Genomic DNA, 55,116 nt, shown 5'->3' with positions numbered 1-55,116 from the left:
ACGAGGCCGAGAACGCACGCTCGGCGCAGAACGAGGAACTCACGGCCTTTCGCGTCCAGGAGACGTCGCTTCGCGAGAGGCTGGCTGGCCTCACTGAAAGTGTGCACGGCCTTGAACTGCAGATCCACGAGAAGAAGCTGCATCTGACGAGCCTGCTGGAGCGCGTCGCATCCGAGCTAGCTCTCGATGAAGATATTCTCGTTGCGGAATATGGTCCGGATCAGGCGGTGCCGCGCGACCCGCTGGCAGCGGGCGAGTCGGAGTCGGAGCCGGACGACATCGATGGCGTCGATTCGACCGCGATCCCGTATGACCGGCGCATGCAGCAGCGCCGATTGGCTGAGGCAGAGCGCAAGCTCAACCAGCTCGGGCGCGTGAACCCGCTGGCTCTGGAGGAATTCGCAGCCCTCGAGCAGCGTCATGCGTTCCTCACTGAACAGCTCGCCGATCTCACTCAGACGCGTCAGGATCTGCTCACGATCATCGGCGAGCTTGACGAGCGTATGCAGACGATCTTCGCGAGCGCGTTCGAAGACACCAGACAGGCGTTCCTTGAAGTGTTCCCGCTCTTGTTCCCCGGTGGGGCCGGCAGCATTTCGCTGACCGATCCGGACAACATGCTCACGACGGGCATCGAGGTGTCGGTACGCCCAGTCGGCAAGAAGATCGAGCGGCTGTCCTTGCTGTCGGGTGGTGAGCGGTCGCTGGCGGCCGTCGCGCTGCTGGTCGCGATCTTCAAGGCGCGCCCCAGCCCGTTCTACATCCTGGACGAAGTTGAGGCCGCACTCGATGACGCGAACCTCGGGCGCCTGCTGACGGTGTTCGAACAACTGCGTGAGAGCTCACAACTGCTGGTGATCACTCACCAGAAGCGCACGATGGAGATCGCCGACGCGCTCTACGGCGTCTCAATGCGCCAGGACGGCGTGTCGGCCGTGGTGGGCCAGCGCGTCGGGGACAGGGCTGCTGCCGCCAGCTGAATCCGGCCCGGCTGTGCACAACTTCGGATCACCGGGCCGCCGCACGGCGTGTCGTCGTCGTGAAGCGGCGTGTCTTCTCTGCGCTCCGAAGTTGTGCACGGTCACAGGTGCGAATGGAGGGTGCGCTCGAACTCCTCGACTGCCGGGGCAAAGCCTGGGAGATCCTGTGGGCGATGATGCCGCACCCTCCAAGACGACCTGCCGTGCGCCGTTCTCGGTCAGGATGCGAGCGATCATCTCGTACTCTTCGTTCCATCCGCCTGTGACGACGAGCGTCGGGATGCCAGCGAGCATGTGATCACGGATGCCGTGTCCCCACGGGACATTTGTGTCCGCCCAGTGCTCGGCGACCGGTCGTTCGGCCTCCCACACGTCGGCGTCGAATGGTCCGCCGAACATCAGCGGACGCATGATCGCCCAGAACCCGCGCAGGTTCCCGGCATCCGCCTGTGCACGCGCTTCGGTGACGGACGAGATGTGGCGCTCCACCACAGCCTCACCGCGCGCGATGTCGTAGAGGGCGGGCTCCACCAGCACGAGTCCGGCGATACCGAGGTCGCCGGATGCGGCGGCGAGGACGGCGGGCACTGCGCCGATGGAGTGCGCGAAGAGGACAGTGCGTTGCTTCGAACAGCTGCGAACGAGCCATTCGACCTGCTCCGGGATCATCGATCCTGGCTCAAAACTGAGGAACTCACCGAGCGCGTGGTCGGCGGCCGGCCATGCTGCCGTCCCACGACGGCCCGCACCGTGGATGTACAGCCTGGTGAACGTCATGCACCCGAGCCTATGCAGTGCCGAATCCCAGACGGACACAGGTCCGTGCGGCGTGTCAGGCCTCGCGGAGCCTCTGACACGCCGTGCGTGAGGTCCGGCGTCCGGGAATCGGGACGGCGCCCAGCCTCGGCACCGTAGGCTGGAGACATGGCGGAGAAGTCCTGGTCCCTCGGTCGCGCACTGCGCGGCATGTTCGTCAAGCCCACGATCGATGAGACGACGTGGGAAGAGCTCGAGACCGCGCTGATCACGGCTGACTTCGGCCCTGACATCTCCGAGCGCATCGTCGAAGAACTCCGTGAGAAGGTCGCCCGGTTCCGCACCACCGACCCGAAGGATCTGCAGCGGATGCTGCGGGAGACGCTCGAGGAGCACTTCGCGAAGTTCGATACGACGCTGAAGCTCACTGAGCGTCCGGCCGTTGTGCTTGTCGTCGGCGTCAACGGCGTCGGCAAGACCACCACGATCGGCAAGTTCACGAAGTTCCTGCGCGGATTCCAGCGCAGCGTCGTCGTGGGTGCGGCAGACACCTTCCGTGCTGCCGCCGTCGACCAGCTGGCAACCTGGGCCCAGCGAGGGGGAGCGGCAATCGTTCGCCCGCAGCAGGAGGGCCAGGATCCAGCATCCGTCGCATATCAGACTGTTGAATTCGCGCAGCGCGAGGGCATCGAGATCGTGATCATCGACACCGCTGGACGCCTGCACACCAAGGGCGGGCTCATGGATGAGCTGGGCAAGATCCGTCGTGTGATCGAGAAACAGGCGCCGATCAGCGAGGTGCTGTTGGTCTTGGATGCCACCACCGGGCAGAACGGCGTCATGCAGGCCGAGGCCTTCCTCAAGCATGCCGGAGTTACCGGTCTCGTGCTCACCAAGCTCGACGGCTCAGCAAAGGGTGGCTTCGTGCTGGCGGTGCAGGAGCGCACCGGCATCCCGGTCAAACTCCTTGGACAGGGCGAGGGAATCGATGATCTCACCGGATTCACACCCCACGTCTTCGTAGCATCCCTTGTCGGTCAGTGATAGGACTGGTTTTATAGCGTTATGGCGATCGAACACGATTACTTCGGGCTCCTGTCCTCCGGGCCAGACGGGTCGATTTTCTGGAGCGAGACGGTGGATCTCGGCGACCAGGCGGTCACGGTTGATCTCACTGCGCCCGACCAGGACGACGTCTCGCAGGATGCGCTCGACATCGCAGCGTCCCTCATTTCCGGCATCGAGGATGTGGATGACACGGCCCGACGCGGCATGCTCGCCGAGGTTGACGACCGCACCAGCGAAGTGACCGAGTACATCCTGCAGCAGCAACTCGCCTACGGCGACGAGCTGGAGAACGTGCTCGTCGATGTCAGCGGCGACGCCGCGGTCGACATCATCCGCTCAATGCGCCTGATGAGCATGACGATACTCGCCGACGAACACGGTGGCTCTGAACCCTTCGCGGTGCTGGAGTACGCGCTCGACCCCGATGACGCTGATGAGGTGCTGCTGGTGAATCTGGCATCCGATGGCAGCGTGCAGTCGGTGATGAGCGCGGACTAGCCTCTGGCGACTACACCGCCTGGGCGAAGCCGAGGTCGGCGCTTGCGGCGATGTGTGAGAGGTGCGGCGGAATCTCGCGGCCCTTCGACATCATCGACTGTGCCCAGAGGCGTCCGGCGCGATACGAGGAACGCACAAGAGGCCCGGCGAGCACGCCGAGGAACCCGATGCGCTCCGCCTCTTCTTTGAACTCGACGAACTCGGCCGGCTTGACCCAGCGAGCAACGGGTAGGTGCCGGGGCGACGGGCGCAGATACTGCGTGATCGTGATGATGTCGCATCCGGCGTCGTGGAGATCCTGCAAAGCCTCGATCACTTCGGATGGCTCCTCGCCCATGCCGAGGATGAGGTTCGACTTCGTGATGAGGCCAGCACTGCGCGCTTGAGTGAGCACATCGAGCGAGCGCTCGTAACGGAACGCCGGCCGGATGCGCTTGAAGATGCGCGGCACGGTCTCGACGTTGTGCGCGAACACTTCAGGCCGCGCATCGAAGATCTCGCCGAGGAATGCGGGATCGCCGCTGTGATCGTTCGCCAGCAGTTCGACCCCGGTGTTCGGGTTCTGCGCATGGATCTGTCTGACGGTCTCGGCGTTCAGCCACGCTCCGGTGTCGGGCAGGTCATCACGGGCGACGCTGGTGACGGTCGCGTAGCGAAGCCCCATGCGCGTGACACTCTCGGCCACGCGTCGCGGCTCATCCGTGTCGTAGTCAGCCGGCTTGCCGGTGTCGATCTGGCAGAAGTCGCAGCGCCGAGTGCACTGGGAACCGCCAATGAGGAAGGTTGCTTCCTTGTCCTCCCAGCATTCGAAGATGTTCGGGCAGCCGGCTTCCTGGCAGACGGTGTGCAGCCCTTCTTCCTTCACCAGCGAATGCAGCGCGGTGTACTCCGGCCCCATCTTCGCCTTGGTCTTGATCCACGCAGGCTTGCGCTCGATCGGCGTCTCGGCGTTGCGGATCTCGAGGCGAAGAAGCTTTCGTCCATCGGGGGCTGCGGTGCTCATGCGAGGACTCCCTCATACTCGGCAGCGAACGCCGATTTCACGCGGTCGAGGATGTCGCTGGGGGAGACGTCGGCGCCCACCACCTCGCTCACCGTCGTGACCCCGGCGTCTGTGATGCCGCAGGCGATGATCCCCTGGAACCCGACGAGCGAGTTGTTGCAGTTGATCGCGAAGCCGTGCATCGTCACGCCATTCTGCACGCGTACGCCGATCGCGGCGACCTTATCTTCGGACAGTGGCCTGCGCACCCAGACGCCACTGCGACCGTCGACCTGGTATCCATCGACCCCCAGTGGCTTCAGCACGTCGATCAGCACTCGCTCAAGACGCCGCACGTGTGCCACGACATCCATCGGCTCGGGCAGACGCACGATCGGGTACCCGACGAGCTGGCCAGGTCCGTGCCAGGTGATCTTGCCACCACGGTCGACGTCGATCACCGGCGTGCCATCCTGCGGACGCTCCTGAGGCTCGGTGCGCTTACCGGCCGTGTAGACGGCTTCGTGTTCGAGGAGAAGCAGCGTGTCGGGGCGAGTGCCGTCGACGACGTCGGCATGAACCCGTCGCTGCAGTTCCCAGCCCTCGAGATAGGGGACGAGGTCTGGCGCGAGACCCGGTGTGAGGATGTCGAGCATGATCACCTTTCGTGCATTGTTGGATTGCGTCTAACAATAGTCAATCAGAAGAAGAATGTCGCACGCGGTACGGTGAAACTATGAAGATGGAACCCCGCGCCGGACGACCTCGCGCTTCCTCGCGTGAGACGCTCGCCGAGGCCGCGTGCGAGTTGTTCCTCGAACAGGGGTACGAAGCGACATCAGTCGCGGATATCACCCAGCGCGCAGGCGTCAGCCGTTCCAGCTTCTTCAACTACTTCTCGTCGAAGTCGGATGTTCTGTGGACGGGGCTCGACGAGCGCATCGCGCAGGCGGTCGCCGCGCTGAGCGGCATGGGCACGGATGCCACGGGCGCAACCGTCCGCGACGCCCTGCTGCACGTCGTGCGGGACTTCGCTCCTGATCCGCTGGCTCTTGCGCTGCGCAACGCCGTCGCGATGGGGCTGCAGGAAGAACTCGTCACCGATACCGGCATCCGCCATGCGCGCCTCGCTGCAGCAATCGCTGCGGCCGCGACGTCCTCCGGTATCGACGTGATCAGGGCAGACATCCTTGGGGCCGCGCAGGCTGCGGCCGTGCTCTCATCGCTGCGGGTGTGGGCCGAGCACGGCGCAGGCCAGGGCTCGCCTGAGGCAGTGCTGCGTGAGTCGTATGCCGCGATTCACGATCTTCCCTGGGGAACTTGAGGTCGACGCGGACGAAATCGCGACGGCCGGACAGGTCATGAGTAGAAGCACCCCGAACGAGGAGGAACTCATGGCTACGGATCCGATTGACGCGCTGCTGGATACTTCGGCGCCCGCGCGGCAGGAGATTGCCACGGCGGACGTTCGCGGAATGATCATGGATGCTCGCGCGCATGCACAGCCGTCGCAACCGCGGGCGAAGAAGGCCGCGCTCGTGACCGGCGTGCTTGCACTGCTGATGGCAGGAGGCGCAGGTGTGGCGGTGGCAACTGATCTGTTCCCATGGACGGCTGCGCAACAGGATCCGTATGTCAGTGTCAGCTACACGCTCCCGAGTGGGCTGAGCTGTGAGCAGAGATTGTTTCTTTTGGACGCGGACGACCCCGCTGCTGCGGAATGGCTGAAGGATTTCGCAGCCGAGAACGATCTCTTCGCTCTGTCGAATGTCGACGGCTACTTGGGACGTATGAAGACCTGGGAACAGCCGCAGCCGACAGGGGACGCTGGGTATTGGGCTGCGGTGAGCGGTGCGGTCTGGGAAACGGTTCTCATAGAAGCGGAGAGGGCAGGTTTCGCTTCAGACGCGCTCACGGGCGAGCAGTCCCAAACCTTCTGCGCCGATGGCAACGGCGACGTGGTGTTCCCGAGATGAAGCGCTCAGACGAGCCGCTCACGCGTGCGCTGGAGCGCAGCAGCACCGACATCCTCACGTACCTCGCGCGACGCGTCGGCCCGGACGACGCTCCCGATCTCCTCGGCGAGACGATGGTGGTCGCCTGGCGTCGGGTGCGTGATCTGCCCGCCGATGACGAGCGCGCCCGCATGTGGCTGTTCGGCATTGCCCGAGGCACCCTGCAGAACCACGCGCGGGGTGAGCGTCGACGATGGGCCTTGGCCGACCGCATCCGGCTGAAGGTGCGCGAAAACGCGACAGCGCCGCCGTCGGATGCAGGATCCGAGGTCCGTGACGCCATCGAGCGGCTCGATCTTGACCTCGCAGAACTTGTGCGCCTGGTGCACTGGGATGGCTTCACCCTCACGGATGCGGCCGGACTCCTCGGCATCCCGGCATCCACCGCGCGAGGCCGTTACCAACGTGCACGCGAGCAGCTCCGAGCCGCGCTGAGCGTCCAGGCTCCGCTCGCGTAGAATCGAGAGCACCATGGCTACCTTTGGCACGCTCTCCGATCGGCTTACCGATACCTTCCGCAACCTTCGCACGAAGGGAAAGCTCACCGCTGCCGATGTCGACGGCACCGTGCGCGAGATTCGCCGTGCACTCCTGGATGCCGACGTCGCGCTCGTCGTCGTCAAGGAGTTCACCGCGAAGGTGCGCGAACGTGCACTGGGTGACGAGGTCAGCAAGGCGCTGAACCCGGCCCAGCAGGTCGTGCAGATCGTCAACGAGGAGCTCGTGCAGATCCTCGGCGGTGCACAGCGCCGTCTGGAGTTCGCGAAGACCCCGCCGACGGTGATCATGCTTGCAGGACTTCAAGGTTCGGGTAAGACGACGTTCGCCGGAAAGCTGGCCAAGCAGCTACAGAAGGACGGTCACACGCCGCTCCTGGTTGCTGCTGACCTGCAGCGTCCGAACGCCGTGAACCAGCTCCAGGTCGTCGCAGAGCAGGCGGGCGCCACCATCTACGCCCCGGAGCCCGGCAACGGCGTCGGTGACCCCGTCAAGGTCTCCAAGAACGGTGTCGAGCACGCCCGTCGTCACCAGCACGACGTCGTCATCATCGACACCGCCGGCCGACTCGGCGTCGATGCTGAGCTCATGAAGCAGGCATCCGACATTCGCAAGGCCGTTGACCCCGATGAGGTGCTGTTCGTCATCGACGCGATGATCGGTCAGGATGCCGTCAACACGGCTAAGGCGTTCCAGGAGGGCGTCGACTTCACCGGCGTCGTACTCTCCAAGCTTGACGGTGACGCCCGTGGTGGCGCCGCGCTTTCCGTGGCGTCGATCACCGGCCGCCCCATCATCTACGCGTCCACAGGTGAAGGCCTCGATGACCTCGAGCCCTTCTATCCCGATCGCATGGCGAGCCGCATCCTCGACCTCGGTGACATCCTCACCCTCATCGAGCAGGCACAGGAAGCGTTCGACGAGGATGAGGCGCAGAAGGTCGCCGAGAAGCTTGCGACTGAGACCTTTACCCTCGAGGACTTCCTCGACCAGCTTCAGCAGATGAAGAAGATGGGTTCGATGAAGAAGATGCTCGGGATGCTCCCGGGCATGGGGCAGATGAAGCAGCAGCTCGAGGACTTCGACGAGAAGGAGATCGACCGCACCGAAGCGATCATCCGCTCGATGACCCCGGGCGAGCGCCACAACCCCAAGGTCTTGAACGGCTCGCGTCGCATGCGCATCGCTCGGGGCTCAGGAATGACCGTCACCGACGTCAACCAGCTCGTCCAGCGCTTCGAGCAGGCCGCGAAGATGATGAAGACCGTCGCACGCGGAGGCACTCCGAACATCCCAGGAATGGGAGCAATGCCAGGCATGGGCCGCCCAGGAGCGTCGGCTAAGCGCGGCAAGAAGGGCAAGTCCAAGGCGGTGTCGCGCTCGGGTAATCCCGCGAAGCGGGCAGCCGAGGATGCGGGGCTTCCCACTGCGCAGTCCACCGGCGCTGGTTTCGGTCTGGGCGGCCAGAAGGCTCCCACCGAGGCGGACATGGCCGAGATCCAGAAGCTCTTCGGCAAGAACTGACGCTGAAACGAAGAAAGGCTCCCATCACGTGGTGGGAGCCTTTCTTCGTTTGATCGTTCAGCCTGCGGGTACCTCTGCGGCAATATTTACCCCGTGGGCGTCTCGCAGCTGCGCGGACGTGTCGTCGATCTCGGCCGCAACGCGCGTGGCATCCCACTCGAGAAGCGGTGCGAGCGCTGCGGCGATCGTACGAACGACCCCGGCATCGACATTGCCGGTGAAGGCGAGGCTGGTGCGGCGGAAGACGACGTCAGCAACGTGGCAGACCTGTTCGTTCTCCACCATCCAGAGCAGCTCCCGAGTCGACAGAGCATCACCGACCAGCTGCTCATCATCGCCCTCCGCAAGGAACGTGGCGACATCAGCCGCGCGTGTGCCGTAACGGGTGAAAAGCACTCGACCGCGCTCGGTGTCGCCGACATTGTCGCGCAGCCACTCGAGCTTGCGGCGCGGTGTCTTCGGGTAACCGTTGCCGCCGCCGATGCGAACACCGGCAGTACTCGCGACACGCTCGCGGCCGAGCTCCGCCAGCACGTGGTCGGCGAGATTCTCGCCCAGCGCGCGGAACGTCGTCCACTTGCCGCCAACGAGGCTGAAGACGGCGGGGGAGGAGGCGTCCTTGCGGCGCTCGATGCGGTAGTCGCGCGAGACGAAGCCAGGTGCCGTGTCGTCGTGGTGCGGCAGCGGGCGGATGCCGGAATAGCGATAGACGATCTGTGACCGGTCAACCGCGATCGTCGGGAACACGTGGGCGATCAGGTCGAAGAAATACTGCACTTCCTCGTCCGTGCACCGGGCAGGTTGGCGTGGGTCTGCCTCGAGATCAGTGGTGCCGACGAGGACGCGGCCCTTCAGCGGGTAGATGAGAACGATGCGTCCATCGGAGTGCTCAAAGAAGATCTCGCGACCAGCGGTCGCGTCGAGCAACTCGGGGTGATCAAGCACGATGTGTGAACCCTTGGTGCCGCCCATAAACGCGGTGTCGGTGCCGAGAGAGTCGTTGGTGATGTCTGTCCAGGGGCCGGAGGCGTTTACGACGACGTCGGCTGCGACATGGAACTCGGTGCCGGTCTCGCGGTCGCGAAGGCGGACGCCCGTGTCGTCCATGCCGATCGCTTCGACATAGTTGAGCGCATGAGCACCGGCGTGAGCCGCTTCGCCATCGCGCAACACGTCGAGCGCGAGCCGTTCGGGGTCGTGCACCGATGCGTCGTAGTACGTCGCGGTGTACTTGATGTTGGGGTCGAGCGCCGGCAGCTGCGCCAGCGACTTCTTACGCCCGACGAAACGGTGTCGCGGCACAGTTCCGCCATCGCGAGAGAAGGTGTCGTAGAGGGTGAGGCCGATCTTGATCAGGAAGGCTCCGCGCTCCTGGGGCTTGCCGGACTTGTGAGTGAGGAAGCGCAGGGGAGCGGTGAGGATGCCAGAGAACGTCGAGTAGATCGGAATCGTGGTCTCGAGTGGCTTCACATAGTGCGGAGCGATCTTCAGCAGCCCGTTGCGCTCCTGCACCGACTCCTTCACGAGACGGAACTCGCCGTTCTCGAGGTAGCGGATACCACCGTGGATCATGTGGCTGGATGCCGCGGTGGCGCCGGAGGCGAAGTCGTTGCGCTCGACGAGCAGCACGTCCACTCCCTGCATCGCGAGATCGCGGAACGTGGAGATGCCGTTGATTCCGGCACCGATGACGACGACGGTGGTGCGGGCGCTTTCGCGCGCCTCGCGGACGTTACTTCGTTCGATCGGGTGGGTGCTGATAGCGGTCATCGTCTCTCCTTGCTGGGCGTACAGGTATATCCTGAGCCGAACGGCACAACTGCGCAAGCGGGATGCACGAATGTGCAAGGAGGAGCGATGGTCGATAGAGCACTGAGTGATCCGAAGGTGGCCACAGCGTTGCGCGCCGCGCAGATGTACTACCTGCAGGACATGACAATGGATGCGATTTCGCGTGAGTTGGCAACCTCGCGTTCCTCGGTTTCGCGGTTGCTGAGCCAAGCCAGGGACAGTGGCTTGGTCGAGATCCGAATCCACCCGCCACAGGGTCAGGAACTGCGCCTGGAAGAGAGTATTCGCGCGCGTTTCGGTATCGCCGCACACGTCGTGCCGACACCGCAGGGCCTGTCGGATGTCGAGCGCTTCGAACGAGTAGCAATGAGTGCCGCACGCCAGCTGCCGCTCTACTTCGATTCGAACATGACGCTCGGCATTGCGTGGGGATCGACACTCGACGCGATCAGCAGGCACCTACCGAAGAAGGAAACGCACAACTCCACCGTCGTGCAGCTCAACGGAGCGGGAAACACGTTCACCACGGGGGTGGACTACGCCAGTGAGATCCTGCACCGTTTCGGTCAGGCTTTCGGCGCCGGAATCCAACAGTTTCCGGTACCCGCGTTCTTCGATGACGCGCGCACGAAAGAGGCGATGTGGCGCGAGCGAAGCACGCGTCGCGTCCTCGACTTACAGGCACGCGCTGACGTCATCCTGTTCGGACTCGGTTCGCCGTTCGCCGAGATTCCCAGCCGCGTGTACATCGGCGGATACCTCGACAAGGCGGATTACCGCAGTCTCCGTGAAGAGCAGATCGTGGGTGATATCGCTACGGTCTTCTATCGGCAAGACGGCAGCTCACAGGACATCGAACTGAACAACCGTGCCACTGGACCGGCGTTCCCCGTGCTCGCGCGCGCCTCGCGACGAATCTGCGTTGTCTCCGGCGTGCAAAAGCTGCCGAGCCTGCGCGGTGCCATAGCGACCCGCTTGATCACCGATCTCATCCTGGACGAACATCTCGCAGAGCAACTCGTCGGATCTTGACCCGCCGGCGCGCTGCACGTTCGTGCAGTCGTGCTGAAGCATCCACCCAACGTCTTCTAGGCTGTTCTGCAGTGCGGACAACGCCGTCACCAGCTGGAGAGAACAACTATGCATATCGTCGCCATCGATCAGGGCACCACGAGCACACGCGCCATCGTCTTTGACGAGAAGGGCGCCATTGTCGCCTCCGGTCAGCGTGAGCATGAGCAGATTTTCCCGCAGGCGGGCTGGGTCGAGCACGATGCTGCCGAAATCTGGACGAATGTCCAGGCCGTTATCGACGTCGCTGTCGAACGTGCGCGCGTCTCGGCGTCCGACGTGGCAGCGATCGGCATCACCAACCAGCGTGAGACGGCGATCGTGTGGGATCGCACAACAGGTGAACCGATCTGCAACGCGATCGTCTGGCAGGACACCCGCACACAGCCGCTCATCGATGAGCTCGCCGCAGACGGTGGTGTGCGCCGGTTCGCAGACCTCACTGGGCTCCCGCTTGCCACCTACTTCTCCGCGTCCAAGATCGCCTGGATTCTCGACAATGTCGAGGGCGCACGCGAGCGGGCAGAACGCGGAGACCTGCTCTTCGGCACGGCGGACACCTGGGTGCTGTGGAACCTCACCGGTGGCACCGACGGCGGGGTCCACACCACGGATGTCACCAACGCCAGCCGCACGCTGCTGATGGACCTGCGCACGCTGGACTGGGACGATGATCTGCTGAAGGCCTTCGGTGTGCCGCGCGAAATGCTCCCCGTGATCCGCTCATCGTCGGAGGTGTACGGCACAGCCGTCGGCACCGCGCTGGATGGTGTGCCCATCGCCGGGATTCTCGGAGACCAGCAGGCGGCCACCTTCGGTCAAGTCGCGTTCGGGGTCGGAGAGTCGAAGAACACCTATGGGACGGGCAACTTCCTCATCGTGAACACGGGTGAGGAGATCGTCGAGAGCGAGAATGGGCTGATCACGACCGTCGCGTACCAGATCGGTGAGGACGCGCCTCGATACGCCCTGGAAGGATCGATCGCCGTCACCGGCTCGCTCGTCCAATGGCTGCGCGACAACCTCGGCATCATCTCCCAGGCACCCGAGATTGAAGAACTAGCCCTCACTGTGGATGACAACGGCGGTGTGTACGTCGTCCCGGCGTTCTCCGGGCTGTTCGCGCCTTACTGGCGTCCGGATGCGCGGGGTGCCATCCTCGGGCTCACACGATTCGCAAACAAGGGCCATATTGCACGTGCGGCGCTGGAAGCTGTCGCATTCCAGACCCGTGAGGTGCTGGATGCTGTCGTCGCCGATACCGGCGTGCCGCTGAAGGAATTGCGGGTGGACGGCGGCATGGTGGGCAATGCCACACTGATGCAGTTTCAAGCCGATGTGCTCGGCGTGCCCGTCATTCGTCCCGCTGTGATTGAGACGACTGCGCTGGGTGCCGCTTACGCTGCGGGGCTCGCAGTCGGAGTCTGGGCTGATCTCGATGAGCTTCGCGCCATGTGGCGTGAGGATGCACGTTGGGAGCCTGCCATCGACGAGGAAGAACGCGAGCGCCGTCTGGCGCGCTGGCGCAAGGCAGTCACTCGCACCTTCGACTGGGTTGACGAGGACTGAGCGAACCATCACGCCCGGTCAGATCACCGGCACTCCCGGCCCGGAACGGAACTCGCGAATGAGGTGCTGCACCACTTCTCGGAGGTCGCCATCGGTGGCATCCGCGACAGCCAACTGGCGCTCGTAGCTTGCGCCCTCATCGAGGATCGTTGCGATCGAGGCGAGCTCGTCGGCGCAGCCCAGATCCCGCGCGACGGGCGAAAGGGCAGAGATAGTCTCGGTCAGATGCTCTCGCACGCCGTGCTGTGTGCCGTCAGCATCCACAATCAGGCGAGCATCCAGACCGTAACGGGCAGCGCGCCATTTATTCTCGCGGTGGAACCAGGCTGGCATCACCGGCAGCGGCTCGCCGGCGTCGAGCATGCGCGAGAAATGCTCGACGAGCACCTGTACGAGTGCGGCGACCGATGCGAGTTCGGTCAGCGTTGACAGCCCGTCGCATGCTCGCACCTCGATCGTGCCCCAGCGCGGCGCAGGGCGGATGTCCCACCGCACCTCGGTTGCATCGGCCATGACGCCGGTGCGTACCATGTCATCGAGATAGCGCTCGAACTCGCCCCAGTTGTGCAACGCCCAGGGTAATCCGGCAGTGGGGAGCTGTTGGAAGACCAGGGCACGATTGGACGCGTAGCCCGTGCGCTCGCCCGCCCAGAACGGACTCGACGCCGACAATGACTGCAAGTGCGGGAGATAGCAGGTCAGAGCGTTGATGATCGGGAAGACCTTGTCACGGTCTTCGATGCCGATATGCACGTGGATGCCCCAGATCATCATGTTGCGTCCCCACCACTGCGTGCGTTCGATCAGTTGGTGGTACCGAGTCTTGTCAGTGACGCGCTGATCGAACCACCTGGCGAACGGATGGCTGCCTGCGGAGAGCAGTTCGATCCCGGCGGGATCGGTTGCGGCGCGGACAGCGGTGATCGCTTCGCCGATATCGCTGACCGCATGTGCCACGCAATCGCCGATTCCGCTCGTCACTTCGATCGTGTTGGTGAGGAGTTCTCCGGTGACGGTATGCCGCTCCGATTCGCTCTCACCTTCCAACGCGTGCAGCAACTCTGGCGCGCGGTTGACGAGATCTCCGGTGTCCGGATCGGCCAGCATGATTTCCCACTCCAGGCCGACGGTGGACCGGTGTGAGACGGCGAATTCTTGCTTCACCAGCACAGTTTGACACGCAGCGAGCGCGACACGAATATCTAATCGGCCTCTCGTTTCGCTACTCGCTCTCGAATCTGGCAGAATGGAGGGTCGAACGATGTTCTCGACCCTCTATCCAGAACTCGTTCACTCATTTGAGCTTCCGCCGGGTGTGCACCCCACTCTCCAGGCGATCAGTTCGTTTCCTTCCACACAATTCAGGAGAATCGTGGCTGTAAAGATTCGTCTCAAGCGCATGGGCAAGATCCGCGCGCCTTTCTACCGCATCGTCGTCGCCGACTCGCGCACCAAGCGCGACGGTCGAGTGATCGAAGAGATCGGCAAGTACCACCCCACCGAGCAGCCCTCGTTCATCGAGGTCAACTCTGAGCGTGCACAGTACTGGCTCTCCGTCGGCGCACAGCCGTCTGAGCAGGTCACCGTACTGCTTAAGCTCACGGGCGACTGGGGCAAGTTCAAGGGCGACAAGGACGCAGTCTCGACCGTTCAGGTCAAGGCTCCCAAGGTGCCTTTCGAGATCGATGGCGCGAAGAAGTCTGTCGTGAAGCCGAAGGCAGAGAAGAAGGAGGCCCCCGCTGAGGAGGCTCCCGCCGCTGCCGACGCGGAGGCCGCTGCGGCTCCCGCCACCGACGCCGAGTAATCGCCGTGCTCGCTGCCGCGCTCGAACACATCGTCAAGGGGATCGTCGATCACCCTGAAGATGTTCGTATCACCGCTTCCTCTTCGCCGCGAGGCGACCTGCTCGAGGTGCGCGTGCACCCCGACGACCGGGGGCGCGTGATCGGGCGCGGCGGCCGCACAGCAAAGGCTCTGCGTACGCTCATCACCGCTCTGGCTGATGGGCAGCGTATTCGCGTTGACGTCGCGGACGACTGACGTGGAGTCGACAGAACGAAACCAGGGCAAGAACCAGCTGCGCGTCGGGCGCCTCGTCAAGGCCCACGGCCTTAAGGGTGCGCTCAAGCTGGAGTTGTACACCGACAATCCGGAGCGACGCTTCGTGGTCGGTGCGGAGTTCACGTTGCAGGTGCCTGAGGCATCTCCGTGGCATCGCAAAACAGTCATCGTCCGCGAGTACCGGGTCATGAACGGAAGTCCCGTTGTCTTCTTCGAGGGCATCGACGACCGTGAGGGCGCGGATGGACTCGTGCGCGCCATTCTCTGGATCGATCAGGATCTTGACGAAGTAGAAGAGAACGCCTGGTATGACCACCAGCTCGTCGGCCTCGATGTCGTCCGCGACGAGAAGGTCGTCGGCAAGGTCGTCCGTGTCGAGCACATGTCGGCGCAGGATCTACTCATCATTCGGCCTTCGACCGGCACGGGCAACGACGCGGATATCATGGTTCCCTTCGTGGAAGCCATTGTGCCCTTCGTTGATGTCGCAGGTGGTCGCGTCATTGTGACTCCGCCTGCAGGGCTCTTCGAAGAGCTCCCTGACACCGAGGCCGAGTGAGTGATCGTTACGATCAACGCATGCGCATAGACGTCGTCTCCATCTTTCCGTCGTACTTCGACGGCCTGACACTGTCGTTGCTCGGCAAAGCGCGTGCGACGGGCATTCTCGACCTTCGGATTCACGATCTGCGCGACTGGACCAGTGACCGTCATCGCACTGTGGACGACACCCCGTACGGCGGGGGAGCGGGAATGGTCATGAAACCGGAGCCCTGGGCTCTGGCGCTCGAGGACCTGGCCAAGGATTCATTGCAGCCCACCATCATCTTCCCTTCGCCGGCGGGCGAGGTTCTGCGACAGAAGACTGCTCGAGATTTCGCTCAGCGGGAGCACATCATTATCGGTTGTGGCCGCTACGAAGGCATCGACGAGCGGGTGTTTGAGTATGCAGCCGCGCTCGGCGAGGTGCGTCTGGTAAGCCTGGGCGACTACGTGCTCAACGGCGGCGAAGTGGCTGCGATGGCGATGATCGAAGCAGTCGGGCGACTGATTCCAGGAGTTGTTGGCAACCCGGAAAGTCTCGTCGAGGAATCGCACGAGGACGGCCTGCTCGAATACCCGTCGTACACGAAGCCCTCAACCTGGCGCGAGCGCGCCGTCCCGGATGTGCTACTCAGCGGCAACCACGGGGCGATCGCCACCTGGCGTCATGAGCAGCAGCTCGAGCGCACCCGACAGCGTCGCCCGGATCTGTTGGCCGACTGAGCGAGCTGCTCAGACGCGTGCTTCGACGTCGTCGAGCATCTCATCTTCGGCATCGGAGTCGCGATCGCGTCGTCGTGACTTCTTGACCACGGCGGGACGTCCCTCCGCTTCTTCACGGTGCTTCTGGACCTCAGTGCGAATCATGTAGCCGACGAAGATCAACCCCATCAGTGCGAACAGGATCCATTGGATCGCGTACGAGAGGTGGGGGCCTGGATCCTCCGTGGGGGAGTCGAATCCTCCGAGCGCGGTCTCGGCGGCCGGGTCTTCGCTCACCAGCAGTCCGTAGGCGCTCGTGATGACCTCGGCGTCGCTCGGCGCATCGATACTCGGCAGATGTATCGTGGGCAGCTGACCTTCGGGGGCGCTGCGACCAGAAGTGGGGAGCGGCTCACCCGGGCGCAACCTGACGATAACCTCGACCGTCCCGGTCGGTGGGGCCGGCACCGCATCGGGGAGGGCTCCCTCTCCCGGAGCGACCCACCCACGATTGACAATGAAGATGCGCCCATCGACGTCGCGGAACGGCACCAGTACCTCGAATGCGCTCGTGCCGCCGTGCGGGCGATTGCGCACGAGGATCTGCCTGTCGGTGAGGTACTCACCCTGCAGCAGCACGGGGTGCCATTCATCCGCAGGGTCGAATTCGCCATCAGCGCCGATCGCGTCGGCAAGAGGCGTTGGCACGGCGTCGTAGTTCTGCTCGACGAGTGCAATCTGTCCGGCGCGGCTTTCATTGCGATCGAACTGCCAGTTGGACAGGTACACGCACCCGGCAGCGAGTGCCGCGGACACAAGGAGATAAATACCCCACCGGACAAAGCGATTGTTCATTCAGGCAGTCCTTCGCGCACCGTCACCGGGAAATCCCGGGCCGCCAGGTAATCGTGTAGATAGTCGACATGCTCGTCACAGGCGAGCCAGATCTTTTCGCGATCTGCCGCGTGAATTCGGGGATTTCGCCAGACGATGTGTTGCGTTGCAGCATTTCGGCATGCCGCTCGCGAGCACTCCGGCGTCATTGTTCGCCATCCTTAGGATGCTCCTGGATGGTGATAATCGTCGGATCGGCGGGCTCCGCAGAGGCATCAGGATCGACCGACGGAGCAGACAGTTGCTGCGTCGGGGACTCTGGCGCTGTTTTGGCTGTCGGACTGACGGCGTTGGCGAAGACGACGGCAATATAAGGGAGAAAAGCGGCAGCGCACGCGAACACCCAGGTGTACCACCCGTATGGAGTGACCAGCACGGTGAGGGCGAAACACACGACGCGGATCAGCATCGTGAAGGCATACCGGCGCACACGAGCGCTCGCCTCATCCTGCGGGGCCTGTGGCAGGGAGGTGACTGCGGGTGCATGGCGAGAGTGCTTCACGATGCTTCCAGCCTACGCCGCGCAGAGTGCTGTGGATGGCGCTGCGTGAGGCGAAAAGGTGGTTCTAGGAGAGGAAGAACGGCAGGAATCCTACGCTCCCGATCAAGAAGAGCGAGAAGACGCCGATAAGCACGGTGATCGCCAGGATCACGGCGCCGATGTAGCCGAGGATGAGACCCGTGATTGCGAGACCTCGCCCACCGAGCGCCGGGTTCTGTCGGAGCTGTTTGAGCGCCATATGCCCGGTGATCACCGCGACGATCGACGCCAACAGTGTGACGAACGCAAAGCTGAGGACGATGCCGCCGATTCCGGTGACCAGCGAGGCCACTGCGAGACCACTGGTCGGACGAGCCGTGGCGTATGGCTGACCAGCGGCGTAGGGCTGGCCGCCGGAATAAGGCTGGGCGCCGGCGTAGGGCTGGGCAGCGGCGTAAGGCTGGGCGCCGGCGTAGGGCTGGGCAGCGGCGTAAGGCTGCTGCTGCGGTGGGTAGTAGTTCGGCGCGCTCGGCTGGACGGCAGCGCCGGGATAGGGCTGCGGAGGAGCGTAGGGATTCGCCTGCGGGACGGGTGCAACTGTGGGTTCTACCCCAGGGAATCCATTGTTCTCGCTCATACCGCTGCCTTTCGTTGCACTCAGGCTCCCAGTTGCCCTGGGCAGTGTCAATTTTGCCTCGGCGATCTGGTGCCCGCACCCCGATATGATGGCTCCGGCCTGACTGAGCGCCATTGGGAGTGGAAACATGAATTCAGAACGCGTCGTCCTCATCACCGGAGGTAACCGCGGCATCGGTCGTGCGATTGCAGAGCGCTTCGTGCGCGATGGCTACCGCGTCGCTGTTACAGCCCGCAGCGGTGAGGGGCCAGATGGCACGTTGACAGTTCGTGCGGATGTGACGGATGCTGCTGCCATCGACGCGGCATTCACCGAGGTCGAAGCGCAACTCGGCCCGGTCGAGATCGTCGTCGCGAACGCCGGAATCACCAAGGACACGCTTCTCATGCGCATGAGCGAGGATGATTTCGACAGTGTGGTCGCAACGAATCTCGGCGGAACGTTCAGGGTCGTCAAACGTGCATCCAAGGGGATGCTTCGGGCGCGCTTCGGACGAGTGATCCTGATCTCGAGTGTTGTCGGTCTGTATGGCTCGGCCGGGCAGGTCAACTACTCCGCTTCCAAGAGCGCGCTGGTCGGCTTCGCACGCTCGCTCACGCGTGAACTCGGCGCACGTGGCATCACCACGAACGTTGTTGCGCCCGGCTTCATTGAGACGGACATGACTGCCGAGCTGTCGGAGGAGACACAGAAGCAGTACAAGGCGAGCATCCCCGCCGGGCGCTTCGCGACACCGGATGAGGTTGCCGGCGTCGTCGCGTGGCTCGCCGGTGACGATGCCGGTTACATCTCAGGTGCGGTGATTCCGGTCGACGGTGGTCTCGGAATGGGCCACTAACGTCCAGACTCGCCGAGTCAGGGTAGCAGCGGGATCACTGCGCTGAGGTCCTGTGGGCCGATCACGAGGCTCGCAGCCTCGCGCACTGCCGGCTTCGCGTTGAATGCGAGTCCGAGCCCCGCGACCGCCATCATCTGCAGATCGTTTGCGCCGTCGCCGATCGCGATCGTCGCCTTCAACGGCACACCGAGCTCAGCAGCCCAGGTCTTCAGCGAATGCGCCTTGGCGGCAGCATCCACGATCTCGCCCTCGACAAACCCGGTCAGTGCGCCGTCGGCTACGGCCAGCCGATTCGCCCGCCAGCGATCAACACCGAGATCCGGCGCGATGTGATCGAGAATCTCGTGAAATCCGCCGGATACGACGCCGACGACACCGCCACGCTCATGGACGGCAGCGGTCAGCGCACGAACGCCCGGCGTCGGCTCGACACGGGCACGTACGCGTGCGAAGGCATCGGTGGAGACGCCGGTCAGTGCGGACACTCGCGAGCGCAGGCTGGTTGCGAAGTCGACCTCGCCGCGCATGGCGGCCTCTGTAGCGGCCTGAACCTCTTCACGGCGGCCGGCTTCATCGGCAAGAAGTTCGATCACCTCATTGCGGATCAGAGTGGAATCGGCATCGAGGACGACGAGGAAGCGCGCAGCAGTCACGCGATCGAGCGTAGCGCGCCGATCAGCGCTCGACCTGCACGCCCTTGCCCACCACGGTGATTCCGGACTCGGTCACGGTGAATCCGCGCTCGAGATCGCGCTCGCGATCGACCCCGACTGTGGCGCCGTCGAACAGCACCACGTTCTTGTCGAGAACCGCCCGATGAACGCGGGCGCCCTGCCCCACAATCACCTGATCAAACAGCACCGAGTCCGTGATCGTCGAGCCACCGGCCGCGAGCGTGCCGGGGCCTACCACGCTGCGCTCCAGATGCGTGCCGGAGAGCACAGATCCCAGAGACACGATTGAGTCGATCGCGTTCCCGATGCGCCCCACAGCGTCGCGCACGAACTTTGCGGGCGGCGCGTTCACACTCTGGGTGCGGATCGGCCACAACGTGTTGTACAGGTTGAACACCGGAAGTGTCGAGATGAGATCCATGTGCGCGTCGAAGAACGAATCGATCGTCCCGACATCACGCCAGTACGCGCGATCGCGTACCGACGACCCCGGCACATCGTTCTCTTTCATGTCGTAGTACCCGGCCTCACCGCGCTCGACGAAGTACGGCACGATGTCACCGCCCATGTCATGGCTCGAGTTGGGCAGTTCGCCGTCGGTCTGCACCGCTTCGATCAGCGCATCGGTGTCGAAGATGTAGTTACCCATGGACGCGAGTACCTCGTGCGGTGAATCGGCGAGGCCCTCGGCATCCACCGGCTTCTCCAAGAACGCGCGGATCCGCCCGCTGCCATCCGGTTCGGCATCGATGACGCCGAACTGATCTGCCATCGAAAGCGGTTGGCGGATGCCGGCCACGGTCGCTTTCGCGCCGGAAGCGATGTGCGCCTTGAGCATCTGTCGGAAATCCATCCGATAGACGTGGTCGGCGCCGATCACGATGACGATGTCCGGCTTCTCATCGTTGATGAGGTTCAGGCTCTGCAGAATGGCATCGGCCGAACCGGAAAACCAGCGCTTGCCGAGCCGCTGCTGTGCGGGCACAGAGGTCACGTACGAGTCGAGTAGCGAAGACATTCGCCACGTCTGCGAGATGTGGCGGTCGAGGCTGTGTGACTTGTACTGAGTCAAGACGACGACCTGCCGCAGCCCCGAGTTGATCAGATTGGATATCGCGAAATCGATCAGTCGATACTGTCCACCGAAAGGTACGGCCGGTTTCGCTCGATCCGCTGTCAGGGGCATAAGCCGCTTGCCCTCGCCGCCGGCGAGGATGATGCCGAAAATCTTCTTTGGGACCGCCATGGCTCAACCATAGATCCCGAAGGTCTCGCTGTACTAGCGTTCAGGCATGCGAGTTGACATGATCACCAAGGAGTACCCGCCGGAGATCTATGGCGGTGCTGGTGTGCACGTGGCCGAGCTCGTCACGGCGCTGAGGAAAACCATCGAGGTCCAGGTGCGCGCCTTCGGTGCGGACCGCGACGAACGGCAGGCCCAGTCGTATCGAACTCCGGCAGAGCTGGCAGGTGCAAACGCCGCAGTGCAGACGCTCGGCACAGATCTTGCGATGGTCGGGGATGTCGCCGGCGCTGACCTCGTGCACAGTCACACCTGGTACGCGAACTTTGCCGGTCACATCGCCTCGCAGCTGCACGGCATCCCGCACGTGTTGACCGCCCACAGCCTGGAGCCGCTGCGGCCCTGGAAAGCGGAGCAGCTCGGCGGCGGATACGCGGTGTCCAGCGGCATCGAAAAACTCGCCTATGAGAACGCGTCGGCGATCATCGCCGTCTCCGCGGGAATGCGCGCGGACATTCTGCGCAGCTACCCGCAGGTGAATCCAGAGAGAGTTCGGGTAATCCACAACGGGATAGACGTCGAACGGTGGCGTCCAGTTCAGGATGCCGCGTTCCTGCAGAGCATTGGCATGGATCCGTCGCGGCCCTCGGTGGTCTTCGTCGGGCGAATCACCAGGCAGAAGGGGCTGCCGTATCTGCTGCGGGCCGCTGCGCAGCTGCCACCAGAGGTGCAACTTGTGCTCTGTGCCGGGGCCCCGGACACTCCCGAGATTATGGCCGAGGTACAGGAGGGCGTGCGGCTGCTGCAGCAGAGCAGACGGGGCGTGATCTGGATCGAGCGGATGCTGCCGCGTGATGAGCTATCCGCGATTCTCACGGCGGCGACGACGTTTGTGTGCCCGTCCGTGTACGAGCCGCTCGGAATCGTGAATCTCGAAGCCATGGCATGCGGTGCGGCCGTCGTCGGCACAGCGACCGGTGGCATCCCTGAGGTCGTCGCCGATGGCGTCACTGGCCGGCTGGTGCCGATCGAGCAGGTACAGGATGGCACTGGCACGCCCGTAGACCCTGATCGATATGTCGCGGATCTCACGCGTGTGCTGACGGAAGTCGCGATGGATGCTGAGCGCGCAGCCGAGTACGGAGCCGCCGGACGCCAGCGCGCGGCCGCAGAGTTCAGCTGGGCGGCGATTGCCGACACCACGCGCGCGCTCTACGCAGACCTGACCCGGTGAGCCGATAGGCTGGAAACATGCCGAGCGCTCTTGAATTCACCGATGCCGTCGTGCGCCGTGATGGGCGCAACATCATCGATCATGTGACCTGGCAGGTCGCCCACGATCAGCGATGGGTGGTGCTCGGCCCGAATGGTGCCGGCAAGACCACCCTGCTGCAGTTGGCTGACACGCTGATGCACCCCACCGAGGGAACTGTCACCGTGCTCGGGGAGATGCTCGGGCGTACCGATGTCTTCGAGCTTCGGCCGCGGATCGGGTTCGCGTCCTCGGCGATGGCCAAGCGCATCCCGAGTGATGAGACCGTGCTCAATGTCGTGCTCACCGCCGCGTACTCGGTGATGGGGCGCTGGAACGAGCAGTACGAGAACATCGACGAACGACGTGCGCTGCGCGTGCTCGGCGAGTGGAAGCTCGATCACCTCGCTGACCGCACCTTTGGAACGCTCAGCGATGGCGAGCAGAAGCGCGTCCAGATTGCCCGCGCGGTGATGACCGATCCCGAGCTGCTGCTGCTCGACGAGCCAACCGCCTCGCTTGACCTGGGGGCACGCGAAGAGCTGCTGAGTCTTCTCAGTGGCTACGCTTCTTCACCCACGACGCCGGCCATGGTCATGGTGACTCACCACGTCGAGGAGATTCCGGTCGGGTTCACGCACGTGCTTCTGATTCGCGACGGCAGCATCGTCGCGGCGGGCCCGATTGCGGAGACCTTGACGGCGGATGCTCTCACCGAGGCATTCGGCATGCCGATCCTGCTCACATCAGACGAGGGTCGGTACGCCGCGCGCGCCACTTCGTGAGCGCAGATCTGCTAAACTCAACCCCTGGTGCACCTGCACCCTCTGACTTTCATTTTGTACGCACCCCGCAAGCCAAGGAATCCGCATGAAGACTGACATTCACCCCACTTACAAGGACATCGTGTTCCGCGACCTCGGCTCGGGCGAGACGTTCCTCACCCGCTCCACCGTGGGCAGCAGCAAGACCATCGAGCTGGATGGCGTGGAGTACCCCGTCATCGACGTCGAGATCTCCTCTGCTTCGCACCCGTTCTACACGGGCAAGCAGCGCATCATGGACTCGGCCGGTCGCGTCGAGAAGTTCAACCAGCGCTTCAAGGGCTTCGGCGGCAGCAAGTAAGCAGCCTCCTGCAGTACGAAGGCCCCGCACTCCATGTCGGAGTTCGGGGCCTTTGTCGTCTCCAGGGTATTCCCGGCTCAGGCACGTCCCGGCGTTGGCGCTCAGCCCGCTGGCTGCCGCACCGGCCACGTGCCGTCGAGCGCATCCTCAGCATCGAGGCGGCCGATACGGATGAAGTACTCGGTGAGGCTCTCCGCCTGGGTGCGAGCCCAGCTGATCTGCTGGGTGTGAAGTTCGTGCGCCGACGGCGCAAGATCGAAAGTGCGCCCAATCGCCTGGGCGACGCGGCCGGCCGCGATGGCATCTGCCGACGCTTCATGCGCGCCATCCAGCGTCACACCGTAGTGCTCGGCGACGACCTCGAGCGTGCGCTTTCCTTTGCGATAACGGTCGACCGCCTTGTCGATGACCAGCGGATCGATGATGGGGCCCGGCGCTTCGAGCGGCGGAATGCCGTGCCGCACGCACTCGTTGGTCAGCAGGGAGAAGTCGTAGGAGGCGTTATATGCCACAACAGGCATGCCCTGGGCGAAGAGCGCCCGCAACGACTCGGTGATCTCGGCGACGACCTCGCGTGCGATTCGCCCTTCACGCTGTGCCCGTTCCGTGCTGATTCCATGTACGGCCGCCGCACCATCCGGAATGGGGATGCCGGGGTCGGCAAGCCAGGACCGCGCCGCGATCTCTCGCCCTTTGGCATCGAGCACACCCACGTGAGCGCTGACGATGCGGTCGGTCATGACTTCGACGCCGGTGGTCTCCAGATCGAAGACGCCGATACGGCCGAGCCAGACGGGGAGTTCGAGATCGATTGCCATGACACCACGGTAGGGAGGGCCTCGGACATTACGGCGCAGGCTCGCCCGTAGACTGGATTCATGCCCGTTTTCTCGCCCTATGCCGAACGGCTCAGCCGCCTTCCCATTGAGCGTCATGAGGTTCTCGTGCGAGGCGGGACGACGGCGTACTGGGTGTACGGACCCTCACTCGATGTCGAGGGTGTCCCCACAGTAATCGCGGTGCACGGCTTCCGAGGCGAGCACCATGGGCTTGAGCCTGTGCTCGCGTATCTCCCAGAGCTCCGCGTAATTGCGCCTGATCTCCCTGGTTTCGGTGAGACTGCGCCGATTCCTGGCCGCACACATGACCTCGACGAGTACGCAGGCTGGCTGCAGGAGTTCGCCGCCGCTGTCGCACCCGGCGCCGTCATCCTCGGCCACTCCTTCGGATCCATAGTGGCTTCGGCTGCAGTCGCTGGCGGTTTGGAGACGCCCCGCCTCGTCCTCATTAACCCGATCGGCGCACCCGCACTGGAGGGGCCGAAGGGCGTGATGACACGGCTCGCGGTCTTCTACTACGACCTGGGCGCGAAGCTGCCAGCGAAGCTCGGAACCGCGCTGCTGCGCAGCAAGCTGATCGTACGAGTCATGAGCCTCACGATGGCCAAGACCAAGGACCCTGTGCTTCGCCGTTTCATCCACGATCAGCACGACACCTACTTCTCCGACTTCGCTGATCGAGACGTGCTGCGAGACGCCTTCGTCGCGAGTGTCTCCAACGACGTTCGCGCCTATGCCCCTCAGATCGACGTTCCGACACTGTTGGTCGCGGCGCAGCAGGATGACATCACCCCGATCGAAGCAGAGCGGTACCTCGCGACGCTGTTCCCGAACGCGGAGCTCGTGGAGATCGCCGGCGTGGGACACCTGATCCACTACGAAACTCCGGCAGAAGCGGCCGGGGCGATCCGTCGTTTCCTTAGGGTTCCCGTCGCGCGAGGCCAATAAGCCCGGCAACGCGGAACGGAATCACTTCGCCCATCGCGAGTGATGTCTCGGTGCGCTCGACGCCGTCGATGGAAAGTATTCGGGCGTCCGTGTCGAACAGGTGCCGCGCATCTCTGCAGGCGACGCGTGCGAGGAGATCGATGGATCCGCTGAGCCCATGCACCTGGAGAATCTCGGGGATGCGGGCGAGCTCCGCAGTGATGCGTGGGAGATCTGTCTGTCGCAAGCCAATGCTCACGAATGCCTGGAGCGGGAAGCCGAGAACTTCGGGAGAGAAGGAGCGCTCGTAGGACAGGAAGACGCCGGTACTCTCCAGCCTTGCCATCCTGGCCTGAATCGTATTGCGTGACAGACCGAGTGCCTCAGCAAGCGCGACGACGGTTGTTCGGGGATCCTCAGCGAGCACGGCGAGCAGTTCGAGGTCAACGCGATCGAGAGCAGACATAGTGCCAAACGTTAGCAGGATGCCCGGGCAATAACTGGGCAACATGCTCAAGGCAGGGGGAGATGCTTGAGCGTGCTGATCAATGGACGTACGCTCGAAGCATCCGATGAAGACGTCGGAGCAGGCGTGCAACTCCTCACGAGGGAGACACACGACAGGAGGACGATGATGTCACCGCAGATCACCCCAATCGCAGACACCACGCAGGATCTCGAACTCACCGAGCGGCTTATCGCGCCGGACGGAACTCGACTCAGCAACCCTGAGCTCGAGCGATACGTCGCAGACGTCGATGCCGTGCAGTTGCGCGCACTTCATCGTGACATGGTCATCCTCCGTCGTATCGACGCCGAGGGATTCGCGCTCCAGCGACAGGGCCAGCTGGGTCTCTGGGCGCCCTGCCAGGGTCAGGAAGCAGCGCAGATCGGCACCGCCCGTGCCCTTGATCCGATCGACTTCGTCTTCCCGAGCTACCGGGAGACCGGTGTGATCTACGCCCGCGGCGCACAGCCGGGCGACTTCGTGCGCGTATGGCGTGGCGAAGAAGGCGCACCATTTGACCCAGCCCAGATACGTATGGCGCCATTGCAGATCATCATCGGCGCGCAGACGCTGCACGCGGTCGGCTACGCCATGGGCATCAAGTTTGAGAAGGCTCCGGAAGTTGCCGTCACCTATTTCGGTGACGGTGCAACCAGCCAGGGCGACGTCAACGAAGCGATGGTCTTTGCAGCCTCGTACCAGGCGCCGGTGGTGTTCGTCTGCCAGAACAATCACTGGGCGATCTCTGAGCCTGTCGCGCTGCAGTCGCAGTACCCGATCGCGGGCCGTGCGCCTGGGTTCGGCATCCCGAGCATGCGCGTCGACGGGAACGATGTGCTGGCCTGCATGGCCGCCATGCGGTGGGCACTGGCCCATGCCCGCGCAGGCAAGGGACCCGCATTTATCGAAGCGGTGACGTATCGGATGGGACCGCACACCACCTCTGACGACCCCACGCGCTACCGCGACCCGGCGGAACTGGAGGCATGGCGCACACGCGACCCGATCTCCCGGCTTGAGGCATACTTGCGCGCCACGGGCGAGATCGACGACGAGCAGATCGCCGCAGCGCACGCTGACGCTGACGTGATGGCACGCGAGATGCGCGCGGCATGTCTGAGCATGGTCACGCGCGAGCCGCTGGCCGTTTTCGACGGCGTATACGCTGAGGCGCACACAGGAATCTCGCGCCAGCGGGACGAGTACGCGGCGTACCTCGCATCGTTCGAGGAGGCCTGAGATGACTGAGATCACTCTGGGTAAGGCGCTCAACGCTGGGTTGCGTCAGGCAATGCGAGACAACGACAAAGTCGTGCTGCTCGGCGAGGACATCGGCAAGCTCGGCGGAGTGTTCCGCATCACCGATGGGCTGCTGGACGAGTTCGGCGCCTCTCGCGTCATTGACACACCACTCGCAGAATCAGGCATCGTTGGGACTGCTGTCGGTCTCGCCTATCGCGGATACCGCCCGGTCGTCGAGATCCAGTTCGATGGATTCGTCTACCCGGCGTTCGATCAGATCGTCTCGCAGGTCGCGAAGTTGCACTACCGCACGCAGGGTCGGGTGAAGATGCCCATCACCATCCGGATTCCCTGGGCGGGTGGCATCGGCGCGGCCGAGCATCATTCGGAATCGCCGGAAGCATACTTCGTGCACACCGCGGGGCTCCGCGTCATCGCGGTCTCCAACCCGCAGGACGCTTACCGCTGTCTGCAGCAGGCGATCGCCTCGGATGACCCGGTCATCTTCTTCGAACCCAAGCGCCTCTACCACCACAAGGGTGAGGTCGATCTGGACTCTTCGCTGGCGGATGCCCCGCCTATGGGCCTTGCTCGCGTGGTGCGCGCCGGATCGGATGCCACGGTCATCACCTACGGCGCCATGCTGTCAACCGCGCTGGATGCCGCAGCCGCAGCCGAGGACGAGGGTCTGTCGCTCGAGGTCATCGACCTGCGCTCGATCTCCCCGGTGGATTACGACACCGTCACCGCGTCAGTGCGTCGCACTGGACGCGTCGTCGTCGCCCACGAGGCGTCGCGTGAAGCCGGAGTCGCCGCCGAGGTGATCGCCAGCATCACCGAGCGATGCTTCGAGTATCTCGAGTCGGCACCGCTGCGTGTCACCGGGCACGATGTGCCGTACCCGCCCTCGAAACTCGAGAAGTTCCATCTGCCGGATTTGGATCGGATCCTTGACGCGGTCGACCGCGTGATGGACCGCCCGAACAGCCTGACGGGAGCCGACTCATGAACGAGGAATTCCATCTCCCTGACCTCGGCGAGGGTCTCACCGAGGCTGAAGTAGTGCAGTGGCTCGTCGCGCCAGGTGACACGGTCACACTGAACCAGACCCTCGCCGAGGTGGAGACAGCCAAGGCCATCGTCGAGCTGCCGTCGCCCTATGAGGGCACGGTGACGGCTCTGCACGCCCAAGCGGGGGAGACAGTCGCTGTCGGTTCGCTGTTGATCGCCTTCGAGGTTGAGAGCGCAGAGCCGGTCGAAGGTGCGGAGCCCGCCGAAGAGAAGAGCGAGCCTGCCGAAGAGAAGACGCCGCCGAATCTCGTCGGCTACGGCGCAGCACCCTCGAGCAAGACCCGACCGATGCGGCGTACGCGCCGTGCCAGTGGCAATCCTGTGGCCGTCGACACCGCGGTGTTGGAAGCCGCACCGCACGATGTGCTGCCCGAGATGCCGACTCCCGCCCGTGTGGGTGAGCGCCCCCGTTCGACGCCGCCGGTGCGCGCCTACGCCAAGAGGCTGGGTATCGACATCGTGCTGATCGCCGCGGAAGTCGGCGACCGTGTCATCACCCGCGAGGATGTCGACGCCTACGCAGAGCGCGTCGGTGGACGATCGGACGCGGTTCCGGCTGAGACGGCGCGCTCTGAGGCGCCGCATTCTGAGGCGCCGCTCACTGTGCCGCCGCTCATGACCGGGGAGCGTGAGACACGGATCCCTATCCGCGGGGTGCGCAAGCACACCGCTGCGGCCATGGTGCAGAGCGCCTTCACTGCGCCGCATGTCACAACGTTCCACACGGTCGACGTCACCGCGACGATGGACCTGATCGCAAGCCTGCGCCAGGATCGTTCGCTTGCCGAGCATCGCATCGGTCCGCTCGTCATCGTCGCCAAAGCGGTATGCCTTGCGCTCACCCGCACACCAGGGCTGAACTCCCGGTGGGATGGGGACGCAGGCGAGATCGTTCAGCCGCACTATGTGGATCTGGGGATCGCCGCAGCCACCGAGCGCGGCCTCATCGTGCCCAACATCCGGGGTGCCGACCAGATGACAGTGCCCGAGCTTGCCGATGCAGTACGTGCACTAACCGAAACGGCTCGCTCCGGAAAAACATCTCCGGCAGAGCTTGCTGGCGGCACGTTCTCGATCACCAACATCGGCGTCTTCGGCATCGATGCGGGTACTCCCATCCTGCCGCCGGGTCAGTCGGGCATCCTTGCTGTCGGGGCGGTTCGCCGACGGCCATGGGAGTTCCGCGGAGAGATCGCACTGCGTCAGATCATGACGCTGAGTCTCTCCTTCGACCACCGGATTGTTGATGGTGCCGAGGGAGCACGGTTCGTCAAGGATGTCGCGGACATACTGGAAGAGCCAGGGCGAGCAATGCTGCTGCGCTGATCAGGCGAGCAGAGCTGCGTGGGCCATGGCGATCAGCGTTCTGGCTGTGACCTTCTTCGAACGCGAGGCGCTACGCGTGCTGTGCGGAGTGGAGTTGATGAGCCCGAAGCACGCTTGCACGCGGAGCCGCAGATCGTCCGCTGACGTCTCGTGTAGTGGTTCGAGCGCCGAGATCCACAGATCGATGTATGCGCGCTGCAGGCGACGTACCTCGGCACGGTCGGCATCCGAAAGGTGGGCAAGATCACGGTCCTGCACGCGGATGACATCAGCGTTGGAAAGCGCGAAATCGACGTGGAAGCTGACGAGAGCCAGCATCCGATCGTCGGCGCGCGATGCGGCGTCCGCAACTGTCGTTCCACCGCGCACGAGTTCTTCACTGACCTTGACCAGCACCGCACCGAGTAGCGCTTGCTTGCCGGCGAAGTGGCGATACACCGCGGGGCCGGAGACACCGACGGCGGAGCCGATGTCCTCCAAGCTGACCCCCGAATATCCGCGCGCAGCAAATAGGCGCGCAGCCTCCTGTAGGAGGGCGTCTGCGCGTTCAGCTTTGGCGCGATCACGCGCCGTGAGGGGGGTTGTCATCTCAGTTAATGCTCGCTAACCTAAATGCACTGGTTAGTGAACACTAACCGAAAGGCATGTTGTGTGCCACCACGTGAGTCGAGGAGGACATCACGATGCCCCCCACCCAGGAGATGTTGGCGGACGAGTTGCGCGCGCGTTTGGCGACCGCCGCAGCGGGCGGTCCGGAGCGTTCAAGACAGCGCCATGTGGCGCGCGGCAAGCTGCTGCCCCGCGAGCGCATCACGCGACTGCTCGATGAGGGGAGTCCCTTTCTCGAGGTTGCGCCACTCGCGGCTGACGGCATGTACGACGGGGATGCACCAGGCGCCGGCGTGATCGCCGGAGTCGGACTGGTGCATGGTCGCCACGTGATGGTGCTCTGCAATGACGCGACTGTGAAGGGCGGCAGCTACCTGCCGATGACGGTCAAGAAGCATCTTCGAGCCCAGGAGATCGCACTGGAGAATCGGCTGCCCTGCCTGTACCTCGTAGATTCTGGCGGTGCTTTCCTGCCGAAGCAGGATGAGGTGTTCCCTGACCGTGATCACTTCGGACGCATCTTCTTCAATCAGGCACGGATGAGCGCAGCGCGCATCCCGCAGCTCGCGGCGGTGCTCGGTTCCTGTACGGCGGGTGGCGCCTACGTGCCGGCGATGAGCGACGAAACAGTGATCGTGCGCAACCAAGGAACGATCTTCCTCGGCGGGCCGCCACTTGTGAAGGCAGCGATCGGCGAGATTGTCAGCGCCGAAGATCTCGGTGGGGGTGAGCTGCATGCCCGACGCTCTGGCGTCGTCGACCACCTGGCGGAGGACGATGAGCACGCGCTGGAGATTCTGCGCGACATCGTCTCGACGCTACCGCCACCGGCAGCCCCGGCATGGGAAGTCGAGGCATCCCGTGCCCCCGCTGACTTGTCCAGCCTGTATGAGGTCGTCCCCGTTGATGTGAACGCCGCATATGACGTCCGAGAGGTGATCACCAGACTCATCGACGGAGATTCCTTCCGTGAGTTCAAGTCCGAGTACGGCACCACGTTGGTGACCGGTTTCGCCCGGCTGCATGGTCATCCCATCGGCATCGTTGCCAATAACGGAGTGCTGTTCAGCGAATCGGCACTCAAAGGTGCGCACTTCATCGAGCTGTGCGACCAGCGCGGTATTCCGCTGCTATTTCTGCAGAACATCACCGGGTTCATGGTCGGCTCTGACGCAGAGGCCGGCGGCATCGCGAAGGACGGCGCCAAGATGGTGACAGCGGTGGCCACGACCCGGGTACCGAAGCTGACCGTCATCATTGGTGGCTCCTTCGGCGCGGGTAACTACTCGATGTGCGGGCGCGCATATTCGCCACGCTTCCTGTGGACGTGGCCAGCCAGTCGTATCTCGGTGATGGGTGGCACACAGGCAGCATCCGTGCTCGCCACGGTGAAGGAAGACCAGCTCACTGCACGCGGCGAGCGCTGGAGCGCCGAGGAACGCACGGCGTTCGAAGCACCGATCCGCGATCAGTACGAGACCCAGGGTGAGCCGTACTACGCGACCGCCCGGCTCTGGGACGACGGCATCGTCGATCCAGTCCAGACACGCGATCTGCTCGGACTCGCGCTGGATGTCGTCGCCCGCAGCCCGCTGCCAGAGTCGCGCTTCGGCGTTTTCAGGATGTGAATGCCATGGTCGAAGGATTCAATACTGTGCTCGTCGCCAACCGAGGTGAGATCGCGCGTCGGATCATCCGCACGCTGCGTGAGCGCGGAGTGCGTAGCGTCGCCGTCTACAGCGAGGCGGATGCCACGGCGCCACATGTGCGCGACGCGGACGTCGCGGTCTTGATCGGTCCCGCGGCGTCCGCCGACTCGTACCTCAGCGTGGACGCCATCCTGCGTGCGGCGCAGCAGACCGGCGCGCAGGCGATCCACCCCGGGTACGGCTTCCTCTCTGAGAGCGTTGCGCTGGCTGAGGCCTGCGCAGAGGCCGGAATCACCTTCATCGGCCCGTCGATCAGGGCTATTGAGATCATGGGCGATAAAGTCGCCGCTCGCGAGCAGGTCTCCGAACATGGCGTACCGGTCGTCCCTGGATTCGACGCCGCCGGTCTCACCGATGAACAAATATCCGAGCGCGCGGCCGAGATCGGATATCCGCTGCTCGTGAAGCCGAGCGCCGGAGGCGGAGGAAAGGGTATGGAGGTCGTCACCGAGGCTGCCGGTCTCCGCACTGCGCTGGCCTCGGCACGGCGCATCGCCGCGGCGGCCTTCAACGACGACTCGCTCCTGCTGGAGCGACTGATCTCCCGGCCTCGGCATATCGAGGTGCAGGTCTTCGGCGACAGTCACGGCACGGTGATCGCGCTCGGTGAGCGCGAGTGCACACTGCAGCGGCGGCATCAGAAAGTGGTCGAGGAAGCGCCGTCTGCAGGGTTGCCGGTTGGCGTGCGAGAACGTCTGTTCGAGGCCGCCGTGCGCGCGGCATCCAGCGTCGACTACGTCGGGGCAGGGACAGTGGAGTTCCTTGTCGACGCCGACTCGCCGGAAGAATTCTTCTTCATCGAGATGAATACGCGCCTGCAGGTGGAGCACCCAGTTACTGAGGCCGTCACTGGCCTGGATCTGGTGGCGCTTCAGCTGGCGGTCGCCGCCGGTGAGGCATTGCCCGCGCAGCTGGGGCTGTCTGGCCACGCCGTCGAGGCACGCATCTACGCAGAATCTCCCGAGCGCGGCTTCCTGCCATCGACCGGCCGCATTCTGCGCTTCGATGCGCCGCATGGCGTACGAGTGGATGCCGCGATCGAGACCGGCAGCGAAGTCACCGGATTCTACGATCCGATGATCGCGAAGGTCATCGCACACGGTCCCGACCGTGAAACCGCGCTCCTGCGTCTCGACGAGGCTCTGGCGCGCACGATTATTCTCGGCGTCGACACGAACGTCGCATTCTTGCGGCAACTGGTCACGCACTCACGTGTGCTCAGCGGCGACCTGGATACCGGCCTCATCGAGACGATGCTGCCACTGCCGGTCGAGCATCCGTCCCACGCCATGCTCACCGCGGCGAGACAAGAGTTCCTGCATGAGACAGCCCGTCAGGAGCCCGGTCTCATGCAGCAAGACCCTTCTCGGAGAGCTGGCTCCACGTGGGCGCAGATGATGGACACATCCGCGCGTCAGATCGGGTTCCTCACGGACGAGGGTGATGTGCTGGACGCAGACGATGGGGATGCCACGGCAGCGACAGCAGCGACAGCAGCGACAGACGCCGAAGGTGCGGTGTGGGTCACTGAGTCCGGACACACAGCACGCCTGCGCCCGCTCGACCGCCGCGAGCGGATGCGGCACAGGCTGGCATCGCAGCATCCGGTTGCTTCGGAGACGAGTCCCGAAGCCCGCGCGCCCATGCCGGGCAGCGTCGTCGCCGTACATGTCGAGGACGGCTCCATCATCACCGCAGGCCAGCCGCTCGTCTCCATCGAGGCGATGAAGATGGAGCATCCGGTGCTCGCGCCGCATGATGGCACGGTGCACCTCCTGGTCGCGGCCGGCGATCAGGTGCGCCGCGACCAGTTGGTCGCGACCGTGACATCCGACAACACCCTGACGGAGGAACAGCATGACTCATGATCTGACGGAAGAAGAGACCCAGCTCAGCGCCATGGTGCGCGACTTCGCCGATACGGTTGTCGCACCACAGGCATACGAGGCGGACCGCACACACACCCTGTCGATGGACGTCGTGGCCCAGATGGGGGAGTTGGGGCTGTTCGGGCTCCCTTTCCCGGAAGAGCTCGGCGGGCAAGGTGGCGACTACTTTGCGCTCGGCCTCGCAATCGAGGCTCTTGCCCGCGTGGATCAGTCCATCGCCATCACGCTGGAAGCGGGCGTCAGCCTGGGCGCCATGCCAGTGTTCCGCTACGGTACGGATGCCCAACGCGCCGAGTACCTGCCCGACCTTCTTGCCGGGCGCGCGCTGGCCGGGTTCGGACTCACCGAGCCGGAAGCCGGAAGTGACGCAGGGGCCACGCGCACGACCGCACGCCGCGAGGGCGACGAGTGGGTCATCAACGGTGCAAAGCAGTTCATCACGAACTCGGGCACCCCCATCACCCGCTTCGTGACGGTCACCGCAGTCACCGGGGTGAGCGGAGACCGCAAACAGATCTCCACCATCATCGTGCCGAACGGCACGCCTGGGTTCACCGTCGAACCGCCCTACGACAAGGTCGGATGGCACGCCTCCGACACCCACCCACTCACGTTCGACGGCGCACGAGTGCCGGCGGAAAATCTTCTCGGCGAAGAGGGACGTGGATTCGCGAACTTCCTCAGCATCCTCGACGAAGGACGCATCGCTATCGCTGCGTTGTCTACTGGCGCCGCCGAGGGATGCCTGGAGGCCGCGGTCGAGTATGCGAAGAGCCGCACGATCTTCGGCAGCGCGCTGAGCACGCGGCAGAATGCGCAGTTCACCCTTGCACGCATGCGGGCACGGGTGCACACCGCTCGCTTGGCATGGCGCCACGCTGCGCGATTGAGGGACGCCGGAAAGCCGTTCGCCGAACCCGCCGCGATCGCGAAGCTGGTGGCGGGAGACGCCGCGATGGACAATGCACGCGACGCGACACAGATCTTCGGCGGCAACGGATTCATGAACGAGTTCTCGGTCGCGCGGCACTATCGTGACTCGAAGATCCTCGAGATCGGCGAAGGCACGACCGAGGTGCAACTGCTGGTGATCGCTCGTGGATTGGGGCTGACGTGATGGCTGACATCGTCCAGCGGGGGCTCTACTTCGAGGAGTTCGAAGTGGGGGCACGCTACCTTCATCGTCCGGGGCGCACCGCCACCGAGGCAGACAACGTGGTGTTTACGACGTTGACGATGAACACGCAGGCACTGCACCTGGACGCGGCATTCGCTGAAGCGCAGGAGTTCGGCCAGCGGCTGATGAACTCGATGTGGACACTGTCGACGATGGTCGGAGCATCGGTCGCGCAGCTCACCCAGGGCACGTTGGTTGCGCAGTTGGGGCTCGGAGACGTCACATTCCCGCATCCGCTCTTCGCCGGTGACACGTTGTACACCGAAAGTGTCATCACCGAGAAGCGCCTTTCGTCGTCACGTCCGGGGCAGGGCATCTGCACGATCGCGCACACGGGGCGGAATCAGGACGGCGTCGTGGTCGCCACCGCGACCAGAGTCGCGCTTGTGCATTGCCTGCCGAGTGCGACGGCGAAGGAGTGAGATGACGTTCGAATCGGGTCCTGCGCTGCTGTTCTGTCCGGCGGATCGGCCGGAACGCTTCACGAAGGCGTACGAACGCGCCGACGCAGTAATCCTCGATCTGGAGGATGCTGTCGCGCCAGATGCAAAGGCGATCGCGCGCACTCATGTGCTCGCCTCAACACTGGATCCGGCCCGGGTGATCGTGCGCGTCAACGCCCCTGACACCGCCGAATTCGCGCCCGACCTCGCCATGATCGAGCAGTCACCGTTTCGCACGGTGATGGTCGCGAAGACAGAGGATGCCGCGTCCCTCGACCTGTTCGACGATGCGTTCTCGCTGGTCGCCCTGTGCGAGACAGCCCGGGGGATCAGCCGTGCGGCGGAGATCGCGGCGCATCCACGTGTCATCGCGATGATGTGGGGGGCCGAGGATTTGGTTGCCTCGTTGGGCGGCACATCGAGTCGTGGAGCGGTCGGTACCTACCGTGACGTGGCGCGCTACGCGCGATCTCGAGTGCTGATCGAGGCGCGCGCACAGGGCAAGGCCGCGATCGATGCGGTTCATATCGATATCGAAGACATCGCTGGCCTCGCCGACGAAGCAACGGATGCGGCGGCCTCCGGCTTCGCGGCGACGGCGTGCATCCATCCGAGTCAGGTGTCTGTCATCCGTGAGGCCTATGCCCCGGATGCGGCGACGCGCGAGTGGGCGCACGATGTGCTGGCAGCAGCCGAGGGGGAGCGGGGTGTCTTCCGCTTTCGTGGGCAGATGATCGATGAGCCGTTGCTTCGGCATGCGCGCGTCGCGATGGCACGGGCGCGGTAATCGGTCAAACAAATTGCTCAGGCGGCGATCGACTCCAATAGCCGCAGCACGCCGGGCGAAGCCTCAAAGCGGTGCACGGAGCCGTTGCGGAGGATGTCGCCCTCCCGCGGGAGTGTTCCGCTGGAGACGTGATTCAGGAGCGATCGGATCACGCCACCGTGCGTGACGACGATCACCGACTCTGCGACAGGCGCCGAGCGAAGACGGGCATGGCGTGCGATCGAATCCAGCGCGCCGAGCGCCCGCTCGCACACGCCTGCGAGCGTCTCCGAGCCAGGCGGGGTCGCATGCCAATCGCCGTACTGCGCGAGATAGTCGGCGACGAGGATGCCCTCACCTTCGCCGAAGGAACGCTCGCGCATGTCGGGAACGAGCCCGGGGCTGGCAAGGCCCAGTTCATCCGCAATGATCCGCGCTGTCTCATGCGCGCGCACCAACGGGCTCGCGTAGATCGCATGATGCGTACCATCTGCGAGAAGGGCTGCCGCTGCACGGGCATCGTCCTGGCCTGTGGCGTTCAGGGGGATGTCGGTCGAACCCTGGATTCGACGAGCGAGATTCCAATCGGTCTGGCCATGGCGCACGAGGGTCAATAGCGTCACTTCAGCAACTCCTGGAGAGCAGGGAGCACGTCGCCGGTGCCGCCGGGGAGCGTGACATGCGCCCAGGAGTCAGCCCGCGTCGGCTCGTGATTGATGATGATCAGGGGGATGCCACGGCGGCGAGCGCGTTCGACGATGCGCACACCGGAGTTCACCACGAGGGATGAACCTGCGACGATCAGGGCATCGCTCGCGCGCAGCAGCGATTCAGCGGCGCGGAATCGGTCGGTGGGCACGAATTCGCCGAAGAAGACGACATCGGGTTTCAGCATCCCCGCGCAGACCGTGCACGTGGGCACGATGAAGTTCTCGGTCGTCTCCGGCGCGACGTCCCCGTCAGGGTTGAGCTCGATGTTCTCCGGCAACATGATCCACGGATTCGACTGCTCGATCTGCATGGCAATGTCTCTGCGGTCGAACACCTGACCGCAGCGCAGACACGTCACACGCCGCATGGTGCCGTGCACTTCGATCACGCGCGCGCTGCCCGCTCGCAGATGAAGACCGTCGACGTTCTGCGTGATCACACCTGAGACGAGGCCGTCACGCTCCATATCGGCGAGGGCGATGTGTCCGGCGTTCGGCTCTGCCGAGGCGAATGCGCGCCATCCGAGATGGCCACCCACCCAGTACCGGCGCCTGGCCGCTTCATCGGCGAGGTAGCGCTGTCCGGTCATGGGATCGGCACGGACGCGGGCACCTTCTCCGCGATATGCGGGGATGCCAGAGTCTGTGGAAATTCCGGCGCCGGTGAGGAGTGCGATGCTGCGTCCGCGCAGCAGCTCGGCGGCTTTGGCGATGTCGGCAGCTAGGTCGACATGTGTCGTCACGGTCACGGAACCTCCCCGAACGAGTCTACGGCGTGGACACTTGCCGAGGGCGTGCGGCGGTTGGCGCGTGCTGTGGCTGCGGTGTGAAATGGCTCCGGTGTGAAATGGCAGAGTGGAACGCATGCACCTGGAGCACGTCACCGACGCAGCCGATCCTCGCCTCGCCGACTATCGAAATCTCACCGACACCGCGCTGCGCCGTGTGCAGGAGCCGCAGGGCGGCCTCTACATCGCAGAATCCGCGAAGGTCATCGAACGGGCGATCGCTGCGGGCCATGTGCCGCGTTCGGTACTCGTCCAGCGCCGCTGGGTTACCGGCATCCAGGAGCTCCTCGCCGGAACTGACACCCCGGTGTTCGTCGTGCCTGACGACGTTGCCGAAGCTGTCACCGGCTACGCCGTGCATCGCGGTGCTCTCGCTTCGATGCATCGCCCAGAACTGCCGAGCCTCGCCGACGTCCTGGATGGTGCGCGGCTGGTGCTCATCCTGGAAGATCTGATCGAGCATACGAATGTCGGAGCCGCATTTCGTGCTGCGGCAGGGCTCGGTGCTGACGCGGTGCTCGTCTCGCCACGCTGCGCGGACCCGCTCTATCGCCGCAGCGTGAAGGTGAGTACTGGCACCGTATTCCAGGTGCCGTGGACCAGGTTCGGCGATTGGGCGGACGCCGTCACAGAACTGCATGCCGCGGGCTTCGAGATCGCAGCGCTGGCCTTGAGCGACGATGCCGTGTCGCTCAACACTTATGCGGCGTCACGACCTGACAAGATCGCGCTGGTGCTGGGGACGGAAGGCGATGGGCTCTCCCGCACGGCACTCGATGCGGCAGACACGGTCGTCACGATTCCTATGCGCGGGGGAGTGGACTCGCTGAACGTCTCCTCTGCCGCAGCGGTCGCACTGTGGGCCCTCTCGAACTGACTACTGCGTGTCTGGCAGTTGCATCGGCGAGGCATCCGGCCGCTTCGCGGTGATCAAGTCACCCGAGGACTGGTGGTGGATTCGCCTCAGAACCCATGGGACGAGGTGCTCGCGTGCCCAGCCAAGGTCTTCAGCGCGGGCCTCGCGCCACGTGCGCACGGGCGCGGGGTCCGGCTGCATCGGCTGTAGCACGTTCGACACGTTGAGCGCTCTGAGCGCCATGCGTGCGACTTCGTGGTGGCCGAGCGGATTGAAGTGCAGACGGTCATCGGCGAAGAACCGCGAGTCCTGCACAGATTTCAAGGCCCACTGATCGGCGACGACGCAGTCGTAGCGGTCAGCGATCGCGCGTACATTTTCGTTGTAGATCGCGACCTTGCCTCGGAATGGGCGCAGCACTGGCGTGAACCCGGTGTCGATACCGGTGAAGATCAGGACAGCGGCCCCTGTCGAGGATAACCGCGACACCGCATCGTCGAGCTGGTCTGCGATCAGGTCGGGGTCTGATCCGGGACGGATCACATCGTTGCCGCCGGCGCAGATCGAGATGAGGTCAGGGCGAAGGGCCACAGCCGGCTCGATCTGGGTAGCAAGAATCTGCGCGATGAGCTTGCCGCGCACGGCGAGATTCGCATAGGCGAAGTCGGCCACCTGTTGAGACAGCACCTCTGCGACACGGTCCGCCCAGCCTCGGTGGGCGCCCGGAGATGCCGGATCCGGATCGCCGATGCCCTCGGTGAACGAATCGCCGATCGCGACGAAGCGGCGCCACGGGTGCGCGCCGCCGATCGGAACATACGGGGTGCGGGACGATTCCGGATCAGTCATCGTGCTCTCCTTCGCAGTATGTGCGTTTCGCAGCATGCGCGGCCATGGATCGCGGCCACGCAGAGAATGAGCCTACCCGCAGGGCCGGACACCGCGTCAGGTGGGCATCCGATGTCACAGGTACCGATTACCCTTGATCTGATGCTCTCTCCGTCCTTCCCCCAGCGCGCCCCTTGGGGAACGGCTGACAAGCTCCGTGCTTGGCAGCGAGAGGCCCTCGAGGTCTACTTCGCCCGTGATCAGCGAGACTTCCTCGTCTCCGCCACCCCTGGCGCAGGAAAGACGACCTTCGCACTTACTCTCGCCGTCGAGCTGCTCCGCATCGGAGAGATCAACCGCGTGATCGTGGTCGCACCTACCGAGCACCTGAAGACGCAGTGGGCCGATGCGGCGGCGCGCGTGCACATCCGCCTAGATCCACGATTCCTCAACAGCCACTGGGCGCCGTCCCGGCAGTATCACGGCGTTGTGGTCACTTACGCCCAGGTGGCTGCGAAGTCGTCTCTTCACCGCCATCTGACCGAAGACGCCAAGACTCTCGTCATCCTCGACGAAGTGCACCACGGCGGTGACGCCCTCAGCTGGGGTGACGCGATCCGCGACGCCTACGGCCCGGCAAAGCGGCGGCTGTTGATGTCAGGAACGCCATTTCGCAGCGACACCGCTCCGATCCCATTCGTCACGTATGCGCCGGATGAGTCTGGTGCGCGCGTCTCCACCACTGACTTTGCCTACGGCTACGGACGTGCCCTCGCTGACGGCGTCGTGCGACCGGTCCTCTTCCACATGTACTCCGGCAAGATGCGTTGGCAAACGAGCGCGGGAGACGAGCTCGAGGCCCATCTCGGGCAAGACAACACCAAGGACGTCAACTCACAGGCCTGGCGCACAGCGCTGGATCCGGAGGGCGCGTGGATGCCTGCCGTGCTCTCTGCGGCAGATCGGCGCCTCACCGAGATCCGCAACCACATTCCGGATGCTGGTGGGCTGGTCCTCGCCACTGATCAGACGGTCGCTCGTGCCTACGCGAAGATCCTGCACAGCATCACCCGGGAACAACCCACCATCGTGCTGTCTGACGATGCGTCGGCATCCGAAGGCATTGAGAAGTTCGGCGCGAACACCAGCCGGTGGATGGTCGCGGTGCGCATGGTGTCCGAGGGCGTCGATGTTCCCCGACTCGCTGTCGGCGTGTACGCCACATCCTCCTCAACGCCGCTCTTCTTCGCCCAGGCAATCGGCCGATTCGTGCGGGCGCGGCGCCGCGGTGAGGCCGCGAGCATATTCTTGCCCAACGTTCCCGTGCTGATGACTCTCGCGAACGAACTCGAGAAACAGCGCGATCACGCACTCGATCGTCAGAGCAAAGACGATGATGGCCTCGATGACTCGCTGCTGGATAGTGCGAACCGCGAGGAGAAAACCTCTGACGCGCTGACCGAGGAATTCAGCTATAAAGCGATCTCGTCCCTCGCGCACTTCGACCGTGTTGTCTTCGAAGGACAGGACTTCGGCCAGCTCGCGGAGCCGGGAACGGCTGAGGAAGAAGAATTCATCGGGATTCCTGGCCTGTTGGAGCCCGAGCACGTCCACGAACTTCTCATGCAGCGCCAATCGCGTCAGTCGAAGATTCGTGAGGCGCGCGAAGCAGCGGAAGGTCCGGAGACGGTCACGACGCTTCCTCAACCGCTGCACCGCACACTTCGTGAGCAACGACAGTTGCTGAACAGTCTGGTGGGCATGTACGCCCGCCAGGCCGGCGAACCACATGGTGCCGTACACGCCGAACTGCGCCGAATCTGCGGGGGGCCCGCCGTCGCCCAAGCGACAGTGACTCAGCTTCAATCACGCATCGAGATACTGCGCAAACGCGTGCGCACCTGACGCCATTAGGAACCCCGAAATGCTGACAATCAGGGCATTCCGGCGTGTTCGGCTCCGTGGCCTCGATAGCGTTGAAGGTGCCTCATCGAGGTATCTCACCCCCACCATGGAGGATTCATGACCGCGCCTGCATCCGCAGAGCCGACCGCTGCCGACCGTCGACGCTGGGCACGATATCTCGTGGAGGAGCGCGCGGAGGCCTACGTCTATCAGGAGCTTGCGGCACGCAAGACTGGTGAGGAACGCGAGATTCTCCAGAGCCTCGCCGAGGCTGAGCATCGTCACGAGCAGCACTGGCTCGATCTGCTCGGTGGTGAGCCTGCCCGGCTTCCCCGTGCAGGTCTGCGCTCACGACTGCTGGGATGGATGGCCGGACGCTTCGGGTCGATCTTCGTGCTCGTGCTCGCTCAGAGCGCCGAGGCGCGCTCTCCCTACGACACGGAGAAGTACGCGACGCCGGCGATGCGCGCGGACGAGAAGATTCACTACGAGGTCGTTCGCGGCCTCGCCGCACGTGGCCGTCGTCGGCTGTCCGGCTCATTCCGCGCCGCGGTCTTCGGCGCTAACGACGGCCTGGTCAGCAACCTCGCGCTCGTGCTCGGCATCGGAGCAACCGGTGTGAGTTCCAGTCTCGTGCTCTTCAGCGGCGTAGCGGGACTTCTCGCCGGGGCCCTCTCGATGGGTGCGGGGGAGTTCGTCTCAGTCAGATCGCAACGTGAGCTTCTCGCATCCACCGAGGCAAACGAGGATGCTGCGCTGTCGGCCGGCGATCTCGACATCGACGAGAACGAGCTGGCGCTTGTGTACCGAGCACGAGGGATCGACCAGGAGGATGCGTTGGCCCGCTCCCGTCGCATCATCACTGCGGCTCAAGAGGGTGTGCGCCGTACCGTCACTGGCCCGATTCGCGCGCACGACGCGACGAGTGATCACGAACTCATCGGAAGCGATTGGACGGCAGCGCTGTCGAGCTTCTTCCTGTTCGCCTCCGGGGCGATCATCCCGGTGCTGCCGTGGATCTTCGGACTTGAGGGATTGACGGCGGTTGTGGTGGCGCTGGTACTGGTCGGCGTCGCGCTGCTGGGTACCGGAGCGATGGTGGGGATTCTTTCGGGCGGCCCACCATTGCGCCGAGCGCTCCGCCAACTCGCCATCGGGTTCGGTGCGGCGGCGATCACCTATGCGCTGGGGTTGCTCTTCGGCGTCAGCGCCGTCTGACCAATGGCCACAGGCATCGCGAGCGCTCCGCAGATCGACTTCCGAGCTATGGTGGGCGCAAGCAGGCCGTCTGCTGGAGTGGGGGGAGTCGGTATGTATCGGGATGCTGCGCGGGCCAAAGCGAGACGGATCGCCGTGCTCTGCGGTGCTTTGGGAGTCATCGCCGTGATCGTCTGGATCGACATCGCGACGGGACTCTGGCAAGAGCTCGTGATCCTGTCGGGTCTGGCCGCAGGTCTAGTGACTTTTCTGCTCACAGCGCTTGTGCTCGGTCGGCTCATGGAGAAATCGACGTCACGTCGCTGGGCCCCAGTTAATCGACTGGCGCTCTCCGATTTCCTTCATGCGCTCGCTGATGAAGAACACAGCGAGTTATCACGTGGACACGTGATTCCGCGGAGCCTTTCTGCGCCGCGGGCATCGGCCGACAGTGCGGATCAGCTCGCTCAGCTACACGCCCTGCGTGGGCTCGTGGTCAAGGAACGGAAGCGATTGTCGGACGCGTTGAGCCGCTGGGCGCATTTCCTCGCTTCCAGCGGCGACAACGAGTTGATAATGCGGCATGTGGCGGATATCGCACTTCAGCTGGATCGGGTCCGGGATTCCGCATTGGAAGTCGAGATGTCACCTCAAACGCAGAAGTTCACTGTTCTCATCGGAGAGATCGATCGCTGCAACGCTCTGTTTATCGCGCTCGTGGCTGAGCTGGAGTTGCGGCTCCGTGTGCAGGAGCGACTGACGGACGTGTGAGCAGCATCCGTGTGACAGCATCTGGGGAAACGAAGAAGGCCCCCTTTCGGGAGCCTTCTTTGATTTGTGCGCGGAGGGGGACTTGAACCCCCACGCCCTTACGGGCACTACGACCTCAACGTAGCGCGTCTACCATTCCGCCACCCGCGCAGGTGATGAAAGGTCGTTGCCGACCGAAGAGAAACATTACCAGATCTGATCAGGCGCTACGAACCGAGGTGCACCTCGGGCGTGCCGCGGGACTTCGGTAGCCTGAAGGCATGTCTCAGCCGCAGCATCCGGAAGTCGTGCGCATCGCGCGTGACCTTATCCGCTTCGATACTTCTAACTTCGGGGGAGGGAAAGCCGAGGGCGAACGAGAAGCTGCCGAGTACGTCGGCGCCTACCTGGAAGGTCTCGGACTCGCACCCGAGTACTACGAGCCCATTCCACGGCGCACCAACGTTATGGCGCGCGTTCCCGGGCGTGATTCGAGTAAGCCGGCACTTGTCGTGCACGGACACCTTGACGTCGTGCCGGCAATGGCCGAGGACTGGAGCGTCGATCCGTTCGCCGGAGAGGTGCGCGATGGGATGCTGTGGGGCCGCGGCGCCGTCGACATGAAGAACATGGACGCCATGATCTTGACATCCGTGGCTGACATTCTGCGCGCGGGAGAACAGCCTGAGCGCGATCTGGTGCTGGCATTCTTCGCTGACGAAGAAAACGGCGGTGTCGAAGGCTCGGCGCTGGTCGTCAAGGATCGACCTGATTGGTTCGCCGGTGCGACCGAAGCGATCAGCGAGGTGGGTGGATATTCGATCACGGTCGATGAACGTCGTGCGTACCTGCTGCAGGTGGGGGAGAAGGCCCTCATCTGGATCCGGCTCGTCGCAAAGGGGCGGGCCGGTCACGGCAGCCGCCTGCATGAGGACAACGCTGTGGTGAAACTCGCCGAGGCAGTCACTGCGATCGGGCGCACCCGGTGGCCGATCCGGCTCACCGCTACGACCAGGGCGCTGCTGCAAGGGCTCAGCGACCTCACCGGACGTTCTATCGACGACCCGGATGCTCTTGCCGCGGCATCCGGCCCCGCCGAGGCGTTCCTGCGCTCCACTTTCCGCACGACCACCAACCCGACCGCGCTCACCGCCGGTTACAAGCACAACGTGATTCCCGAGCGCGCAGAAGCACTCATCGATGTGCGCGTGCTGCCGGGTACCGAAGACGACGTGCTCGCGGAACTGCAGCAGATCGTCGGTGATGACATCATCATCGAAACCGTCGTCCGCGACATCGGCATGGAGACACCTTTCGAGGGAGACCTCGTTGACAGCATGGTGCAGGCGCTGGGGCGTCACGACCCCGGCGTTCCCGTCATTCCCTACCTGCTCGGTGCCGGAACCGACAACAAAGCGCTCTTGACCCTCGGCATCACCGGATATGGCTTCGCCCCGCTCCGACTCCCGGCAGATCTCGACTTCACGGGGATGTTTCACGGGGTTGACGAGCGGGTACCCGTAGAATCGCTTGTCTTCGGTCAACGGGTTTTGACCGACCTCTTGCGCACATACTGATCCAGCCTCGCACCACCCAGAAAGCCTCTCCATGCACCTGCTCGAAGCGCTGTTCCTCGGCATTATCCAGGGACTGACCGAGTTCCTCCCCATCTCCTCGAGCGCGCATCTGCGCATCGTCGGGACCTTCACCGGCTCAGGCGAGGATCCGGGAGCGGCATTCACGGCGATCACCCAGATCGGCACCGAAGCCGCAGTCGTGGTGTTCTTCTGGAAGGACATCACCCGCATCATCGGGCACTGGTTCCGATCGCTCGTCGGCAAACTACCGCGTAACGATCCTGATGCGCGGATGGGGTGGCTGATCATCATCGGCAGCATCCCGATCGTGGTGCTCGGCCTGCTCTTCCAAGATCAGATCGAGACGGTGCTGCGTTCGATGTGGATCGTGGCGATCATGCTGATCGTGTTCGGCATCCTGCTCGGCATCGCCGACCACGTGGGAGCGAAGCGTCGCGCACTCGATACGATCACCTACCCGCACGGTGTTCTGTTCGGCATCGCGCAGGCGCTCGCCCTGGTCCCCGGCGTTTCCCGGTCCGGCGGCACGATCACGATGGGCCTCTTCCTCGGCTACGAGCGCGCGGCCGCCGCCCGCTACGCATTCCTGCTCGCAATCCCCGCGGTCTTCGGCAGCGGCTTCTACCAACTGTTTAAGAGCTGGGATGCGCCGGATCAGTACTTCACGATGGGGGAGACCGTCGCTGCGACCGGAATCGCCTTTGTCGTGGCACTCGGCGTGATCGCGTTCTTCATGAGCTGGATCTCGAAGCACAGCTTCCTGCCGTTCGTGATCTACCGCATCCTGCTCGGCGCCACGCTGCTGATCCTGCTGTCGACCGGAGTGATCGCCGGCTAACGCTTGTGGTCGCCCGGTGCATCGCCGCGGCGGCGCAGATAGCGCTCGAACGCCTGCGCGATTGCGTCACCAGATGCCTCGGGGGAGTCCCAGGTGTCTCTCGTGCGCTCGAGTTGGTGAATGTACTCGGTCATGTCCTCATCATCGGCAGCAGCGGCGTCGATGGATGCTTCCCATGTGGCCGCATCGGTGCGCAGGCGATCGCGGGGCATGTCGACACCGGTGAGTTCCTCCAGGCGGTCCAGCAGCGCCAGCGTCGCCTTGGGCGACGGAGTCGCACTGGCCACGTAGTGCGGCACGCTCGCCCAGAGGCTGGCGGTGGGGATTCCGGCGCGCTCGGCGAAGTGCTCGATAACGCTGAGAATGCCGACGGGCCCTTCGTACAGCGAACGCTCGACCCCGAGCGTCTCGCGCACCTGTTCGTTCGAGCTGGAAGCGAAAATCGAGATGGGCCTCGTGTGCGGCACATCCGACAACATCGCGCCGAGCGTGATGAAGCCGGTGACATCGTCGCGCAGCGCGACATCGATGAACTCGTTTGCGAACGCCTGCCAGGTACGGGCGGGTTCGACGCCGGTGAGTAGCCAGAACTCAGGAGATCCGTCCGTCGAGCGCTCTGCCGGACGCCACAGGGCCGCCTCGGGCCAGCGGAGCTCGCGTCGTCCGGTGGCATCCATCTTCGACGACGGGCGCGTGTACTGATAATCGAAGTACAGCTCTGGATCCACCGAGTGCACGAGCTCATACTCAACGCTCTCGCGGAGCACTTCGATCGCGGCGCTCGCTGATTCACCGGCATCGTTCCAGCCGTCGAAGGCGACGACGACGACGCGGTCTCCCAGCGCATTCATCGATTTCTCCATCCAAGTTTGTAAATGAGTATCTTTCCAGGCTAGTCGGCGCTCGGCCAGTGTGGGACATGTGCCGGGCTAGCATGGTGAGGTGAGTCAAAAGCCCCGCGCGGTCCTCTGGGACATGGATGGAACACTGGTCGACACTGAGCCGTATTGGATGGCCGCAGAGACGACGCTGGTCGAATCGTTCGGTGGCACGTGGTCACACGAGCAAGCCCTGCAGCTGGTCGGAAACGGTCTGATGGACAGCGCAGCGGTGCTGCGTGCTGTAGGCGTAGACATGCCGCCTGAGGCAATCGTCGAGAAGCTCACCGATGATGTGCGCCACTCTCTCGTCACCCAGGGTGTTCCCTTCCGTCCCGGAGCAAAGGAACTGCTGCGGGACCTCCACTCCGCCGGAATCCGGACTGCGCTGGTGACCATGTCGCTGCGGCGCATGGCGCTCAGCGTCGTCGATCTGATCGAGTTCGACGCGTTCGAGCACATCGTCGCAGGTGACGACGTCGAACATCCCAAACCTCACCCGGCCCCGTATCTGCAGGCAGCCGAACTTCTCGAAATCGACATCACGGATGCTCTGGTCATCGAAGACTCCATCACCGGTCTGCGTGCCGGAACAGCCTCGGGTGCGGTCACTCTCGGCGTGCCGCACATGATTCCACTCGATGGCTATGGCGCACACGCCCTGTGGCCAACGCTGGAAGGCCGTACGGCCGCCGACGTCATCGATCTGTACACCACGACAAAGGCTGCACAGGCCGAAGGAGCCCTTCGATGAGCGTCGCATCTGCACGGCCAAGCGGCCCATTCCGCGAGGGTGACCGCGTCCAGCTGACCGGCCCGAAGAATCGTCTGCACACGGTCACGCTGACCGAAGACGGTGAACTGCACACGCATCACGGGGTCCTCAAGCACCGTGACCTGATCGGCCTGCCCGATGGGTCTGTAGTGACGAACAGCTCCGAACACGAGTACCTCGCACTGCGTCCGCTGCTGCGAGACTTCGCGATGTCGATGCCGCGCGGCGCGGCGATCATCTATCCGAAAGATGCCGCGCAGATCGTCATGCAGGCCGATATCTTCCCCGGTGCAACCGTGGTGGAAGCTGGCGTCGGCTCCGGCGCGCTTTCTCTGGCGCTGCTGCGTGCCATCGGGCATGACGGCACACTGGTGTCCTTTGAGCGACGTGACGACTTCGCTGAGGTTGCCAAGGCGAATGTCGACACCTTCTTCGGGGAGACGCCAGACACCTGGCGCGTCGTCGTCGGTGATCTGCTCGATGCACTCCCGGCAGAGTTGCCCGAAGGCACTGTGGATCGTGTCGTGCTGGACATGCTTGCGCCGTGGGAAGTCATGGATGTCGTTGCGGACGCGCTCACACCGGGTGGTGTGGTGCTCTGCTACGTCGCGACCGCTACTCAGCTCTCGCGCGTTGCGGAATACATCCGAGGTACCGGCCAGTTCACCGATCCGGATGCATCCGAGACCATGGTGCGCGGCTGGCACGTGGAAGGGCTCGCTGTGCGGCCTGATCACCGTATGGTCGCGCACACCGGATTCTTGCTGACCGCTCGACGACTCGCACCGGGAACGATTGCACCGGAAGTGAAGCGGCGCGCCTCGAAGTCGAGCTATGGCGATGAGGACGTCGAGGCGTGGACGCCAGGAGCGGTAGGAGATCGTGAGATCACCGACAAGAACCTGCGAAAGCGTGTCCGCGAGGCCACCAAGGCCGCAGACGGTGCACGCCAGGCCGCTGCGTCGCGCGATTCCGAGCAGCGTTCGCAATAGACTGGAACGCGTGCGTAAAACGTCTGCCGCTCTGGCCTCACTCAGTCTCGCTCTCGTTGCCCTGACCGGGTGCAGTGCAGCGCCCACTTTCAGCGGAGCCGCGTGCGATCGCGCCGCGTCCACGAGTGGGATCGAAGACATCGCGACGATCACCGGCGATGTCGGCACAGCGCCCGACGTTGAGGTGTTCACACCAATCGGAGCGGACAAGAGCGCGTTCAACGATCTCGTCGTCGGCGATGGACCCGCGTTGACCAGCCCTACTCAGAGTGCGGTCATCGAGTTTTCGCTCTTTTCGGGAAACACCGGCGAACTGATCGCGGGTACTGCGTACGAGGATGACCAGGCGCAGCTTGTCAGCATCGACTACTGGGCCCAGCGCGTCCCCGCATTCGGTGCGGCGCTTGAGTGCGCCACGGGTGGCAGCCGCGTGCTTGCGGTCATCACCCCCGAAGATTTCGGTGCTGAGAACCTGGCTGGCTTCGAACTGGAAGAGGACGAGTCCGTCATCGCCGTGTTTGACGTGACCAAGACTTTCCCCTCGAGGGCCGATGGTGCGCCGCAGTACAACGACGCAGCCGGCATGCCGACCGTTGTGCGTGCGCCGGACGGACGCCCCGGCATCATCGTGCCCGCCAGCGCAGCGCCCACTGGACTCGAGGTCCAGACCCTTCTCAAGGGCGACGGCGCGAAGATCGCGGAGGACGACCAGGTTCTCGTCAACTACACCGGCGTCACCTGGGACGAGAAGACGGTCTTCGACTCTTCCTGGGATCGCTCGGCGGCCACGTTCGATCTTGCCGGCCTGATTCCCGGCTTCTCACAGGGCCTCGTCGGGCAGACGGTCGGCTCACAGGTGCTCCTCGTGATCCCGCCGGAGCTCGGTTACGGTGAAGCCGGCTCAGGCGCCGTTCCTGCCAATGCGACCCTCGTCTTCGTCGTCGACATCCTCGGCATCAATCCTCCCGCTTCGCCCCAGCAGTGATGGCCGCCCGGATCCCCCCTGAAGAGCGTCAGACGAACCTCGTCGTGGCGCTGATGGCGACGGAGATCGGGCTCACGAAACAGCAGATCCTCGACAACATCTCCGGGTATCGTCAGCGCGCCGAAGCAGGCACGCGTGCGGATGCCTTGGAGAAGATGTTCGAACGCGACAAGGACGAACTGCGCACGCTCGGCGTCCCGATCGAGACGATTGGCGATCCGGGCGACCCAAACGATCTTCGTGAGGCGAGGTATCGGATCCCGAAGGCTGAGTACGACTTGCCGGAGGACATCGAGTTCAGCGCGGCCGAACTCGCCGTGTTGCAGCTGGCAGGCAGCGTGTGGAGCGCGGGGTCTTCCTCCGCTGATGCGCAAGCGGGCGTTCGTAAAATCCGTGCGCTCGGCATCGACGGTGATGAGCCGATCATCGGTTTCGCGCCGCGCATCACAACGCGAGAAGCGAGTTTCAGCCCGCTGCAGGCCTCGATCGAGGACTGCAGAGTCGTCAGCTTCGACTACCTGAAGCCGGGCGAGCAGTCGCCCAGGCACAGGCGTGTGGAGCCGCTCGCTCTGCTTGATTATGAGGCTCGCTGGCATGTCTATGGCATCGACCTTGATGCAGATGATGAGCGCACGTTCCTGCTCAGCCGCATCGTCGGCGATGTTGTTGTGACGAAGAAGGCGTTTGACCCAGGGCTGCGTGATGGTGCCGGTGAACGCGCTTTGGCCGGACTCGACGCGGTGGCGGCGCGCAATTCCGCTCTGCTCGAGATCACCCCTGGCACCGAGGCTGCTCTTCGCCTCGGACGCCGCGCAACGCCGCAGGTGCAGGGCTTCAGCGTGCCGTTCGTCGACCTCCACATCTTTGCCGACGAGCTTGCCTCTTACGGGCCTGAGGTCCGCGTGGTGGAGCCTTCTTCTCTTAAAGACGCGGTGATCGCCCGCCTGACAGCGACGGTCGCCGCTCACCTCGACAGCGTGGGGTCATGATGGCGGAAAAGTCGAGCCTCCCACTGGCCGCGGATCGCGTGCGCGCCTACCTCACACTTGTGCCTTACCTGCTGGAACGTGGACAGGTCTCGCTTGACGAGGCAGCGCGCGAGTTTGACGTCACTGTTGCGGAGATGCGCGGCATGGTCGAAAAGCTTACGGTGATTGGCCTCCCCGGCGAGGGCGGCTACTGGCAGCAGCCCCAGGAGATGTTCGATATCAACTGGGATCTTCTCGATGAGGAAGGCGTCATCGAGATCACAAACGAAGTCGGCCTGCGTCGTGTGCCCCGATTCACCGCACGTGAGGCGGCCGCGCTGCTGGCCGGCCTGCAGATGGTAGCGGCCGTTCCGGCGGTGGCGGGTTCCGGACTTGTGGCTGGACTGCTCGCGAAACTCTCCAGCGCAGCGGCGGATGCACCGGCGGATGTCGTGATCGCGCCGAGCGCGGTCGATCATGTGCGTGACATCGTCTCTGCCGCGGTGAACAGTGGCGTCGCTGTCTCGTTCAGTTACCAGGCGCCGGATGCGGCCACCACCACGCGTACGGTCGATCCGGTGCAGGTGCTGATCACGAACGGTCAGTGGTATCTGCAGGGCTGGTGCCATCTGCGCGAGGCGATGCGCACGTTCCATCTCGATCGTGTGAGCGAGCCGGAACTGACGGATATTCCGATCACTCATGCCGATGACCATCTTCCTGATCCTTTCCGCAGCATCGGTGATGACGACGAAGTGAACGTGCGACTTCCGGAGCGGCTCGTGCCGCTCTTGGGTGACTTCGTGCACGCAGACAACTCGGATTCGCATGATGGATATGTCACTGTGCGCATCCGCATGGCGGATCCGCGCGGGATCAAGCGCGTCGCAGGTCGCTTCGGCGGCCAGTTGGAAGTGCGTGATCCGCAGGTCGCGCGTGCGGCGACGCGCGATTGGGCAGCGGCCGGACTCGCGCTCTACGCACACGCTTAGGCAATGTTACTCGGTTAGACTGACAGCACGCCACCCCATCTGGAGGAGCAATTTATGGGCAATCTCTTTGCAGGACCGCACCTGTGGATCATCCTGATCATCATCGTGTTGCTCTTCGGCGCTGCCAAGCTCCCTGCTCTCGCGAAGAGCCTCGGGCAGTCCGCCCGGCTCTTCAAGGGCGAGATGAAGGCGCTGAAGGAAGACGATGCGCCCGCCGCTTCGTCTGACTCCGCGGAGGCTCCGGCGGCGCAATCCGTGAAGCCATCAGGTGACGGAGTCGCCGACCAGGACACGCCTCCGCGCATTTCATAGGCCGTGACCGAGCTGGATGCACCGGCGCCCTCGACTGCCCGTCGCGAGCGGCGCATGTCGCTCGGGGCACACCTCAAAGAAGCACGTCGGCGCCTGATTATCGCGGTGATCGGTCTCGTCGTCGGTATGGTGATCGCATTCATCGTCACCGATCCGATCATCTGGTACATCACGTCACCGATTCGCATTCTTGACGAGCAACGTGGCACGGAGACGCCCTTCGCCCAGTTCGTCTTCTCTGGCGTGTCCTCTGCATTCGATCTGCGGCTGCGCATCGCCTTCGCGATCGGCATGGTTTTCTCTGCACCGATATGGCTGTGGCAGATCTGGGCATTCATCATGCCCGGGCTCACACGCAAGGAGATCAAGTACACGATCGTCTTCGTATGTGCGGCCATTCCGCTGTTCTTCGGCGGCGCGTACGTGGCAGTCATGGTGGCGCCACATGTGATCGAGGTGATGTCGAGCTTTGTCCCTGAGGGCGGCGTCAACTACTTCAACGCGAAGGAGTACTACGATTTCATCTTCAAATTCATCATCGTCATCGGCATCGCCTTCGTGCTGCCCGTGTTCATGGTGGCGCTGAACACCGCAGGCATCATCACCGGCAAGGCGATGCTCAAGGGCTGGCGCGTCGCCGTACTGGTCTCCGCGCTTTTCGCGGCCGTCGCGACTCCGGCCGCGGATATCTTCTCGATGCTCCTGCTCGCCGGCATCCTCATCGTGTTGTATTTCGCGGCCAGCCTGCTATCAATGCTGTTCGATCGGCGCAAGAACAAGCGACTGAAGGCCGAAGGCCTCCTCCTGGACGGCGACGTATGACCTCGCCGGCAGAGCGCTATGCCGCGGCGCGTGACAAGGCATCCCATCCCGAGACGGAAGCTTTTGCGGCACGGCAGAAGTTTGATCTCGACCCCTTCCAGATCGAAGGCTGCCATGCTCTGGAACGTGGGCACAGCGTTCTCGTGGCTGCCCCCACCGGCGCGGGCAAGACGATCGTTGGCGAGTTCTCGATCCACCTCGCCATGCAGACGCCGAGAGACAAGGCGTTTTACACCACGCCGATGAAGGCGCTGTCGAATCAGAAGTTCCGCGAGCTCGTGGAGGTGTATGGCGCCGATCAGGTGGGACTGCTCACCGGCGACACGAACATCAACGGCAACGCCAGAATCGTCGTGATGACGACCGAGGTGCTGCGGAACATGATTTACGCCGACTCCGCAGGTCTCGCCGACCTGCGGTACGTGATCATGGACGAGGTGCACTACCTGGCCGACCGCTTCCGCGGCGCGGTGTGGGAAGAAGTGATCATCCACCTGCCCTCGGCCGTGCGCTTAGTCTCGCTGAGCGCAACCGTATCTAATGCCGAGGAGTTCGGCGACTGGCTCGACACCGTGCGCGGCAACACTGAGGTCATCGTCTCGGAGATACGCCCCGTGCCGCTTGAACAGCATGTGCTTGTCCGCAACGACCTGCTGCCGCTGTTCGATGACCGTGCCGGTATCGCCACCGCGACCGTGAACCAGGAACTGATGCGCATCCGCTCGTCGACCGGTTCGCGCTACGACAGCAACAAGCGTGCGCAGTCCTACAACAGCAACCGGCATGCGGGCCGTCAGGGACCACGGCCGAAGCGCGGCGATGGCCGTCCGGCTCGCTCCGCCAACATCCAGCGCATCGAGCGGATGGACCGCCCAGATGTCATCCAGCTTCTCGAGCGCACCAACCTCCTGCCTGCGATCTTCTTCATCTTCAGTCGAGTCGGGTGCGATGCCGCCGTGCAGCAGGTTCGTCGGTCCGGCCTCCGACTGACGAACGCGGAGGAGCGCGCCGAGATCCGCGAGATCGTCGAAGAGCGCACTCGCAGTCTGCAGGATGAAGATCTCGGCGTCCTCGGATACTTCGACTGGCTCGAGAACCTCGAACGCGGCGTGGCCTCGCATCACGCGGGCCTGCTTCCAGCGTTCAAAGAGGTCGTGGAAGAGCTCTATCGTCGGAAGCTCGTCAAGGTCGTCTTCGCCACCGAGACGCTCGCGCTCGGCATTAACATGCCGGCACGCACCGTCGTGCTGGAGAAGATGGAGAAGTTCAACGGCGAGGCACGTGTTGCGATCACATCGGGGGAGTACACCCAGCTCACCGGGCGCGCCGGTCGTCGCGGCATCGACGTCGAGGGCCACGCGGTGGTGCAGTGGACCGAGGGGATGGATCCTCAGGCAGTTGCGGCACTGGCATCCCGGCGCACATACCCGCTGAATTCGAGTTTCCGGCCGACATACAACATGGCGGTCAATCTGATCGATATGTTCGGTCGCCCCAGAGCCCGTCAGGTGCTGGAGTCGTCGTTTGCCCAGTTCCAGGCGGACCGTGCGGTCGTCGGCCTTGCGCGTCAGGTACGCGAGGCCGAGGAGTCGCTGTCCGGATATGTCAAGGCGATGGAATGTGAACACGGGGACTTCCTCGACTACGCCGGCATCCGCCGCGAGCTCAGCGACCTGGAGAAGAAGAACAAACAGGATTCTCACGCGCCGCGCGTCGCACGAGATAAGCGTCTCAAACGGATGCAATCGCTGCGCACGCGGATGCAGCGCCACGGATGCCACGGCTGCCCAGACCGCGAATCTCACGCACGCTGGGCTGAGCGCTACTGGAAGCTCAAGCGCCAGACCGACCGCACTCGCAAGGAAATCGATACCCGCACTGGCACTGTCGCGCGGGTATTCGACCGCGTCGTCGAGGTGCTGGCAACTTTGGACTACGTCACCGGAACCGGAGACGACATCGCACTGACAGACGCCGGCCGCACGATGCGTCGCATCTACGGAGAACGCGACCTGCTGGTGGCGGAATCGCTGCGACAGGGCCTCTGGAAGGGGCTGGATGCACCGTCGCTTGCCGCGATGGCCTGCTGTCTCGTGTACGAGCCGCGTCGTGATGAAGCCAACTCGGGAGAGCGCGGTCTGCCGCGTGGCGCCTTCCGAAGTGCGTACGAGAAGACCACTGACCTGTGGGCTGAACTGGATGATCTCGAGCAGCATTATCACCTGCCCGGTTCGGAGCCCCTCGCGGCCGGTCTTGCCGGTGCTATGCACGCCTGGGCGCGCGGTGCGCTCCTGGATCGCGTGCTGATCGACGCAGACATGGCGGCCGGCGACTTCGTACGCTGGGCAAAGCAGACGATCGACCTCCTTGACCAACTGTCGATCGTCGCCGAGGACATCACGATCGCCCGCACGGCACGTCAGGCATTGGATGGCGTGCGGCGCGGCATCGTCGCCTATTCGACGATGTGAGAATGAGACGGATGCCAACTCCCGCTGCCGACCCTGTCCATCGACTCCGACCGCGACCCCGACCGTTACTGCCGCTGTGGCTGGCTGTACTGGTGGCCGCGCTTGCGGGATTCCTGATGGATCTTGCCTATCCGGCGGCGAGCGTCTGGTGGCTGGCCTTCCCGGCCATCGCGCTGCTGCTGCTCACGCTGATCGGTCGAAGAGCAGGGGGCGCGCTCCTGGTCGGTCTCGTCTACGGCGGGGTGTTCTTCTTGCTTCTGGTCTCGTGGACGAGTCGCTACCTCGGCGTCATACCCTGGGCTGCACTCGCATCGGTCGAGGCAGGGCTGACCGCCGTGGCAGTGATTCCGATCGCGTTGGCGTATCGCTGGCTGCCTCGCGCCTTCCCTGGGGTCACAGGACGCCTTGTGATGCTTCCTGCGGCCGTCGCAGCGCTGTGGGTGGGCAGAGAGCTGTTCCTCGGTTCCTGGCCCTACACAGGCTTCCCCTGGGCCAGGCTCGGAATGACGCAGTCGGAGAGCCCCTTGGCCGCGCTCTCCTCATGGGTAGGCGTGAGCGGGCTCAGTTTCCTGATGGTATTCGCCACTGCGATGCTGATCGAGAGTGTGCGTCTGCGGCTCTGGCAGCGACCGCTGCGTCTCATCGTGCCGGCAGCGCTGGTGCTCGTCCTGTTCGTGACACCGGTTTTCCCGACGGCGACCGCAGGCACGATGCGCATCGGCGCAGTACAGGGAAATGGTCCC

General features: G+C 64.0%; 59 protein-coding genes and 1 tRNA gene (2 of these 60 running past the window's edge). 41 read left to right on the top strand and 19 right to left on the bottom strand.

Translation table 11 applies throughout. The annotated features are described in order from the left end of the window. On the top strand, positions 1-980 hold the 3' end of the coding sequence (gene smc / locus ACSU1G_RS02570; RefSeq protein WP_439278321.1) for a chromosome segregation protein SMC. Its footprint begins 2,584 nt before the window's first position; the window shows 980 of its 3,564 coding nt (coding positions 2,585-3,564); its start codon lies beyond the left edge, outside the window; its stop codon occupies positions 978-980. On the opposite strand, the gene ACSU1G_RS02565 is transcribed toward smc, so the two are convergent. Then, on the bottom strand, positions 909-1,757 hold the full coding sequence (locus ACSU1G_RS02565; protein WP_439278320.1) for a hypothetical protein: 849 nt from the start codon (positions 1,755-1,757) through the stop codon (positions 909-911). The two genes, smc and ACSU1G_RS02565, sit on opposite strands and share 72 nt — an antisense overlap. Positions 1,758-1,904: 147 nt before the next feature. On the opposite strand from ACSU1G_RS02565, the gene ftsY reads away from it, so the two are divergent. Both ftsY and ACSU1G_RS02555 read left to right on the top strand, forming a co-directional pair. Further along, complete coding sequence (ftsY, locus tag ACSU1G_RS02560; RefSeq protein WP_439278319.1) at positions 1,905-2,780, top strand: signal recognition particle-docking protein FtsY; 876 nt, start codon at positions 1,905-1,907, stop codon at positions 2,778-2,780. A 21-nt stretch (positions 2,781-2,801) separates the two neighbouring features. Next, entirely contained in the window at positions 2,802-3,302 is a 501-nt protein-coding gene (locus ACSU1G_RS02555) for a DUF2004 domain-containing protein (protein ID WP_439278318.1), read from the top strand. Between the two features lie 10 nt (positions 3,303-3,312). Here the strand turns inward: ACSU1G_RS02555 and lipA are convergent, their stop codons facing one another. Next, positions 3,313-4,305, bottom strand: a complete 993-nt coding sequence (gene lipA / locus ACSU1G_RS02550) for a lipoyl synthase (protein ID WP_439278317.1) — start codon at positions 4,303-4,305, stop codon at positions 3,313-3,315. Beyond that, positions 4,302-4,940, bottom strand: a complete 639-nt coding sequence (gene lipB, locus ACSU1G_RS02545; RefSeq protein WP_439278316.1) for a lipoyl(octanoyl) transferase LipB — start codon at positions 4,938-4,940, stop codon at positions 4,302-4,304. Before lipB ends, lipA begins: the two co-directional genes overlap by 4 nt. An 80-nt stretch (positions 4,941-5,020) precedes the next feature. Between lipB and ACSU1G_RS02540 the strand changes: the two genes are divergently transcribed. From ACSU1G_RS02540 to ffh, 4 genes are all read left to right on the top strand, one after another. Further along, entirely contained in the window at positions 5,021-5,608 is a 588-nt protein-coding gene (locus ACSU1G_RS02540; protein ID WP_439278315.1) for a TetR/AcrR family transcriptional regulator, read from the top strand. A 70-nt stretch (positions 5,609-5,678) separates the two neighbouring features. Further along, positions 5,679-6,260, top strand: a complete 582-nt coding sequence (locus ACSU1G_RS02535; RefSeq protein WP_439278314.1) for a hypothetical protein — start codon at positions 5,679-5,681, stop codon at positions 6,258-6,260. Continuing rightward, positions 6,257-6,757: an RNA polymerase sigma factor gene (locus ACSU1G_RS02530; RefSeq protein ID WP_439278313.1), complete on the top strand. Its 501-nt coding sequence runs from the start codon at positions 6,257-6,259 to the stop codon at positions 6,755-6,757. The genes ACSU1G_RS02535 and ACSU1G_RS02530 overlap by 4 nt, the downstream gene beginning before the upstream one ends. Before the next feature lie 13 nt (positions 6,758-6,770). Continuing rightward, on the top strand, positions 6,771-8,321 hold the full coding sequence (ffh, locus tag ACSU1G_RS02525) for a signal recognition particle protein (RefSeq protein ID WP_439278312.1): 1,551 nt from the start codon (positions 6,771-6,773) through the stop codon (positions 8,319-8,321). 57 nt (positions 8,322-8,378) lie between these two features. Here ffh and ACSU1G_RS02520 read toward each other — a convergent pair whose 3' ends face one another. Then, positions 8,379-10,091: an FAD-dependent oxidoreductase gene (locus ACSU1G_RS02520; protein ID WP_439278311.1), complete on the bottom strand. Its 1,713-nt coding sequence runs from the start codon at positions 10,089-10,091 to the stop codon at positions 8,379-8,381. Positions 10,092-10,178: 87 nt separating this feature from the next. Between ACSU1G_RS02520 and ACSU1G_RS02515 the strand changes: the two genes are divergently transcribed. Both ACSU1G_RS02515 and glpK read left to right on the top strand, forming a co-directional pair. Continuing rightward, on the top strand, positions 10,179-11,144 hold the full coding sequence (locus ACSU1G_RS02515; protein WP_439278684.1) for a sugar-binding transcriptional regulator: 966 nt from the start codon (positions 10,179-10,181) through the stop codon (positions 11,142-11,144). A gap of 108 nt (positions 11,145-11,252) precedes the next feature. Then, positions 11,253-12,752 (top strand): glycerol kinase GlpK, encoded by a 1,500-nt coding sequence (gene glpK, locus ACSU1G_RS02510; protein WP_439278310.1) that lies wholly within the window; start codon positions 11,253-11,255, stop codon positions 12,750-12,752. Between the two features lie 18 nt (positions 12,753-12,770). Here the strand turns inward: glpK and ACSU1G_RS02505 are convergent, their stop codons facing one another. Further along, positions 12,771-13,916: a glutamate--cysteine ligase gene (locus ACSU1G_RS02505; protein ID WP_439278309.1), complete on the bottom strand. Its 1,146-nt coding sequence runs from the start codon at positions 13,914-13,916 to the stop codon at positions 12,771-12,773. 208 nt (positions 13,917-14,124) lie between these two features. Between ACSU1G_RS02505 and rpsP the strand changes: the two genes are divergently transcribed. The 4 genes from rpsP to trmD are packed head-to-tail and all read left to right on the top strand — an operon-like array spanning position 14,125 to position 16,079. After that, positions 14,125-14,556 (top strand): 30S ribosomal protein S16, encoded by a 432-nt coding sequence (gene rpsP / locus ACSU1G_RS02500; protein ID WP_439278308.1) that lies wholly within the window; start codon positions 14,125-14,127, stop codon positions 14,554-14,556. Between the two features lie 5 nt (positions 14,557-14,561). Next, entirely contained in the window at positions 14,562-14,792 is a 231-nt protein-coding gene (locus ACSU1G_RS02495) for an RNA-binding protein (protein WP_439278307.1), read from the top strand. After that, complete coding sequence (gene rimM / locus ACSU1G_RS02490; RefSeq protein ID WP_439278306.1) at positions 14,755-15,372, top strand: ribosome maturation factor RimM; 618 nt, start codon at positions 14,755-14,757, stop codon at positions 15,370-15,372. The genes ACSU1G_RS02495 and rimM overlap by 38 nt, the downstream gene beginning before the upstream one ends. A gap of 20 nt (positions 15,373-15,392) precedes the next feature. Further along, on the top strand, positions 15,393-16,079 hold the full coding sequence (gene trmD, locus ACSU1G_RS02485) for a tRNA (guanosine(37)-N1)-methyltransferase TrmD (protein WP_439278683.1): 687 nt from the start codon (positions 15,393-15,395) through the stop codon (positions 16,077-16,079). Positions 16,080-16,088: 9 nt separating this feature from the next. Here trmD and ACSU1G_RS02480 read toward each other — a convergent pair whose 3' ends face one another. From ACSU1G_RS02480 to ACSU1G_RS02465, 4 genes are all read right to left on the bottom strand, one after another. Next, entirely contained in the window at positions 16,089-16,913 is an 825-nt protein-coding gene (locus tag ACSU1G_RS02480) for an SURF1 family cytochrome oxidase biogenesis protein (protein ID WP_439278305.1), read from the bottom strand. Continuing rightward, on the bottom strand, positions 16,910-17,101 hold the full coding sequence (locus ACSU1G_RS02475; RefSeq protein WP_439278304.1) for a hypothetical protein: 192 nt from the start codon (positions 17,099-17,101) through the stop codon (positions 16,910-16,912). The genes ACSU1G_RS02480 and ACSU1G_RS02475 overlap by 4 nt, the downstream gene beginning before the upstream one ends. After that, positions 17,098-17,382: a DUF3099 domain-containing protein gene (locus ACSU1G_RS02470; protein ID WP_439278682.1), complete on the bottom strand. Its 285-nt coding sequence runs from the start codon at positions 17,380-17,382 to the stop codon at positions 17,098-17,100. The genes ACSU1G_RS02475 and ACSU1G_RS02470 overlap by 4 nt, the downstream gene beginning before the upstream one ends. A gap of 136 nt (positions 17,383-17,518) precedes the next feature. Next, positions 17,519-18,070: a DUF4190 domain-containing protein gene (locus tag ACSU1G_RS02465; RefSeq protein WP_439278303.1), complete on the bottom strand. Its 552-nt coding sequence runs from the start codon at positions 18,068-18,070 to the stop codon at positions 17,519-17,521. 127 nt (positions 18,071-18,197) lie between these two features. On the opposite strand from ACSU1G_RS02465, the gene ACSU1G_RS02460 reads away from it, so the two are divergent. After that, a complete protein-coding gene (locus tag ACSU1G_RS02460; protein WP_439278302.1) occupies positions 18,198-18,908 on the top strand; it encodes a beta-ketoacyl-ACP reductase in 711 nt (236 codons plus the stop codon). 17 nt (positions 18,909-18,925) lie between these two features. On the opposite strand, the gene serB is transcribed toward ACSU1G_RS02460, so the two are convergent. Both serB and ACSU1G_RS02450 read right to left on the bottom strand, forming a co-directional pair. Then, entirely contained in the window at positions 18,926-19,561 is a 636-nt protein-coding gene (serB, locus tag ACSU1G_RS02455; protein ID WP_439278301.1) for a phosphoserine phosphatase SerB, read from the bottom strand. A 22-nt stretch (positions 19,562-19,583) separates the two neighbouring features. Continuing rightward, complete coding sequence (locus ACSU1G_RS02450) at positions 19,584-20,828, bottom strand: glucose-1-phosphate adenylyltransferase (protein ID WP_439278300.1); 1,245 nt, start codon at positions 20,826-20,828, stop codon at positions 19,584-19,586. 46 nt (positions 20,829-20,874) lie between these two features. On the opposite strand from ACSU1G_RS02450, the gene glgA reads away from it, so the two are divergent. The 3 genes from glgA to ACSU1G_RS02435 all read left to right on the top strand — a co-directional run bounded on the left by glgA (position 20,875) and on the right by ACSU1G_RS02435 (position 23,202). After that, the gene (glgA, locus tag ACSU1G_RS02445) at positions 20,875-22,059 is read left to right on the top strand and encodes a glycogen synthase (RefSeq protein WP_439278299.1); all 1,185 of its coding nucleotides are present in this window, start codon (positions 20,875-20,877) and stop codon (positions 22,057-22,059) included. Positions 22,060-22,076: 17 nt separating this feature from the next. Next, positions 22,077-22,862 (top strand): ABC transporter ATP-binding protein, encoded by a 786-nt coding sequence (locus ACSU1G_RS02440; RefSeq protein WP_439278298.1) that lies wholly within the window; start codon positions 22,077-22,079, stop codon positions 22,860-22,862. Positions 22,863-22,947: 85 nt separating this feature from the next. Then, positions 22,948-23,202: a type B 50S ribosomal protein L31 gene (locus ACSU1G_RS02435; RefSeq protein WP_439278297.1), complete on the top strand. Its 255-nt coding sequence runs from the start codon at positions 22,948-22,950 to the stop codon at positions 23,200-23,202. Positions 23,203-23,303: 101 nt separating this feature from the next. Here ACSU1G_RS02435 and ACSU1G_RS02430 read toward each other — a convergent pair whose 3' ends face one another. Continuing rightward, complete coding sequence (locus ACSU1G_RS02430) at positions 23,304-24,020, bottom strand: 3'-5' exonuclease (RefSeq protein WP_439278296.1); 717 nt, start codon at positions 24,018-24,020, stop codon at positions 23,304-23,306. 60 nt (positions 24,021-24,080) lie between these two features. Here ACSU1G_RS02430 and ACSU1G_RS02425 point away from each other — a divergent pair, with 60 nt between their 5' ends. Continuing rightward, complete coding sequence (locus tag ACSU1G_RS02425; protein ID WP_439278295.1) at positions 24,081-24,989, top strand: alpha/beta fold hydrolase; 909 nt, start codon at positions 24,081-24,083, stop codon at positions 24,987-24,989. On the opposite strand, the gene ACSU1G_RS02420 is transcribed toward ACSU1G_RS02425, so the two are convergent. Beyond that, positions 24,961-25,434 (bottom strand): Lrp/AsnC family transcriptional regulator, encoded by a 474-nt coding sequence (locus ACSU1G_RS02420; RefSeq protein WP_439278294.1) that lies wholly within the window; start codon positions 25,432-25,434, stop codon positions 24,961-24,963. The two genes, ACSU1G_RS02425 and ACSU1G_RS02420, sit on opposite strands and share 29 nt — an antisense overlap. Positions 25,435-25,602: 168 nt before the next feature. On the opposite strand from ACSU1G_RS02420, the gene pdhA reads away from it, so the two are divergent. Genes pdhA through ACSU1G_RS02405 form a run of 3 tightly spaced genes read left to right on the top strand, consistent with a single transcriptional unit; the run spans position 25,603 to position 29,115 of the window. Continuing rightward, on the top strand, positions 25,603-26,715 hold the full coding sequence (gene pdhA / locus ACSU1G_RS02415) for a pyruvate dehydrogenase (acetyl-transferring) E1 component subunit alpha (RefSeq protein ID WP_439278681.1): 1,113 nt from the start codon (positions 25,603-25,605) through the stop codon (positions 26,713-26,715). Position 26,716: 1 nt separating this feature from the next. Continuing rightward, a complete protein-coding gene (locus ACSU1G_RS02410) occupies positions 26,717-27,727 on the top strand; it encodes an alpha-ketoacid dehydrogenase subunit beta (RefSeq protein WP_439278293.1) in 1,011 nt (336 codons plus the stop codon). After that, the gene (locus ACSU1G_RS02405) at positions 27,724-29,115 is read left to right on the top strand and encodes a dihydrolipoamide acetyltransferase family protein (RefSeq protein ID WP_439278292.1); all 1,392 of its coding nucleotides are present in this window, start codon (positions 27,724-27,726) and stop codon (positions 29,113-29,115) included. The genes ACSU1G_RS02410 and ACSU1G_RS02405 overlap by 4 nt, the downstream gene beginning before the upstream one ends. Here the strand turns inward: ACSU1G_RS02405 and ACSU1G_RS02400 are convergent, their stop codons facing one another. After that, positions 29,116-29,703 (bottom strand): TetR/AcrR family transcriptional regulator, encoded by a 588-nt coding sequence (locus ACSU1G_RS02400; RefSeq protein ID WP_439278291.1) that lies wholly within the window; start codon positions 29,701-29,703, stop codon positions 29,116-29,118. Between the two features lie 95 nt (positions 29,704-29,798). Here ACSU1G_RS02400 and ACSU1G_RS02395 point away from each other — a divergent pair, with 95 nt between their 5' ends. The 5 genes from ACSU1G_RS02395 to ACSU1G_RS02375 are packed head-to-tail and all read left to right on the top strand — an operon-like array spanning position 29,799 to position 35,729. After that, positions 29,799-31,352, top strand: a complete 1,554-nt coding sequence (locus ACSU1G_RS02395) for a carboxyl transferase domain-containing protein (protein ID WP_439278290.1) — start codon at positions 29,799-29,801, stop codon at positions 31,350-31,352. Between the two features lie 5 nt (positions 31,353-31,357). Then, the gene (locus tag ACSU1G_RS02390; protein WP_439278289.1) at positions 31,358-33,301 is read left to right on the top strand and encodes an acetyl/propionyl/methylcrotonyl-CoA carboxylase subunit alpha; all 1,944 of its coding nucleotides are present in this window, start codon (positions 31,358-31,360) and stop codon (positions 33,299-33,301) included. After that, positions 33,291-34,439 (top strand): acyl-CoA dehydrogenase family protein, encoded by a 1,149-nt coding sequence (locus ACSU1G_RS02385; protein ID WP_439278288.1) that lies wholly within the window; start codon positions 33,291-33,293, stop codon positions 34,437-34,439. Before ACSU1G_RS02390 ends, ACSU1G_RS02385 begins: the two co-directional genes overlap by 11 nt. After that, positions 34,439-34,921: a MaoC family dehydratase gene (locus tag ACSU1G_RS02380; RefSeq protein WP_439278287.1), complete on the top strand. Its 483-nt coding sequence runs from the start codon at positions 34,439-34,441 to the stop codon at positions 34,919-34,921. The genes ACSU1G_RS02385 and ACSU1G_RS02380 overlap by 1 nt, the downstream gene beginning before the upstream one ends. Position 34,922: 1 nt before the next feature. Next, positions 34,923-35,729: an HpcH/HpaI aldolase/citrate lyase family protein gene (locus tag ACSU1G_RS02375; protein ID WP_439278286.1), complete on the top strand. Its 807-nt coding sequence runs from the start codon at positions 34,923-34,925 to the stop codon at positions 35,727-35,729. Positions 35,730-35,746: 17 nt separating this feature from the next. On the opposite strand, the gene ACSU1G_RS02370 is transcribed toward ACSU1G_RS02375, so the two are convergent. Together ACSU1G_RS02370 and ACSU1G_RS02365 are read right to left on the bottom strand one after the other, a co-directional pair. After that, entirely contained in the window at positions 35,747-36,331 is a 585-nt protein-coding gene (locus tag ACSU1G_RS02370) for a histidine phosphatase family protein (RefSeq protein ID WP_439278285.1), read from the bottom strand. Beyond that, a complete protein-coding gene (locus ACSU1G_RS02365) occupies positions 36,328-37,167 on the bottom strand; it encodes a Sir2 family NAD-dependent protein deacetylase (protein ID WP_439278284.1) in 840 nt (279 codons plus the stop codon). The genes ACSU1G_RS02370 and ACSU1G_RS02365 overlap by 4 nt, the downstream gene beginning before the upstream one ends. A 115-nt stretch (positions 37,168-37,282) precedes the next feature. Here ACSU1G_RS02365 and ACSU1G_RS02360 point away from each other — a divergent pair, with 115 nt between their 5' ends. Further along, positions 37,283-38,083: a TrmH family RNA methyltransferase gene (locus ACSU1G_RS02360; RefSeq protein WP_439278680.1), complete on the top strand. Its 801-nt coding sequence runs from the start codon at positions 37,283-37,285 to the stop codon at positions 38,081-38,083. Here the strand turns inward: ACSU1G_RS02360 and ACSU1G_RS02355 are convergent, their stop codons facing one another. Then, on the bottom strand, positions 38,084-38,911 hold the full coding sequence (locus tag ACSU1G_RS02355) for an SGNH/GDSL hydrolase family protein (RefSeq protein ID WP_439278283.1): 828 nt from the start codon (positions 38,909-38,911) through the stop codon (positions 38,084-38,086). A 141-nt stretch (positions 38,912-39,052) separates the two neighbouring features. On the opposite strand from ACSU1G_RS02355, the gene ACSU1G_RS02350 reads away from it, so the two are divergent. From ACSU1G_RS02350 to ACSU1G_RS02340, 3 genes are all read left to right on the top strand, one after another. Next, positions 39,053-40,795, top strand: a complete 1,743-nt coding sequence (locus tag ACSU1G_RS02350; protein WP_439278282.1) for a DEAD/DEAH box helicase — start codon at positions 39,053-39,055, stop codon at positions 40,793-40,795. 117 nt (positions 40,796-40,912) lie between these two features. Then, entirely contained in the window at positions 40,913-42,013 is a 1,101-nt protein-coding gene (locus ACSU1G_RS02345; RefSeq protein WP_439278281.1) for a VIT1/CCC1 transporter family protein, read from the top strand. Positions 42,014-42,106: 93 nt separating this feature from the next. Continuing rightward, complete coding sequence (locus ACSU1G_RS02340) at positions 42,107-42,763, top strand: hypothetical protein (RefSeq protein ID WP_439278280.1); 657 nt, start codon at positions 42,107-42,109, stop codon at positions 42,761-42,763. A 67-nt stretch (positions 42,764-42,830) separates the two neighbouring features. Here the strand turns inward: ACSU1G_RS02340 and ACSU1G_RS02335 are convergent. Further along, a tRNA-Leu gene (locus ACSU1G_RS02335) sits at positions 42,831-42,913 on the bottom strand. 110 nt (positions 42,914-43,023) lie between these two features. Between ACSU1G_RS02335 and ACSU1G_RS02330 the strand changes: the two genes are divergently transcribed. Both ACSU1G_RS02330 and ACSU1G_RS02325 read left to right on the top strand, forming a co-directional pair. Further along, entirely contained in the window at positions 43,024-44,319 is a 1,296-nt protein-coding gene (locus ACSU1G_RS02330) for a M20/M25/M40 family metallo-hydrolase (protein WP_439278279.1), read from the top strand. Positions 44,320-44,350: 31 nt separating this feature from the next. Next, positions 44,351-45,178: an undecaprenyl-diphosphate phosphatase gene (locus ACSU1G_RS02325; protein WP_439278278.1), complete on the top strand. Its 828-nt coding sequence runs from the start codon at positions 44,351-44,353 to the stop codon at positions 45,176-45,178. On the opposite strand, the gene ACSU1G_RS02320 is transcribed toward ACSU1G_RS02325, so the two are convergent. Further along, a complete protein-coding gene (locus tag ACSU1G_RS02320) occupies positions 45,175-46,029 on the bottom strand; it encodes a PAC2 family protein (protein ID WP_439278277.1) in 855 nt (284 codons plus the stop codon). The genes ACSU1G_RS02325 and ACSU1G_RS02320 overlap by 4 nt on opposite strands. A gap of 91 nt (positions 46,030-46,120) precedes the next feature. Here ACSU1G_RS02320 and ACSU1G_RS02315 point away from each other — a divergent pair, with 91 nt between their 5' ends. The 9 genes in view from ACSU1G_RS02315 to lnt are tightly spaced (at most 54 nt apart) and all read left to right on the top strand, a layout consistent with a single transcriptional unit that may run on beyond the window. Then, entirely contained in the window at positions 46,121-46,810 is a 690-nt protein-coding gene (locus tag ACSU1G_RS02315; protein ID WP_439278276.1) for an HAD family hydrolase, read from the top strand. After that, a complete protein-coding gene (locus ACSU1G_RS02310; RefSeq protein WP_439278275.1) occupies positions 46,807-47,823 on the top strand; it encodes a tRNA (adenine-N1)-methyltransferase in 1,017 nt (338 codons plus the stop codon). Before ACSU1G_RS02315 ends, ACSU1G_RS02310 begins: the two co-directional genes overlap by 4 nt. Before the next feature lie 10 nt (positions 47,824-47,833). Beyond that, positions 47,834-48,808 carry an FKBP-type peptidyl-prolyl cis-trans isomerase gene (locus ACSU1G_RS02305; protein ID WP_439278274.1) on the top strand — a complete coding sequence of 325 codons (975 nt, stop codon included), beginning with the start codon at positions 47,834-47,836 and terminating at the stop codon, positions 48,806-48,808. After that, a complete protein-coding gene (locus tag ACSU1G_RS02300; protein WP_439278273.1) occupies positions 48,808-49,797 on the top strand; it encodes a helix-turn-helix transcriptional regulator in 990 nt (329 codons plus the stop codon). Before ACSU1G_RS02305 ends, ACSU1G_RS02300 begins: the two co-directional genes overlap by 1 nt. Continuing rightward, positions 49,794-50,768 carry a helix-turn-helix transcriptional regulator gene (locus ACSU1G_RS02295; RefSeq protein ID WP_439278272.1) on the top strand — a complete coding sequence of 325 codons (975 nt, stop codon included), beginning with the start codon at positions 49,794-49,796 and terminating at the stop codon, positions 50,766-50,768. Before ACSU1G_RS02300 ends, ACSU1G_RS02295 begins: the two co-directional genes overlap by 4 nt. A 54-nt stretch (positions 50,769-50,822) precedes the next feature. Beyond that, positions 50,823-51,080: a twin-arginine translocase TatA/TatE family subunit gene (locus ACSU1G_RS02290; protein WP_439278271.1), complete on the top strand. Its 258-nt coding sequence runs from the start codon at positions 50,823-50,825 to the stop codon at positions 51,078-51,080. A gap of 54 nt (positions 51,081-51,134) precedes the next feature. Next, positions 51,135-51,902 (top strand): twin-arginine translocase subunit TatC, encoded by a 768-nt coding sequence (gene tatC, locus ACSU1G_RS02285; RefSeq protein WP_439278679.1) that lies wholly within the window; start codon positions 51,135-51,137, stop codon positions 51,900-51,902. Further along, positions 51,899-54,373, top strand: a complete 2,475-nt coding sequence (locus ACSU1G_RS02280; RefSeq protein WP_439278270.1) for a DEAD/DEAH box helicase — start codon at positions 51,899-51,901, stop codon at positions 54,371-54,373. The genes tatC and ACSU1G_RS02280 overlap by 4 nt, the downstream gene beginning before the upstream one ends. A 2-nt stretch (positions 54,374-54,375) precedes the next feature. Continuing rightward, positions 54,376-55,116, top strand: the start of a protein-coding gene (gene lnt, locus ACSU1G_RS02275) for an apolipoprotein N-acyltransferase (protein ID WP_439278269.1). Its footprint extends 819 nt past the window's final position; 741 of the gene's 1,560 nt are visible here — the first part of the coding sequence; its start codon is at positions 54,376-54,378; its stop codon lies beyond the right edge, outside the window.

The organism is Microbacterium sp. A93 (assembly GCF_051842835.1).
This window is presented reverse-complemented; position numbering and strand designations above follow the sequence as displayed.

Coding starts and splice junctions, on each gene's coding strand:
- ACSU1G_RS02555 (WP_439278318.1), top strand. CDS start 2,802: ATGGCGATCGAACACGATTACTTCGGGCTCCTGTCCTCCGGGCCAGAC.
- ACSU1G_RS02450 (WP_439278300.1), bottom strand. CDS start 20,828: ATGGCGGTCCCAAAGAAGATTTTCGGCATCATCCTCGCCGGCGGCGAG.
- ACSU1G_RS02405 (WP_439278292.1), top strand. CDS start 27,724: ATGAACGAGGAATTCCATCTCCCTGACCTCGGCGAGGGTCTCACCGAG.
- glpK (WP_439278310.1), top strand. CDS start 11,253: ATGCATATCGTCGCCATCGATCAGGGCACCACGAGCACACGCGCCATC.
- ACSU1G_RS02540 (WP_439278315.1), top strand. CDS start 5,021: ATGAAGATGGAACCCCGCGCCGGACGACCTCGCGCTTCCTCGCGTGAG.
- ACSU1G_RS02565 (WP_439278320.1), bottom strand. CDS start 1,757: ATGACGTTCACCAGGCTGTACATCCACGGTGCGGGCCGTCGTGGGACG.
- ACSU1G_RS02345 (WP_439278281.1), top strand. CDS start 40,913: ATGACCGCGCCTGCATCCGCAGAGCCGACCGCTGCCGACCGTCGACGC.
- ACSU1G_RS02380 (WP_439278287.1), top strand. CDS start 34,439: ATGGCTGACATCGTCCAGCGGGGGCTCTACTTCGAGGAGTTCGAAGTG.
- ACSU1G_RS02320 (WP_439278277.1), bottom strand. CDS start 46,029: ATGAATGCGCTGGGAGACCGCGTCGTCGTCGTCGCCTTCGACGGCTGG.
- ACSU1G_RS02340 (WP_439278280.1), top strand. CDS start 42,107: ATGTATCGGGATGCTGCGCGGGCCAAAGCGAGACGGATCGCCGTGCTC.
- ACSU1G_RS02290 (WP_439278271.1), top strand. CDS start 50,823: ATGGGCAATCTCTTTGCAGGACCGCACCTGTGGATCATCCTGATCATC.
- ffh (WP_439278312.1), top strand. CDS start 6,771: ATGGCTACCTTTGGCACGCTCTCCGATCGGCTTACCGATACCTTCCGC.
- ACSU1G_RS02390 (WP_439278289.1), top strand. CDS start 31,358: ATGGTCGAAGGATTCAATACTGTGCTCGTCGCCAACCGAGGTGAGATC.
- ACSU1G_RS02360 (WP_439278680.1), top strand. CDS start 37,283: ATGCACCTGGAGCACGTCACCGACGCAGCCGATCCTCGCCTCGCCGAC.
- ACSU1G_RS02330 (WP_439278279.1), top strand. CDS start 43,024: ATGTCTCAGCCGCAGCATCCGGAAGTCGTGCGCATCGCGCGTGACCTT.
- ACSU1G_RS02400 (WP_439278291.1), bottom strand. CDS start 29,703: ATGACAACCCCCCTCACGGCGCGTGATCGCGCCAAAGCTGAACGCGCA.
- ACSU1G_RS02535 (WP_439278314.1), top strand. CDS start 5,679: ATGGCTACGGATCCGATTGACGCGCTGCTGGATACTTCGGCGCCCGCG.
- ACSU1G_RS02325 (WP_439278278.1), top strand. CDS start 44,351: ATGCACCTGCTCGAAGCGCTGTTCCTCGGCATTATCCAGGGACTGACC.
- ACSU1G_RS02435 (WP_439278297.1), top strand. CDS start 22,948: ATGAAGACTGACATTCACCCCACTTACAAGGACATCGTGTTCCGCGAC.
- ACSU1G_RS02420 (WP_439278294.1), bottom strand. CDS start 25,434: ATGTCTGCTCTCGATCGCGTTGACCTCGAACTGCTCGCCGTGCTCGCT.
- ACSU1G_RS02520 (WP_439278311.1), bottom strand. CDS start 10,091: ATGACCGCTATCAGCACCCACCCGATCGAACGAAGTAACGTCCGCGAG.
- ACSU1G_RS02430 (WP_439278296.1), bottom strand. CDS start 24,020: ATGGCAATCGATCTCGAACTCCCCGTCTGGCTCGGCCGTATCGGCGTC.
- ACSU1G_RS02350 (WP_439278282.1), top strand. CDS start 39,053: ATGCTCTCTCCGTCCTTCCCCCAGCGCGCCCCTTGGGGAACGGCTGAC.
- ACSU1G_RS02530 (WP_439278313.1), top strand. CDS start 6,257: ATGAAGCGCTCAGACGAGCCGCTCACGCGTGCGCTGGAGCGCAGCAGC.
- ACSU1G_RS02395 (WP_439278290.1), top strand. CDS start 29,799: ATGCCCCCCACCCAGGAGATGTTGGCGGACGAGTTGCGCGCGCGTTTG.
- rimM (WP_439278306.1), top strand. CDS start 14,755: ATGGGCAGCGTATTCGCGTTGACGTCGCGGACGACTGACGTGGAGTCG.
- lipA (WP_439278317.1), bottom strand. CDS start 4,305: ATGAGCACCGCAGCCCCCGATGGACGAAAGCTTCTTCGCCTCGAGATC.
- ACSU1G_RS02475 (WP_439278304.1), bottom strand. CDS start 17,101: ATGACGCCGGAGTGCTCGCGAGCGGCATGCCGAAATGCTGCAACGCAA.
- ACSU1G_RS02440 (WP_439278298.1), top strand. CDS start 22,077: ATGCCGAGCGCTCTTGAATTCACCGATGCCGTCGTGCGCCGTGATGGG.
- ACSU1G_RS02295 (WP_439278272.1), top strand. CDS start 49,794: ATGATGGCGGAAAAGTCGAGCCTCCCACTGGCCGCGGATCGCGTGCGC.
- ACSU1G_RS02465 (WP_439278303.1), bottom strand. CDS start 18,070: ATGAGCGAGAACAATGGATTCCCTGGGGTAGAACCCACAGTTGCACCC.
- ACSU1G_RS02425 (WP_439278295.1), top strand. CDS start 24,081: ATGCCCGTTTTCTCGCCCTATGCCGAACGGCTCAGCCGCCTTCCCATT.
- ACSU1G_RS02385 (WP_439278288.1), top strand. CDS start 33,291: ATGACTCATGATCTGACGGAAGAAGAGACCCAGCTCAGCGCCATGGTG.
- ACSU1G_RS02375 (WP_439278286.1), top strand. CDS start 34,923: ATGACGTTCGAATCGGGTCCTGCGCTGCTGTTCTGTCCGGCGGATCGG.
- pdhA (WP_439278681.1), top strand. CDS start 25,603: ATGTCACCGCAGATCACCCCAATCGCAGACACCACGCAGGATCTCGAA.
- ACSU1G_RS02300 (WP_439278273.1), top strand. CDS start 48,808: ATGGCCGCCCGGATCCCCCCTGAAGAGCGTCAGACGAACCTCGTCGTG.
- ACSU1G_RS02460 (WP_439278302.1), top strand. CDS start 18,198: ATGAATTCAGAACGCGTCGTCCTCATCACCGGAGGTAACCGCGGCATC.
- trmD (WP_439278683.1), top strand. CDS start 15,393: ATGCGCATAGACGTCGTCTCCATCTTTCCGTCGTACTTCGACGGCCTG.
- glgA (WP_439278299.1), top strand. CDS start 20,875: ATGCGAGTTGACATGATCACCAAGGAGTACCCGCCGGAGATCTATGGC.
- lipB (WP_439278316.1), bottom strand. CDS start 4,940: ATGCTCGACATCCTCACACCGGGTCTCGCGCCAGACCTCGTCCCCTAT.
- ACSU1G_RS02310 (WP_439278275.1), top strand. CDS start 46,807: ATGAGCGTCGCATCTGCACGGCCAAGCGGCCCATTCCGCGAGGGTGAC.
- tatC (WP_439278679.1), top strand. CDS start 51,135: ATGTCGCTCGGGGCACACCTCAAAGAAGCACGTCGGCGCCTGATTATC.
- ftsY (WP_439278319.1), top strand. CDS start 1,905: ATGGCGGAGAAGTCCTGGTCCCTCGGTCGCGCACTGCGCGGCATGTTC.
- ACSU1G_RS02410 (WP_439278293.1), top strand. CDS start 26,717: ATGACTGAGATCACTCTGGGTAAGGCGCTCAACGCTGGGTTGCGTCAG.
- ACSU1G_RS02515 (WP_439278684.1), top strand. CDS start 10,179: ATGGTCGATAGAGCACTGAGTGATCCGAAGGTGGCCACAGCGTTGCGC.
- ACSU1G_RS02480 (WP_439278305.1), bottom strand. CDS start 16,913: ATGAACAATCGCTTTGTCCGGTGGGGTATTTATCTCCTTGTGTCCGCG.
- ACSU1G_RS02280 (WP_439278270.1), top strand. CDS start 51,899: ATGACCTCGCCGGCAGAGCGCTATGCCGCGGCGCGTGACAAGGCATCC.
- ACSU1G_RS02355 (WP_439278283.1), bottom strand. CDS start 38,911: ATGACTGATCCGGAATCGTCCCGCACCCCGTATGTTCCGATCGGCGGC.